At 35.1% G+C, this 49,912-nt stretch carries 40 protein-coding genes, 1 pseudogene and 1 other annotated feature (1 of these 42 cut by a window edge); of the genes and pseudogenes, 11 read left to right on the forward strand and 30 right to left on the reverse strand.

Features of this window, described 5'->3' with window-relative positions; genetic code table 11:
- On the reverse strand, positions 1 to 728 hold the 5' portion of the coding sequence (tyrS, locus tag AC6CHR_RS05250; protein ID WP_498247466.1) for a tyrosine--tRNA ligase. The gene continues 535 nt to the left of window position 1, outside the view; 728 of the gene's 1,263 nt are visible here — the first part of the coding sequence; it begins with the start codon at positions 726 to 728; the stop codon falls past the left edge of the window.
- Between the two features lie 166 nt (positions 729 to 894).
- Positions 895 to 1,125, reverse strand: a binding site (T-box leader).
- A gap of 132 nt (positions 1,126 to 1,257) precedes the next feature.
- Between tyrS and AC6CHR_RS05255 the strand changes: the two genes are divergently transcribed.
- Complete coding sequence (locus AC6CHR_RS05255; RefSeq protein ID WP_498247467.1) at positions 1,258 to 4,152, forward strand: transglycosylase domain-containing protein; 2,895 nt, start codon at positions 1,258 to 1,260, stop codon at positions 4,150 to 4,152.
- A 262-nt stretch (positions 4,153 to 4,414) separates the two neighbouring features.
- Here the strand turns inward: AC6CHR_RS05255 and acsA are convergent, their stop codons facing one another.
- A complete protein-coding gene (gene acsA, locus AC6CHR_RS05260; protein ID WP_498247468.1) occupies positions 4,415 to 6,130 on the reverse strand; it encodes an acetate--CoA ligase in 1,716 nt (571 codons plus the stop codon).
- A gap of 287 nt (positions 6,131 to 6,417) precedes the next feature.
- On the opposite strand from acsA, the gene AC6CHR_RS05265 reads away from it, so the two are divergent.
- The 3 genes from AC6CHR_RS05265 (at position 6,418) to AC6CHR_RS05275 (ending at position 9,152) form a co-directional block, all read left to right on the forward strand.
- On the forward strand, positions 6,418 to 7,050 hold the full coding sequence (locus AC6CHR_RS05265; RefSeq protein ID WP_498247469.1) for a GNAT family N-acetyltransferase: 633 nt from the start codon (positions 6,418 to 6,420) through the stop codon (positions 7,048 to 7,050).
- 309 nt (positions 7,051 to 7,359) lie between these two features.
- Complete coding sequence (locus AC6CHR_RS05270; RefSeq protein ID WP_498247470.1) at positions 7,360 to 8,004, forward strand: acetoin utilization AcuB family protein; 645 nt, start codon at positions 7,360 to 7,362, stop codon at positions 8,002 to 8,004.
- Entirely contained in the window at positions 8,001 to 9,152 is a 1,152-nt protein-coding gene (locus tag AC6CHR_RS05275) for an acetoin utilization protein AcuC (protein WP_498247471.1), read from the forward strand. The genes AC6CHR_RS05270 and AC6CHR_RS05275 overlap by 4 nt, the downstream gene beginning before the upstream one ends.
- A 52-nt stretch (positions 9,153 to 9,204) precedes the next feature.
- Here the strand turns inward: AC6CHR_RS05275 and ccpA are convergent, their stop codons facing one another.
- Positions 9,205 to 10,212: a catabolite control protein A gene (gene ccpA, locus AC6CHR_RS05280; protein WP_498247472.1), complete on the reverse strand. Its 1,008-nt coding sequence runs from the start codon at positions 10,210 to 10,212 to the stop codon at positions 9,205 to 9,207.
- A gap of 481 nt (positions 10,213 to 10,693) precedes the next feature.
- On the reverse strand, positions 10,694 to 11,770 hold the full coding sequence (locus AC6CHR_RS05285) for a bifunctional 3-deoxy-7-phosphoheptulonate synthase/chorismate mutase (RefSeq protein ID WP_498247473.1): 1,077 nt from the start codon (positions 11,768 to 11,770) through the stop codon (positions 10,694 to 10,696).
- 374 nt (positions 11,771 to 12,144) lie between these two features.
- Here AC6CHR_RS05285 and AC6CHR_RS05290 point away from each other — a divergent pair, with 374 nt between their 5' ends.
- A complete protein-coding gene (locus AC6CHR_RS05290; RefSeq protein WP_498247474.1) occupies positions 12,145 to 14,292 on the forward strand; it encodes a cell division FtsA domain-containing protein in 2,148 nt (715 codons plus the stop codon).
- A gap of 758 nt (positions 14,293 to 15,050) precedes the next feature.
- On the opposite strand, the gene ytxJ is transcribed toward AC6CHR_RS05290, so the two are convergent.
- From ytxJ to AC6CHR_RS05305, 3 genes are all read right to left on the reverse strand, one after another.
- Positions 15,051 to 15,380 carry a bacillithiol system redox-active protein YtxJ gene (gene ytxJ, locus AC6CHR_RS05295; RefSeq protein WP_498247475.1) on the reverse strand — a complete coding sequence of 110 codons (330 nt, stop codon included), beginning with the start codon at positions 15,378 to 15,380 and terminating at the stop codon, positions 15,051 to 15,053.
- A 69-nt stretch (positions 15,381 to 15,449) separates the two neighbouring features.
- Positions 15,450 to 15,923, reverse strand: a complete 474-nt coding sequence (locus AC6CHR_RS05300; protein WP_498247476.1) for a YtxH domain-containing protein — start codon at positions 15,921 to 15,923, stop codon at positions 15,450 to 15,452.
- Positions 15,916 to 16,374, reverse strand: coding sequence for a DUF948 domain-containing protein (locus tag AC6CHR_RS05305; protein WP_498247477.1), 459 nt, complete (start codon positions 16,372 to 16,374; stop codon positions 15,916 to 15,918). The genes AC6CHR_RS05300 and AC6CHR_RS05305 overlap by 8 nt, the downstream gene beginning before the upstream one ends.
- Positions 16,375 to 16,618: 244 nt before the next feature.
- Here AC6CHR_RS05305 and AC6CHR_RS05310 point away from each other — a divergent pair, with 244 nt between their 5' ends.
- Positions 16,619 to 17,734, forward strand: coding sequence for an aminopeptidase (locus tag AC6CHR_RS05310; protein ID WP_498247478.1), 1,116 nt, complete (start codon positions 16,619 to 16,621; stop codon positions 17,732 to 17,734).
- A 113-nt stretch (positions 17,735 to 17,847) separates the two neighbouring features.
- Here the strand turns inward: AC6CHR_RS05310 and AC6CHR_RS05315 are convergent, their stop codons facing one another.
- The 10 genes and pseudogenes from AC6CHR_RS05315 to AC6CHR_RS05360 all read right to left on the reverse strand — a co-directional run bounded on the left by AC6CHR_RS05315 (position 17,848) and on the right by AC6CHR_RS05360 (position 29,793).
- The gene (locus AC6CHR_RS05315; RefSeq protein ID WP_498247479.1) at positions 17,848 to 18,609 is read right to left on the reverse strand and encodes an ABC transporter permease; all 762 of its coding nucleotides are present in this window, start codon (positions 18,607 to 18,609) and stop codon (positions 17,848 to 17,850) included.
- Positions 18,587 to 19,537 carry an ABC transporter ATP-binding protein gene (locus AC6CHR_RS05320; protein WP_498247480.1) on the reverse strand — a complete coding sequence of 317 codons (951 nt, stop codon included), beginning with the start codon at positions 19,535 to 19,537 and terminating at the stop codon, positions 18,587 to 18,589. Before AC6CHR_RS05320 ends, AC6CHR_RS05315 begins: the two co-directional genes overlap by 23 nt.
- Positions 19,538 to 20,182: 645 nt before the next feature.
- Entirely contained in the window at positions 20,183 to 21,481 is a 1,299-nt protein-coding gene (murC, locus tag AC6CHR_RS05325; protein ID WP_498247481.1) for a UDP-N-acetylmuramate--L-alanine ligase, read from the reverse strand.
- A 466-nt stretch (positions 21,482 to 21,947) separates the two neighbouring features.
- A complete protein-coding gene (locus tag AC6CHR_RS05330; protein ID WP_498247482.1) occupies positions 21,948 to 22,577 on the reverse strand; it encodes a hypothetical protein in 630 nt (209 codons plus the stop codon).
- Between the two features lie 57 nt (positions 22,578 to 22,634).
- Positions 22,635 to 24,107: pseudogene (locus AC6CHR_RS05335) on the reverse strand (DNA translocase FtsK); the annotation flags it as partial.
- 1,707 nt (positions 24,108 to 25,814) lie between these two features.
- Positions 25,815 to 26,618, reverse strand: a complete 804-nt coding sequence (locus tag AC6CHR_RS05340) for a DUF1444 domain-containing protein (RefSeq protein ID WP_498247483.1) — start codon at positions 26,616 to 26,618, stop codon at positions 25,815 to 25,817.
- 32 nt (positions 26,619 to 26,650) lie between these two features.
- Positions 26,651 to 26,968 (reverse strand): thioredoxin family protein, encoded by a 318-nt coding sequence (locus AC6CHR_RS05345; protein WP_498247484.1) that lies wholly within the window; start codon positions 26,966 to 26,968, stop codon positions 26,651 to 26,653.
- Between the two features lie 139 nt (positions 26,969 to 27,107).
- Positions 27,108 to 27,602: a hypothetical protein gene (locus tag AC6CHR_RS05350; protein ID WP_498247485.1), complete on the reverse strand. Its 495-nt coding sequence runs from the start codon at positions 27,600 to 27,602 to the stop codon at positions 27,108 to 27,110.
- A gap of 390 nt (positions 27,603 to 27,992) precedes the next feature.
- A complete protein-coding gene (locus AC6CHR_RS05355; protein WP_498247486.1) occupies positions 27,993 to 28,508 on the reverse strand; it encodes a DUF84 family protein in 516 nt (171 codons plus the stop codon).
- Between the two features lie 211 nt (positions 28,509 to 28,719).
- Entirely contained in the window at positions 28,720 to 29,793 is a 1,074-nt protein-coding gene (locus AC6CHR_RS05360) for a M42 family metallopeptidase (protein ID WP_498247487.1), read from the reverse strand.
- A gap of 293 nt (positions 29,794 to 30,086) precedes the next feature.
- Between AC6CHR_RS05360 and AC6CHR_RS05365 the strand changes: the two genes are divergently transcribed.
- Positions 30,087 to 30,398, forward strand: a complete 312-nt coding sequence (locus AC6CHR_RS05365; protein ID WP_498247488.1) for a PepSY domain-containing protein — start codon at positions 30,087 to 30,089, stop codon at positions 30,396 to 30,398.
- Positions 30,399 to 30,451: 53 nt separating this feature from the next.
- Here the strand turns inward: AC6CHR_RS05365 and AC6CHR_RS05370 are convergent, their stop codons facing one another.
- Together AC6CHR_RS05370 and trmB are read right to left on the reverse strand one after the other, a co-directional pair.
- Positions 30,452 to 31,297: a YtnP family quorum-quenching lactonase gene (locus AC6CHR_RS05370; RefSeq protein ID WP_498247490.1), complete on the reverse strand. Its 846-nt coding sequence runs from the start codon at positions 31,295 to 31,297 to the stop codon at positions 30,452 to 30,454.
- Between the two features lie 169 nt (positions 31,298 to 31,466).
- Positions 31,467 to 32,117, reverse strand: a complete 651-nt coding sequence (gene trmB, locus AC6CHR_RS05375) for a tRNA (guanosine(46)-N7)-methyltransferase TrmB (RefSeq protein WP_498247491.1) — start codon at positions 32,115 to 32,117, stop codon at positions 31,467 to 31,469.
- A gap of 475 nt (positions 32,118 to 32,592) precedes the next feature.
- Between trmB and AC6CHR_RS05380 the strand changes: the two genes are divergently transcribed.
- Positions 32,593 to 32,871 carry a YtzH-like family protein gene (locus AC6CHR_RS05380; protein WP_498247492.1) on the forward strand — a complete coding sequence of 93 codons (279 nt, stop codon included), beginning with the start codon at positions 32,593 to 32,595 and terminating at the stop codon, positions 32,869 to 32,871.
- Here the strand turns inward: AC6CHR_RS05380 and AC6CHR_RS05385 are convergent.
- The 5 genes from AC6CHR_RS05385 to thpR form a co-directional block, all read right to left on the reverse strand.
- A complete protein-coding gene (locus tag AC6CHR_RS05385; RefSeq protein ID WP_498247493.1) occupies positions 32,868 to 33,668 on the reverse strand; it encodes a phosphotransferase family protein in 801 nt (266 codons plus the stop codon). The two genes, AC6CHR_RS05380 and AC6CHR_RS05385, sit on opposite strands and share 4 nt — an antisense overlap.
- 220 nt (positions 33,669 to 33,888) lie before the next feature.
- The gene (gene pulA / locus AC6CHR_RS05390; RefSeq protein ID WP_498247494.1) at positions 33,889 to 36,024 is read right to left on the reverse strand and encodes a type I pullulanase; all 2,136 of its coding nucleotides are present in this window, start codon (positions 36,022 to 36,024) and stop codon (positions 33,889 to 33,891) included.
- Between the two features lie 145 nt (positions 36,025 to 36,169).
- On the reverse strand, positions 36,170 to 37,096 hold the full coding sequence (locus AC6CHR_RS05395; RefSeq protein WP_498247495.1) for a diacylglycerol/lipid kinase family protein: 927 nt from the start codon (positions 37,094 to 37,096) through the stop codon (positions 36,170 to 36,172).
- A 284-nt stretch (positions 37,097 to 37,380) separates the two neighbouring features.
- Positions 37,381 to 38,349: a nuclease-related domain-containing protein gene (locus AC6CHR_RS05400; protein WP_498247496.1), complete on the reverse strand. Its 969-nt coding sequence runs from the start codon at positions 38,347 to 38,349 to the stop codon at positions 37,381 to 37,383.
- A 242-nt stretch (positions 38,350 to 38,591) separates the two neighbouring features.
- Positions 38,592 to 39,161: an RNA 2',3'-cyclic phosphodiesterase gene (thpR, locus tag AC6CHR_RS05405; protein WP_498247497.1), complete on the reverse strand. Its 570-nt coding sequence runs from the start codon at positions 39,159 to 39,161 to the stop codon at positions 38,592 to 38,594.
- 201 nt (positions 39,162 to 39,362) lie between these two features.
- Here thpR and cysK point away from each other — a divergent pair, with 201 nt between their 5' ends.
- Positions 39,363 to 40,295, forward strand: a complete 933-nt coding sequence (gene cysK / locus AC6CHR_RS05410) for a cysteine synthase A (RefSeq protein ID WP_498247498.1) — start codon at positions 39,363 to 39,365, stop codon at positions 40,293 to 40,295.
- Positions 40,296 to 40,356: 61 nt separating this feature from the next.
- Here the strand turns inward: cysK and AC6CHR_RS05415 are convergent, their stop codons facing one another.
- Together AC6CHR_RS05415 and pepV are read right to left on the reverse strand one after the other, a co-directional pair.
- Complete coding sequence (locus AC6CHR_RS05415) at positions 40,357 to 41,535, reverse strand: MFS transporter (protein WP_498247499.1); 1,179 nt, start codon at positions 41,533 to 41,535, stop codon at positions 40,357 to 40,359.
- Between the two features lie 178 nt (positions 41,536 to 41,713).
- Positions 41,714 to 43,111 (reverse strand): dipeptidase PepV, encoded by a 1,398-nt coding sequence (gene pepV, locus AC6CHR_RS05420; RefSeq protein WP_498247500.1) that lies wholly within the window; start codon positions 43,109 to 43,111, stop codon positions 41,714 to 41,716.
- Between the two features lie 282 nt (positions 43,112 to 43,393).
- Between pepV and AC6CHR_RS05425 the strand changes: the two genes are divergently transcribed.
- Positions 43,394 to 44,698, forward strand: a complete 1,305-nt coding sequence (locus tag AC6CHR_RS05425) for an NCS2 family permease (protein WP_498247501.1) — start codon at positions 43,394 to 43,396, stop codon at positions 44,696 to 44,698.
- A 176-nt stretch (positions 44,699 to 44,874) separates the two neighbouring features.
- Here the strand turns inward: AC6CHR_RS05425 and AC6CHR_RS05430 are convergent, their stop codons facing one another.
- From AC6CHR_RS05430 to AC6CHR_RS05445, 4 genes are all read right to left on the reverse strand, one after another.
- Positions 44,875 to 45,798 (reverse strand): ArsR/SmtB family transcription factor, encoded by a 924-nt coding sequence (locus AC6CHR_RS05430; RefSeq protein ID WP_498247502.1) that lies wholly within the window; start codon positions 45,796 to 45,798, stop codon positions 44,875 to 44,877.
- A 493-nt stretch (positions 45,799 to 46,291) separates the two neighbouring features.
- Positions 46,292 to 47,038 (reverse strand): type I methionyl aminopeptidase, encoded by a 747-nt coding sequence (gene map, locus AC6CHR_RS05435; RefSeq protein WP_498247503.1) that lies wholly within the window; start codon positions 47,036 to 47,038, stop codon positions 46,292 to 46,294.
- A gap of 204 nt (positions 47,039 to 47,242) precedes the next feature.
- Entirely contained in the window at positions 47,243 to 48,403 is a 1,161-nt protein-coding gene (locus tag AC6CHR_RS05440; protein WP_498247504.1) for an ABC transporter permease, read from the reverse strand.
- A 6-nt stretch (positions 48,404 to 48,409) separates the two neighbouring features.
- The gene (locus AC6CHR_RS05445; RefSeq protein WP_498247506.1) at positions 48,410 to 49,126 is read right to left on the reverse strand and encodes an ABC transporter ATP-binding protein; all 717 of its coding nucleotides are present in this window, start codon (positions 49,124 to 49,126) and stop codon (positions 48,410 to 48,412) included.
- Positions 49,127 to 49,445: 319 nt separating this feature from the next.
- Here AC6CHR_RS05445 and AC6CHR_RS05450 point away from each other — a divergent pair, with 319 nt between their 5' ends.
- On the forward strand, positions 49,446 to 49,667 hold the full coding sequence (locus tag AC6CHR_RS05450) for a DeoR family transcriptional regulator (protein WP_498247507.1): 222 nt from the start codon (positions 49,446 to 49,448) through the stop codon (positions 49,665 to 49,667).
- Positions 49,668 to 49,912: the final 245 nt, after the last annotated feature.

Raw genomic sequence — 49,912 nt, forward strand, 5'->3', positions numbered from 1 at the left:
TCTAACCAAATGGCTCCTCCTTCTGTTTTTCCAAACTTTGTACCATCCGCTTTTGTAACGAGTGGAATCGTTAGTCCGAATGCCTTTGAGTTTTCTTCAGATTTACGAATTAATTCTAATCCTGAAGTAATATTTCCCCATTGATCACTACCACCAATTTGTAATTTGCAATTATTGTTTTGGTATAGTTTTAAGAAATCAAAGGACTGTAAAATCATGTAACTGAACTCTGTAAAAGAAATTCCAGACTCAATACGAGCCTTAACTGAATCTTTCGCTAGCATATAATTAATACCGAAATTTTTCCCAACATCACGTAGGAAGGTTATCACATCAATGTTCCCAATCCAATTATAGTTATTTTCAATAATTGCTGGGTTGACTTCAGATTCAAAATTTAAGAATTTTGATAATTGACCTTTTATTCGATCAGACCAATCTTGCACGATATCCGCTGTATTTAAGGTACGTTCGTCCTTTTTACCACTTGGATCTCCAATCAAGCCAGTCGCTCCTCCAACAAGAGCAATTGGATGGTGACCATGTAGTTGAAAACGTTTAAGTGTTAAAATAGGTAGTAAATGACCAATATGTAAGCTGTCTGCTGTTGGATCAAATCCTGCATAAAGTTTAATTTTATCTTCTACTAATAGCTTAGATAAACCCTCCTCATCTGTTATTTGATTTATTAAATCTCTAAATTGTAATTCGTTAAGTAATTCACTCATAATCTTTCTCCTTTAAAATGATATTAGATGATATATCTTTTGTTCATTGTTTGTTGTTCCTATATTCTTATTCCTTCTCTACCTATTGACATAGTATTTACCTAAAAATCAAAGACAAAGAATCTCAAGAAAAAGACTAAAAAACAACAAAAAGCCCCTTCATCTCTGAAGGGGCGAAATATTCGCGGTACCACCCTACTTAGGATTATACATAATTAATCCTCACTCGGTTATATAACGGTTAAACCGTCCTCCTCTACACAGATCCCTTAAAAAATCCTTTCAAAGAAGATGCTCATAGACGTAATTCATGAAGGATCTATATACTGATTTTCACCAATCATCAGCTCTCTAAAACAGGGAGACCTCCACTACTAAATCCAATCTTAGCAATTTCAAATATAATATTGTTATATGAATTTTAACCATACAATTGAATAGAAGTCAATAGTATAGAGATTGAATTGCAAAATCATACAAAAATTGCAGATCGCTGTGGTATAATATATTAGATTCGGGGGGATTGAGTATGAAGAAAAAGGACCAAAAACCGAGGCGCTTCTCACCTTTTAACAAAGATATGGTAAGAGGTTTTCATATTTCTTATAACGTTATTGGAAATCTGCTATTATTATTCTTCGTCATTGGCCTCTTTGGTGTATGCTTTGCTGGAGGACTAGGTGCTGGATACTTCGCTTCATTAGTTAAGGACGAACCAATTCGTTCATATGAAGTAATGAAAAGTGATATATATAATTACGAAGAATCATCTGAGGTTTACTTTTCGAAAAATGTGTATTTAGGCAAATTAAATGCCGATATTGATCGTGAAGAAATTAAATTAGCAGATGTTTCAAAGCACTTAGTAAATGCTGTGATCGCAACAGAGGATGAATTATTCTACGAGCATGAAGGTGTTGTTCCGAAGGCAATTATGCGTGCTATTTTCCAAGAGTTCACGAATGCTGCCGTTCAAACAGGTGGTAGTACTCTTACACAGCAATTGATCAAAAATCAAATATTAACAAATGAGGTGTCATTTGACCGAAAGGCAAAAGAAATCCTTCTCGCATTACGCTTAGAAAGGTTCTTTGAAAAGGATGAAATTATTGAGGCCTATTTAAATGCGACTGATTTTGGTCGTAATTCAAATGGACGAAATATTGCTGGTGTCCAATCTGCTGCTAAGGGTATATTTGGAGTTGAAGCAAAAGACTTAAATATTCCACAATCTGCCTTTATTGCTGGTTTGCCACAGAGCCCATTTGGTTACACTCCATTCTCTAACGACGGTGGAGCTATTAAGGAAAACCTTAATCCAGGAATTAACAGGATGAAAACAGTATTAAATCGTATGCATACTGGTGGCTATATTACAGAGAGCGAGTATAAGGATGCCTTAGCGTACGATATTCGAGCAAACCTTACATCAAAAAAACCGACTCCAGTCGATCAATACCCATATTTGACATACGAGGTTGAACATCGTGCTAAGGAGATCGTTATGGTTCATCTCGCTAAAAATGATGGGTATACAGAAGATGACCTTAAGAAAGACAATGAACTTTATAATCAGTACTACAATATAGCTGATAATGATATTAGACATAATGGCTATAGAATCCATACAACCATTAATAAAGGCATTTATGACAAAATGCGGGATGTCGTTGCCGATTATCAATATTATGGAAGTGATAAAAACGAAGAGGACACAGATCCTGAAACAGGTGAAAAGAAAATAGTTAAAGAACCTGTTGAAGTCGGTGGGGTTTTAATCGAAAATAGCACAGGGAAAATTATTAGTTTTGTAGGTGGACGCGACTTTGATCGTGAAAGCACTAATCATGCAACTAATGCTGAACGACCGAATGGTTCTACTATGAAGCCATTAGTTGTATATGCTGCTGCTATGGAACTTGGTAAAATACAGCCTGGTTCTGTTATTGCAGACGTCCCATATTCAATTCCTGGTTGGAGTCCTAAAAATTATGGTGGGGCCTATCACGGTTTGACAAGTGCTAGAAACGCATTAAAACATTCTTATAATATTCCCGCGGTCAAAACATATATGAGTATTATTGATCAAAGACCGGCTTCCTATCTAGACAAAATGGGTTTTACAACTCTTCATGAAAAAGACTTTGTGATTGAATCCTTAAGCTTAGGTGCAATGACAAAAGGTGTAACAGTCGAAGAAAATGTAAATGCATATACAACATTTGCAAATAACGGGAAATTCATTGATGGATACATGATTGAAAAAATTGAGACAAGTAACGGAGAAACCATTTTCCAGCATGAGAAGACAGAAACAGATGTATTTTCAGCGCAAACTGCTTATTTAACAATTGATATGATGCGTGATGTTATTAGAAGCGGTACTGCTGGCTCCTTAAATGGTTATCTCTCCTTTCATGCAGATTGGGCTGGGAAAACTGGTACAGGCCAAGACTATAATGATGCATGGTTTGTCGCAACCAATCCAAATGTGACCTTTGGTACATGGATTGGCTATGACACACCAAAATCATTAGAAATTAATTACAAAGGTATGTCCTATAGCAAGCGAAATATTTTACTATGGGCTAAATTAATGAATGCTGCACATGATGTTGAACCAGAGTTACTTGCACCGAAGACTCGTTTTCAAATGCCAGATGGGATCGTATCAAGATCATATTGTGCCTTAACAGGTGAGCTTCCATCTAAACTTTGTCAGAGTGCTGGTTTAGTCGCATCAGATCTTTTCAATGTGAAATATGTACCGACGAAAGTTGATGATAGTCTTACACAAGGAAAATATATAGTCGTTAAAGATCAAGCATATCAAGTTCCATCTTCAGCTCCTTCTGAGTTTGTTCAACAAGGAGTTATGTTAAAGAAGAGTATACTTGATAAACATGGTATTAGCAGTGTTTCGGACTTAAAACGATTATTACCAAACACTTCGAAGTTCGGAAATCTTGTCGTAACAGAAGGTAAAGAAATTGCTGATAACGGTTCGAATCCTAGACAGGTAGGTGGAGTGTCAGCAAGCGGTTCAAGAATAAGTTGGAGTGGTAATTCAGATAATGATGTCATTGGTTATCGGGTATATGCAGCTGCAAATCATTCTACTAACTTTAAAAAGGTAGCAAGTGTTCATTCATCCAGTACTCTAGCTGTAAACGTTGGTACTACGCCTGCTGCTTATTATATTGTTGCAGTTGATGTTGCAGGGAAAGAATCACCAGCATCTTCAATTATCAAAGTGGGAGAATACGCGGATACTAAACCTGTTGCAACTGATGTAGAAGCGAAAAAAGCACCAGAGCAAAGTCAGGAAAAAATTCCAACACCGAATGATGATAATAAGCCTGCTACACCTGCTACACCTACAACACCAGCTACAGGATCTAAGCCTCCAACAGAAGCAACATAACATAGAGGTTCATAAAAATAGACTTTATTTTAGGAATCGGAATTTACCGATTCCTTTTTTTATTACCCTTCATATAAGGAAATTAATAGTAGATGTAGTTTTTCTAGGATAGTTTCCCACTCGAATTTACTATGACAATAAAAACCCAAGTACCATAAGCTCAAGCACCAATTTTTTAGAAAAACCTCATAAAAGACCAGAGATCTCCTTTTACCTAAGAAAGTCTCTGGTCTTTTTTATTATCTATAGGAAGAAAACGCTGTTAATCCTCCATTGTTGACAGATCACCCGTTGGTAAGTCTAGTTCCCAGGCTTTAAGCACACGTCTCATGATTTTACCACTACGTGTTTTCGGTAGCTTATCGCGGAATTCTATTTCTCGTGGTGCAGCATGGGCCGCTAATCCCTTCTTAACGAATGTCCTAATTTCCTCCTTCAATTCATCAGTCGCTTCAAACCCTTCACGAAGGGCAACAAACGCTTTAATGATTTCCCCTCTTACAGGGTCGGGTTTACCAATAACGCCTGCTTCTGTGATTGCTGGATGCTCTAATAGTTTACTTTCCACTTCAAAGGGACCTACGCGCTCACCTGATGTCATAATTACATCATCAATTCTACCTTGAAACCAAAAATAGCCCTCTTCATCCATATAAGCTGAATCTCCTGATACATACCAATCTCCAGGCATAAAGTACGATTCATACTTTTCCTTGTTGTTCCAGATTGTATGCATCATCGACGGCCAACCCTTTTTAATTGCTAAGTTCCCCATTCGGTAAGGAGGTAATTCATTTCCTTGATCATCGACAATCGCTGCTTCTACTCCAGGAATCGGCTTCCCCATCGATCCAGGTTTAATTTCCATACATGGATAATTACAGATTAATTGGGCACCTGTTTCTGTCATCCACCACGTGTCATGAATACGATTATTAAATACCTTTGCACCCCAGCGGACAACTTCTGGATTTAATGGTTCTCCAACACTTAATACATGTCTAAGTGAACTAGTATCATATTGTTTAACAAGCTCATCCCCAGCTCCCATTAACATCCTAAATGCCGTTGGGGCACTATACCAAACAGTAACACCGTAATCTTCAATTGTTTGGTACCAAGTATCAGGACTAAAACGGCCTCCAACAATAACATTTGTAGCACCAGATAGCCAAGGTCCAAAGATACCATAAACTGTCCCTGTTACCCATCCAGGATCAGCTGTACACCAATAGACATCTTCTTCTTTTAAATCTAATACCCATTGTGCAGTTTGATAGTGTTGCACCATTGCCTGATGAACATGAAGAACACCCTTTGGTTTTCCAGTTGACCCAGAAGTATAATGGAGTAGTAGTCCATCAGTTTTCTCAACCCATTCAATATCAACATTCTTACTAGCTGTTTTCATTTCAGATAAAAAGTCTATATTTTCATTAGAATCAACAGTATCTCCAACAACGACAATATGCTTCAATAAAGGCAATTCATTTACAGGAATTCGATTTAATAATTCAGGAGTTGTTACAATCACTTTTGCCTCACTATCAGCTAAACGATCTTTTACTGCACCTTCCATAAATGCTTCGAACAAAGGTCCCACTATCGCTCCTAGTTTTATAGCTCCTAAAATGACAAAATACAATTCTGGTGTTCTAGGCATAAAAACAAATAAACGGTCTCCTTTTTTAACATCTGCAGACCCCTTTAACACATTTGCAGCTTGATTTGATCGTTCCTTCATATCTTTATAAGTATACTTCTCTTCACGTTCAGGATCTCGATAATGTAAGGCAATTTTATTCTTACGGAAGGTATCTGCATGTTTATCAATTGCTTCATAAGCAGCGTTCACACGACCTGTTACAGACCAAGTAAAATTCTTTTCAACCTCAGTCCAATTAAAAGTTCCATAGGCAGTATCATAGTCTTGTAAATTAAAATCCCCTTCAATTGATGGCAACGCTTCCAATTTCATCTTAAAATCCCCCTTATGTAAGATTTTTCAATTCTATTATATTACAATACTTCATTTTTCACAATTTTTGAAATATAATACTAGTTAATCATAATGTAAACGCTTGATTTTGTAAATATTCTTGTATAATAGAATATAGACTATCAAATATGCATTGAATTCTATCAGTATAAGCGACTCATACCGATAGTAACACATTTTAATTCTTTTACAACGAGAAAGAATGTACGTTACTTTATTTACTGTAACCTAATTTTCTTTCTACAATATAATAGGCGGTGACATGATTGAAACACGCTAAGACATACCACGCAAAAGAAATTCATACACCTAGTGGTTGCATCCTAATCGAAGGACCTATTTCCCCAGAAGAGCTTGAAAGCTATGATTTCCATGATGGATTAGTGGCATTTCGACAGCCTGATAAGCAACAAAAGGCATTAATTGAAATTGCAGGCTTACCTGAAGGAAGAATTATCATTGCAAGAGTGCATGATATGATTGTTGGTTATGTTACCTATCTCTATCCAGATCCATTAGAAAGATGGTCTGAGGGAAATATGGAAGAATTAATTGAACTAGGCGCTATTGAAGTAGCACATGAATTCCGCGGTTGTTCAGTTGGTAAAAATTTATTAAAAGTATCAATGATGGATGATGCGATGGAAGATTACATAATCATTACAACCGAATATTATTGGCACTGGGATCTTAAAGGTTCTGGACTAAATGTATGGGATTATAGAAAAATAATGGAGAAGATGATGAATATTGGTGGATTAGAATGGTATGCAACCGATGAACCTGAGATAAGTTCCCATCCAGCTAACTGCCTTATGGCTAGAATAGGCAAACGGATTAACCCTCCATCGATCGAAAAATTTGACCAACTACGTTTTAAAAATCGATTTATGTATTAGGTTCTTTTCTAAAAATTTATTGCTATCAAACTTGCTAATATGTAAAGAAGTAGTTATTACGAAAAACAACTATCTTTGCGAAAACAACTTTTATCTAAAACTCTATTACTACATAATAATTAGGTTAAAAAATATACATTCACTTAGGAAATATCCAATGACCATTAGTTGTCTCACTTACATATTGGAATAATCTTATCTAGTAAATTAGCAATATATGGCCTATCTACGAAGAAATAGAATATGTTAGAAACATCCGTTAAGAATGATCCTACTTATAAAAGTTTCATTAATTAAGGAGGCAACAAGATGATCGTTAGACAAATGATGAAAAATGACGTGATCACTTTAGGATCTGAAGATACTATCAGAAATGCTTTAGAAACAATGAAAAAGAATAGAATCCGCCATATTCCAATTGTAGAAGAAAATCATATAGTAGTAGGGATCATTACAGAACGTGATGTAAAGGACGCAAGCCCCTCTCTTTTCCAGCTTGATTTAAACGAAGACCTTTTAGCAAAGCCAATTAAAAGTATTATGTCTACTAATGTGATAACTGGTCACCCTCTCGATTTTGTAGAGGAATTAGCGGCTACTATGATTGAAAATCAAATAGGATGTTTGCCTATTCTACAGGGAAAAAAACTGGTAGGGTTGATTACAGAGACAGATCTATTACACACATTCGTACAGCTTACTGGTGCTGATCAACCTGCCTCACATATTGAGGTTAAAGTGCCCAATATTGCTGGTCAATTAGCTGAGGTATCATCAATTTTTCATAAACGAAAGGTAAATATATCGAGTGTGTTGGTTTATCCCCATTCTGACGTTCAATCAAAAATCCTTGTATTTCGAGTACAAACAATGAATCTCACCATTATTATTCATGATTTACAAGCTGAGGGATACGATGTCCTCTGGCCAAGTGCATTGGGGAATGACAGATGACGGCATTAGACAGTGTTTTTATCTATACACCTGATTTCCAACAATATAAATTCCATAATGAACATCCTTTTAACCAATTACGAGTTGAACTGACTTACGATTTGTTAAAAGAGATGAAAGCGATTAACCAAACTAATGTAGTCACACCACGATTTGCCACTGAAGATGAACTTGCACTTGTCCATGATAAAAAGTATATTCAGGCTGTTCAATTAGCTGGTCAAGGAAAGTTAGATACTATTGAAGCACAAAACTTTGGAATTGGTACTGAAGATACTCCGATTTTTGCTAATATGCATGAAGCAAGTTCACTTCTAGTTGGTGCGACCTTAACAGCCGTCGATCATGTAATGGAAGGTAAAGCACTACATGCCGCTAATTTAGGAGGAGGTCTTCATCATGGATTTCGTGGAAAGGCATCAGGTTTTTGTATTTATAACGATAGCTCTGTTGCTATTAAATATATACAAGAAAAGTATGGTGCAAAAGTATTATATATTGATACGGACGCCCATCACGGTGATGGTGTCCAGTGGACCTTCTATGATGATCCAAATGTTTGTACTCTTTCTATTCACGAAACCGGTAGATACCTATTTCCAGGCACTGGAAGTGTTACAGAGCGCGGGATTGATAAAGGGTATGGTTATTCCTTTAATATACCATTAGACGCTTTTACAGAGGACGAATCTTGGCTCAATGCTTACGGTACTTCTATTGAAGAAGTAGCCGCATTTTTTAAGCCAGATATAATCTTAACCCAAAATGGAACTGATGCACACTATCTTGATCCATTAACTCATTTATCGACAACGATGGAAATTTATCATCAAATTCCAAAATTAGCCCATGAAATTGCACATAAGTATTGTGAAGGACGTTGGATTGCTGTTGGAGGCGGAGGTTATGATATATGGCGTGTAGTGCCTAGAGCATGGAGCTTAATATGGCTTGAGATGAATCAGCTAAATACGCCTACTACAATTCCAAAAACATGGATTAATAAGTGGCAAAATCAAGCACCATTTAAACTTCCTGATTCCTGGTTTGATACCGAAGATTTATATAAACCTATTCCTCGAAAGTCAGAAATTGAGGAAAAAAATGCATTAACTGTCACAAAAGCTCTTTATTCAATTCGTCAATAGTTTCCAAAACAACAAAAAAACGAGCTAACACTTATTAGCTCGTTTTACTTTTTTATAATTCTTTCGTTGATTGTCTGTATTCAATTCGGTGAGGAAGTTCAACATTATGATCATCGACTTCTTCTTTATTCATATATTTCGTTAATAAGCGCATTGCTACAGCACCAATATCGTATGTTGGCTGAACCACTGTAGTTAATTGTGGACGCACCATAGTTGCGAGTCGTGTATTATCAAAGCCAACAATTTCAAAATCATCAGGAATTGTATAGTTACGATCTTGAGCACCATGAATAACTCCTAATGCCATTTCATCTGTACCGACAAAAATAGCTGTTGGTTTTTCAGAAAGTTCATCAATCTTTTCAAATGCTTCAATACCTGAATCATACGTATAATCCCCTTCAACAACTAATGTTTCATCAAAGGCAATCCCAGCATCTTCTAATGCACGTCTATATCCAACAGATTTTTTCAAGCGATTCACAGGCTCTTCAGCAGGCCCTTCAACATATGCTATTCTTTTGTGTCCCTTCTCTATCAATGAGGCAATAACATCATAGGCTGCTTGCTCATAATTGATATTTACAGAAGGTGTTGTATTTGTTAAATCTATAGATGCAGCTAAGACAATTGGCACTGGTGAACGTTTAAATTGTTCAACAAGTTCCTCTGTTACATTTCCACTCATAAAGACAATACCATCTACTTGTTTACCAAGCATTGTATTTAACAAGTGCAATTCTTTATCCTTATTTTGATCTGAGTTACTTAAAATAATGTTGTATTTATACATCGTTGCGATGTCTTCAATTCCACGAGCAAGTTCCGAATAAAAGATACTAGAAATATCGGGAATAATCACTCCAACAGTAGTTGTTTTTTTACTTGCAAGACCTCTAGCTACTGCATTAGGTCGATAACCTAATCTCTCAATTGCTTCTAAAACCTTTTTTCTAGTAGTAGGTTTAACATTGGGATTACCATTAACTACCCTAGAGACAGTTGCCATTGAAACATTCGCCTCACGAGCAACATCATAAATTGTTACACTTGTCATTTTGAAACACTCCTTCATTACTTTCGAAACACTTATTTAAATACGTTCAACTCTTTTTATTACATATCCGTTTGTAGAATTTTGTTTATACTTGTCGAATAATCACATTTAAACACGTTCTATGTAAATAATCATACGATACTCTGAAAACGTCTGCAATCTATTTAAGCTGTTTTTTTAAGGTATGGACACAATTTGTTCTTTTATTCACATAAAACGAATGTTACCAACTTTATTTTGGTCCACTTTTACATACTCTTATTCAAAACTAAATTTAATAAGAGCCTTTTAAAATTACTTATAGATATTTTTACCTTAAAATATAACATTTATGAATAAAAAAAGAAACTAAATAAGAGATTGGCTCCTTCAGCAATATACGATACGAACTATATAAAAGAATTCCAACTAAAAATCCCTTTATATAGCCGTAGATATTGCTAGAGTCAATCTCTACTTATTTAAGTAATATTATTTTATCTTATGCATTCACTTTAAGTAAAGGTTTTAATTCTGTCATGAATTGATCAAATTGATCAAAATCCATTTGTTGAGCAGAATCAGAAAGTGCTACTGCTGGATCTGGGTGAACTTCTGCCATTACACCATCAGAACCAATTGCTAAAGCTGCCTTAGCTGTTGGAATTAATAAATCTCTTCTACCAGTTGAATGAGTTACATCAACAAATACCGGTAGGTGTGTTTCTTGTTTTAAAATTGGCACAGCAGAAATATCTAATGTATTTCTAGTCGCACGCTCATACGTACGAATACCACGTTCACAAAGAATAATTTGATCATTACCTTGTGAAATAATGTATTCAGCCGCATTAATGAATTCATCAATGGTAGCAGCTATTCCACGTTTAAGTAGAACAGGTTTACGAACAGCGCCAGCTGCTTTTAATAATTCAAAGTTTTGCATGTTACGAGCACCGATTTGAATAACATCGACATAATCTAATGCAAGTTCTATATCAGCTGGATTAACGATTTCACTTATGATTGCTAAGCCGTATTCATCTCCAACTCTTCTCAAAATTTTCAAACCTTCTAGTCCAAGACCTTGGAAATCATATGGACTTGTACGTGGTTTGAATGCACCGCCACGAAGAATTTTAATACCCTTTTTAACTGCCTGTTCAGCAACCGCAGCAACTTGCTCATAGCTTTCAACTGCACATGGACCAACGATAAACGTTTGATTTCCATCACCAATTTTCACACCATTTACTTCTACAATTGTATTTTCTGCCTTTTTCTTACGTGATACAAGTAACGCTTTGCTATGGTCATCTTCTTGCAATTCTAAACCAGCTTTGAAGATTTCTTTAAAAATATGCTGCAAAGTTGAATTCTCAAACGGCCCATCGTTATATTCTAAAATGCTATTTAACATTTTGCGCTCGCGTACAGGATCATAACGGTTAACACCTTGTGATTCTTTCGCTTTACCAATCTCCTGAACTACACTTCCTCGCTCATTAATTAGCTTTAGGATTTGTAAGTTAATCTCGTCTGCTCTTTCTCTTAATGCTTCTAGTTCTGCATTACTCATCTCTCTCATCCTTTCGAAATACATAGTGTACTCTTAACACACCTGACCTTGAATATTATTTATTATAAATTCAGAATACTATGATCGTGAATATATAATGTTCTCTTTATCATTCAAAGGAAGTATGGTACATTTTCTTTAATTAGTTGTTATTATAAACGATAAAATTGATATTGTCACCAAAAACTTTAACATTTAAACGCTTTTAAGTGATAAAGCATATTATGAAGAATTCTTGTTCATCCCTTGAGATATCAGAACTTTAGCCTACTAAATAAGAGTTTTTTAAATTTAAATTTTTTGTCAAATCTTATGAATATTCGAACACAATAGGTCTGAATGGAAATTAACATCGTAAAAGTAGGTGTACACTAATGGAAAAAAATGAGTTAACTTTCGCCTTAGATATTGGGACTCGTTCGGTTGTTGGGTTAATTTTAAAAGAAGAAAATGACTTCTATCACATTGTTGATACTGTCATTAAAGAACATGATAAACGTTCAATGCTAGATGGTCAAATTCACGATGTATTATCTGTTGCTACTGTTATTGCTTCTATAAAGCAAGAGCTGGAAGTCATACACGGCCCTCTTCGAAAGGTATGTGTGGCTGCTGCTGGCCGTGCATTAAAAACAGAAAGGGCATTGGTTTCGATCGATATAACAGGGAAACCAATGATACAAAAAGAAGATATCCTTCACTTAGAATTAATGGCGGTACAGTCTGCACAAAAACAAATTGCCAAAAAAGATGACGGTGAACGTGCTCATCATTACGATTGTGTTGGTTATTCTATCCTTCGATATCAGCTAGATGGCGAAGATATGGGGAATCTTATAGATCAACAAGGCGATGAAGCATCTGTAGAAATTATTGCTACCTTCCTCCCTAAAGTTGTAGTGGAATCGTTACTAGCAGCATTAAGTCGAGCAGATCTTGAAATGGAGGCACTCACCTTAGAGCCGATTGCAGCAATTAATGTGTTAATCCCGCAATCTATGAGACGGTTAAATGTTGTTCTAGTCGATATTGGTGCTGGGACATCTGATATTGCGATTACCGATATGGGAACAATTATTTCATATGGAATGGTACCAATTGCTGGAGATGAGATAACTGAGGCTGTCTCTGATGCTTTTCTATTGGATTTCCCTCAAGCAGAAGAAGCAAAAAGGACAATCACAACTAGTTCTTCTATCACAGTCACAGATATATTAGGCTTTGAAACAGAAGTTACCAAAGAAGAAGCGACAACCCAAATATCACATGCAATTGATAAATTAGCTGAAGCAATTAAGAATGAGATTCTTCAATTAAATAACGGAAAGTCTCCTAAAGCTGTCATGCTTGTTGGAGGTGGAAGCCTTACACCAGAGCTCCCACAACGACTTGCCACGATTCTAGGGTTACCTGATAATCGTGTAGCAATTCGGGGGATTGATGCAATTGCTCAGCTCAAACTTGCTGACCATATTCATAGAGGGCCTGAGCTTGTTACACCGATTGGTATTGCTGTTGCTTCAAAGCTTAACCCAATTCAATATATAAGCGTTAAAGTAAACGAGCGTACGGTAAGACTTTTTCATATGAAATCACTCACAGTTGGTGATAGTCTTTTAGCATCTGGGCTTCAACTAAATAAACTTTTTGGTAAACCTGGTATGGCATTAATGATTGAAGTAAATGGCCAATCTCTTACGATTCCAGGTGAACATGGAACCCCTCCAACTATTAAGAAAAATGATCAAATTTGTTCTTTAGAGGAAGGAATTAATCACGATGACATTATTGTTGTTGAAAAAGGGGAAGATGGAAAGACTGCAACAATTCCTATTTCAGCAATTTTAGATGTAGTCCCCCCTATTACAGCTCTAATAAATGGAGAAACTTATACTGTCCAACCTTCCGTCTATATAAATGGAGGAAGTGAAGCAAATTTTGAAAGAATCCTTACTGACCGCGATAAAGTTACCTATGATATACCTTCTACGATTAGTGAATTTCTAGCAAAAGTTAATATGTCTCATTTATTAGCAGGGGTTAAACCTTTCTCAGTTGAATTAAATAACCAAGTACTACCTCTCAGCGAATTTTCAGGTAAACTCTTTAAAAATGGTTTATTAACGACTCCTGAAGCAAAGGTAGAAAATGGAGACATTCTCGTACTTCAATTAACAAAAGAGCCATCACTATACGAACTTGTAAAAGAGGCAAACTTAAGCCTATCACAAACCTTACCTATAACATTTAATGGGAAATCAATCTTACTTGAAAAGTCGATTACTGATTTTTATCGTAATGGTATCATTCTCTCTTCAGAAAAAATACTACATAATGGTGATAAATTAATATCTAAAAAGAAACCAATTGATCCATTTATTTTTCAAGATATTTTCACTGTTATCGATATCAATTTACCTGCATCTGGTAGTAAACAATTTATATTGCTTAATAATGGTCAAGAAACAACTTTCCAAGATCCATTATCCCCCGGAGACGAACTTTCGATAAATTGGTTATAAAATCAAAAGCGCAAGAGCCCGTTTAGCAACGTATGAACTGGAGCACTCCGCAATAAGATACAGGAAACACGAAGAGCGATAGCGATTCGATGTTGACTTATTTTATGGAGGAGGGTGAAGTTCACTAGTCGCTGGGCTCTGGAGCTGGATGCATCAAAAGCGCCAGAGCCCGTTTAGCGACGTATGAACTGGAGCACTCCGCAATAAGATAAAGGAAACACGAAGAGCGATAGCGATTCGATGTTGACTTATTTTATGGAGGAGGGTGAAGTTCACTAGTCGCTGGGCTCTGGAGCTGGATGCATCAAAAGCGCCAGAGCCCCGTTTAGCGACGTATGAACTGGAGCACTCCGCAATAAGATAAAGGAAACACGAAGAGCGATAGCGATTCGATGTTGACTTATTTTATGGCGGAGGGTGAAGTTCATACGTCGCTGGGCTCTGGAGCTGGATGCATCAAAAGCGCCAGAGCCCCGTTTAGCGACGTATGAACTGGAGCACTCCGCAATAAGATAAAGGAAACACGAAGAGCTAGAATAGTATTCCTTAAACAGGGTCTGACTTCCTTTATATAGGATTCAGGCTCTTTAAGTTGTGTGGAACATAGAAATATTTGTCGAACGATAGATTTCAGTATAAAGTAGATAGATTAATAGCTTCAACCAAGTCTTATTTATAGCATACCGCTTCTAGGATTACTATATTTGATAAAACAGCAAAAAAATAGCTGATCTACTATTCGTAGTCAGCCATCAGAGTTATCCTATTATTTGTTTACTTAGTGCGTCGACGGTTATTTTCCAATGTGAAGCATTCCAGACAATCTCTTTCCCTTTAAATAAAAGAGCTTGTGGTGTTTCATGTTTAATTGAAAATGTTTCTGCGATATAATTTGATAGCGGTCGTGCTTCTTGTACATGTAGATGGTATGTTGGGAAATCATGATGTTTCTCAGCGAATTTTTGATATTCCTCAAACCCAGCCTGACTAATTGGACACGTTAAGCTATTTTTCACTAGTAAAAATTCATCATGCTTAGTAAGTAGTTCCTCAAAATCTTCTACAGACTCAATTTTCAGCTTGCTCATTTTTTTTTCACCCTTCTGTCAAAAAAACAGGGATTTCATATCACAAGACATCAATCCCTGCTAAAATTATTAGTTTGTTTTCACTTCTTCTTTAACACTTGATTTATCTTCAGATTGTGTTTCCTCATCCTTGATTGCTTCAACTGCTATGGCATCAGATTCAGAAACCACTTGATCTTGATTTTGTGAAGAAGATTCATTGGAAACCTCAGCCATTGCTTCTGCGACTTCATTTTCTGCTACATCTGTTTGTTCCTTAGCACCACTCGTAATATCTCGTACTTTACTCATGATTTGAGAAGATTGCTCGGTAACAACCTGTGATAATGTAGCTGTTTTCTCTTTTGCTACGTTTGCAATACCTGAACCTTTTTCTAGAGTCTCACTCGTTAATTTCCCTGTACGCTCCTTCATTACATTTGCTTGCTGGCTTAGATCCTCACGTATTTCTTTTCCCGATTTTGGAGCTAAGAATAAAGCAGCAGCAGCACCTACAAGACCACCTATTAGTGAACCCATCAAAAATCCTTTGTTATTACTCATTATTACTACCTCCTCTATGACTAGTCATAATATTGTTTTTTTGATTCTTTTGCTTCCATTTTGTCCAAATCTCCATCGCAGCATTACTCCATTGTACTACTTGGTTTACTTTATCTTGATTTTGTTCAAGATTCGTTGTAGCAGTCGTTGTTACCCTCTTAACTGATTGATTAAGGTGTTGAATCGTTGTACCAACATCCTTAACTGATTCAACCACTGTATTTAGCTTATCCGATTTATGTTGAATATCCTCAGCAAGTTCGTTAGTTTTATGTAATAATGTTGTTGTTTCTAATGTAATTCCTTCCAATTGATTCTCGAGTCCAGATAATGTCCCTGCTACATTTGTTAACGTTTCTTGTAATGCCTTTAGCGTTTTTGACACGTAAACAACTAGAATTGTAAATGCTATCGCAATTAGCGCAACACTCAAATATAAAATAATGATCATGTCTTATTACACCTCCTATGTAGTTACTATTCTTATACCCACCAATTCCTATCATAAACATTAATACTACATTATATCTTAATTCTCCACAAATTGGTCAATCCCTTTGTCAGTATTTGTAGATATTAAAATAATCTCTTTTTAAAGAGGCATTTTTTACGATCAAACCATCTAATGAGGATTCTTAAATGTGTTGGGGTACAATAGATAGTAAAACTATTTTATCTTCAAGGAGGATTTCATTTTGAAAGATCCACGCATCGAGATATTGGCAAAAAACATTATAAATTACTCAATCCGATTACAAAAGGGCGAAAAGGTTTTAATTGAGAATTTCGGCATACAACGTGAGCTTGTTGTAGCATTGGTAAAAGAGACATATGCTGCAGGAGGTTATCCTTTTGTTTCACTAAAGGACCATCATGTAGACCGAACACTTATGATCGGCGGTCAAGATGAACAATACCAAATGATCGCTGATTTTGAGGCAGATGTTATGAAGAAAATGGATGCTTACATAGGATTAAGATCAGGGGATAATATTAATGAGTTTGCAGATGTACCTGATGAAAAAGTAAAACTACAAGCTGAAACGGTTGGTAAAAAAGTTCATCGTGAAATTCGAGTACCTAATACGAGATGGGTTGTACTGCGCTATCCAACAGCATCAATGGCTCAGCTAGCTAAAATGAGTACAGATCAATTTGAAGATTTCTATTTTGATGTATGTAACCTAGACTATAGCAAGATGGATACAGCAATGAACCCTTTAGTTAAGTTCATGAATAAAACAGATAAAGTGCGTTTAACTGGTATTGATACTGATTTAACATTCTCAATTAAAGACATCCCAGCCATTAAATGTTCTGGTCAAATGAATATACCAGACGGTGAAGTTTACACAGCGCCTGTTCGGGATTCTGTAAATGGTCACATTACCTATAATACACCTTCCCCTTACAATGGTTTTACCTTTGAACAAGTTAAGTTAACATTTAAAGACGGAAAAATAATTGATGCCCAAGCCAATGATACAAAGAGAATTAATAACATTTTTGATACAGATGAAGGAGCACGTTATATTGGAGAATTTGCCATTGGGGTTAATCCTTTTATTTCCCACCCTATGCAAGACATTCTCTTTGATGAAAAAATTGATGGAAGCTTCCACTTCACACCTGGCCAAGCCTATGATGATGCATACAATGGTAACAAATCAAACATTCATTGGGATATGGTAATGATTCAACGTCCTGAATATGGTGGCGGTGAAATCTATTTTGATGATGTATTAATACGTAAAGATGGTCGGTTTGTGATTCCAGAATTAGAGGAATTAAACCCTGAGAAATTAAAATAGAAAAATTGTTGACACCAGTTTGATAAATATGAACTGAAGCGAATGAAATGAAGGTAGTCCTAATTCTACCTCCATTTCACCTATCTGCTTTGTAAATTGATTGACTCCTTAACTTAAACGTGCACATCCCTCTTTGAAAACGTAAGAGTGGAAACTAGTAAAAGGATCACCATATGAATGACAATATTACTTATCGAAAATGTTAATGTCATCCCTTCAAATAACGGATCCCCCCAAAAATACGGCATCAAATTTGTGTTGGCAAATAATAAGTACTTTCCTGCCTGATAATGATAATGGTCTAAAATTGTTATGATCGCACTTGAGGTAAACAGCAAAAAGATTGGCACTGCAATTGAAAAAACACTACTTCTCGTTATTGCTGAAAAACTAAATGCGATCGTAGCCATCACAACGATTTCAATCAAGTTAAAAAGATACCCACCTAAACCTGTTAAGACTGTTTGATTTAGACTGAATACCGTACTAGAATAAAATACAATTCCTAATATTGTGGACATTAATAAGTGAAGTCCTGCCAATAAAAGAGTTATGTATAAGACCATTATGTATTTTGAAGCTAATATTTTCACTCTTTTCACTGGACGGGTAAACAGAAATTTAACTGTACCCTTTTCAAACTCACTTGATACAATATCACCGGCTATGATTATACACATGATTTGAATGACAACTAATAGATAAGAACTAACAGAAATATAATCCCAGAAGGTAAAAACAATTCCGTTAAATAAGAACTTAAAAAATAGGCTTACTATAAGATTCATGACAACCATGATGCCCATTAATATCCATATTCTTGGGCGATTAAATAGCTTCATGTGTTCATTCTTAATTAGATGAAGATATGACATCATCATCATCACCTCGCATTTTTTCCAAAAATAATTCCTCTAACGGACTGCCTATTCGTTCAATTCCGATTACATCAACATCCGCTTCTACTAATAACTTATTTAACTCTGCAACGTCTTGAATCTCTAATTCAATAGTGAAGCCATTTGTATGGTATTGAATATGATTTTCTTGATACTTATTTTGTACGATCGTTTTTACATTTCCTGTATTCAGCACTTTAAAGGAATAGGTATGTTTTTGACCTGCACCACTTTCCAATTCACTTAAAAGACCTCTTTCTATACAGACTCCATCATTCATAACCAAGACACTATCGCATATCAACTCTATCTCAGCTAATATATGACTAGAAATAATGATTGAAACATTTTCTTCATTTGCTAAATTTCTTAAGGTTTCTCTTAAACTTTTTATTCCTTCAGGGTCCAATCCGTTAGTTGGCTCATCTAAAAGGAGAATTGAAGGTCTGTGGAGAATTGCTTGTGCTAAACCTAGCCTTTGTCTCATACCTAAAGAATAGGTAAATACTTTATCAGCTACATAATCCTGCATTTTCAACAATCTAATAACCTCATCAATTCTTTCATAGGAAAAGCGATCCGTCATCCGAAAAAAATGAATCAGATTATCATACCCTGATAAAAAGTCGTACATGACAGGGTTTTCAATCATTGCACCAACATGTTTAATAGCTTTTTCAAAATCCTTCATAATGCTAAAATCTTCTATAAAAATAGTACCTTTGGTCGGTTTTATTAAGCCGACTAACATTTTTAAGATCGTTGTTTTTCCTGATCCATTAGGACCAAGTAATCCTAGAATTTCTCCTCTATTCAGTTCAAAACTAACATCCTTTATAATTGGTGATTTCTTTATTGTTTTGGATAAATTACTCACCGCTAAAACTACTTCATCTACATTCATTTAGAACACCTTCATTTCAGAAACTTTAATTTTCCATTTTGTTCATAAATTTCCCTGACCATCTTTAAAGGATTGGTGCATTTTTTCTAGAATAAGTAATTCTGTATTTTCACAGACTCTTACAACATAACCTGTCCAACCTATTAGAAATAGGGAATATAGCAGCTAAAAAGCGTTGAGGATACTCTGGAAGCTAAGGAAGGACCTTAGTAAGCCTGTTTTTCAATACGTTGATGTTAAAGACGTTTAAAACCTAAAAGTGAAGGCATAAGTCCGATTCCCTTATTACATTACGAGTTGTTTTTCCCATTATCGTATGTATTTCCCTATCCAATGTCAACTTTTTATATGAAAGATATAAATTTGTCATTGAATCTCTTGGAAGTGAGTAATTAGTTCCTTTTAGTACTCGAAAAGAGCAGGAACGCAACTGGTAAGGTGTTCATTTCTCTTAAAAACAGATTCTTTTCTAATCTTAAGAAGAAAATCACTAAATAATAAAAAGCTGACATAATAAGAACATGACACTGGGCAATGTTCTTATTATAGTCAGCTTTCCTTCTTCTATTAAATCCCACTTGACACTTTAGATACAAATTAGTAATACCTATATTACTAAAATAACTTTACGTGAAAGAATTGAATTTAAGCTAAAACCTTTTCATAAGCTTCTTGATACTTCTGAATATCTCCTGCGCCCATGAATACTAACACAGCGTTATCATGTTTTTTTAGTACAGAAGTTCCTGCCTCATCAATAAGGTTAGAGTTGTCAATTTTCTCAAGTAAATTATCGATAGACAACTTACCAACATTCTCTCTGGCTGAACCAAAGATATCACATAGGTAAATATGGTCAGCCCTTTGGAGACTTTCTGCAAACTCATCTAAAAAAGATTGTGTTCTAGTAAATGTATGCGGTTGGAACACCGCTACGATATCTCTATCTGGATATTTTTGTTTGGCTGCATCGATTGTTGCATTGATTTCAGTTGGGTGGTGAGCATAATCATCAATTAAAACTTGATCTCCAACCCTTTTTTCATTGAAGCGTCTTTTAACTCCCTCAAACGTTTGAAGTCTTTGTTGAATGACCTCAACTGCAACTCCCTCATAATGACATAATGCTATCACAGAAAGAGCATTTAATATGCTGTGGTCACCATACGTCGTGATCTTAAATGATGCATAAAGTGTATTTCGAACATAGACATCAAATACAGTGCCATCAGTGGATTTCACTACATTTCTAGCTTGGAAGTCATTCTCTTCACCAAATCCATAATAAACAACTGGAACCTTCGCCTGAATTTGCTGTAGCTGTTCATCATCACCACATGCAATAATTCCCTTTTTAACTAGAACAGCCATTTCCTGAAATGCACTAAGTACATCCTCAATGTTTGTAAAATAGTCAGGGTGGTCAAAGTCAATGTTTGTCATGATTGCATAATCAGGCTTATAGGATAAGAAATGTCTCCGGTATTCACAAGCTTCAAAAACAAAATATTTGCTGTTTGGAACACCACTACCAGTACCATCACCAATTAAAAATGATGTTGGCTCTGCTCCCTGAATCACATGTGATAACAAGCCAGTTGTTGATGTTTTACCATGGACGCCAGTTATCGCTACACTCGTATACATTTGCATAAATTCACCAAGGAAACGATGATAACGAATAATTGGTAAACCAAGGTTTTTTGCTTCTTCAATTTCTGGGTGTGTATCAGGAAAAGCATTACCTGCGATAATTGTTAATCCTTCTTTAATATTTTCCTTAGCAAAGGGCAATATTTTAATATTACGTGCTTCTAGGGCTTTTTGCGTAAACACTTTCTTCTCTATATCTGAACCCTGAATTTCATAATTCATATCGTGTAAAATCTGGGCAAGGGCACTCATTCCAGTCCCTTTAATTCCAACAAAATGATAAACAGTCATAAATAGAACCTCCAACAAACGTCTATCTGATTGATAGTATATGACGCTCATCTAGATTTGCAACTCATCATATTTACAAAACTCAGAAAGTCCCTTTGAATAGTTTAAGTTATTCAACTTATTCGATTATTGGGATTTTTGAACTGAACTAGTTGCCAATGCGCTTCGTAATACTAGATTTTTCAAATCAGCTAGTAATTACGACAGAGTAGTCGCCTAGATTTGCATAAGGAAACATACAAGTGAACCACTTCGGAGTGATACTCCATCACCTTACCTGAATCAAGTTTATTTAGAGTTAGTACTCATGATAAACAAGCTTCTTAAATAAGCTGTACGAAATCAGTCCTATTACTTATACTTCCTTAATTTTCAATAACCTATGTAATCAGCTTACGGATGTATATTATATCACTAGCAAAACATAAAGACCATGTAAATAGTTGATACTAAGTATCAGTTGTTACTAATTACTCCAACAATATTTTATGGCGAATTTCTTTAAAAATGTACGCCATCCTTCAGTACTGTTTTCAAAATGTGTTAGTAAATTCAAAATTGGCTCTTTTTCCAGTTGAATAAACATATCACTGATACATATTAACTGATTAAAAACTGGGATGGTGCGTAAAAAGAGAACTTGATTTTGATAAGGTGCAATCTTATTAGGATTTAACTTAATTCTACATTGTTCCCCTGAAAGTAATTTCTCTGCATATATATGTGTTTCTGCTGTTTTTATTACTTTAAATGGCTCAAGTACACTCGCCATAAAAAGAGCATTTACAACAGGATCTAACGGATGTCTGTTATTACTTTTTTGCGTTACAAATGATTGGTAAATGGTCATACCTCTGATTGTTAAGTAATCATACGTAAACCAATCAATGAAAAGTTGCTCTTGCAGATATAAAAATACTGGAATTGTTTCACTTCCAATTTTCTCACTAAAAATATGTTTAGCCTTTACCTTCTCTCTAATGTTAACATGCCTATTAACATAGTCTTCAATTAAGTTAACATGTTGATTAATAAAAGAGATGAGTTGGTTTTCCTTTTCTTTACGAAGGCTATCTAACTGAACGATATTATCCATATTAACAAAAACAACCTCTTCTTTTTATCGTATCATACCATTTTCCTTCTAAATGCTCTACTGTCCCTGAATAATATCTAGTTCTTCTTCAGAGATAAGAATGTCTCTCGGTTTACTACCACGATTTTCAGAAATAATCCCTTGTAGCTCCATCATATCTATGAGCCTTGCCGCACGATTATAGCCAATTCGAAAACGTCGCTGTAGAAGTGATGTAGATGCACCACCCTGACTAACGACAAATTCGCATACTTCAGAAAACAATTCATCTTCCTCTGATTGAATTGTAGCCTTCTTCACTAACTCATCTTGGTGAAATAAATAATCTGGCTTTGATTGAAGCCTTACATGTTTTACTACTCGTTCAATCTCTTCGTCTGATACAAATGTACCTTGTAGTCTAACTGCCTTCGATGAACCATTTTCTAAAAATAACATGTCACCTTTTCCTAGCAGCTTTTCAGCACCTGCTACGTCTATTATCGTTCTGGAATCTACCTGAGAAGAAACAGAAAAGGCAATTCTTGTTGGGATATTCGCTTTAATTAAACCAGTAATAACATCAACAGATGGACGCTGGGTAGCAACAATTAAGTGGATACCACATGCACGAGCCTTTTGAGCAATTCGACAAATCGCTTCTTCGACATCATTAGGTGCAACCATCATTAGATCCGCTAATTCATCAATAATAATGACGAGGAAAGGAAGATGTTCACCTTGATTATGCTCTTTTACAAGCTGATTATATCTAGTAATTTCTCTTGTGCCTGAATGAGCGAATAACTCATAGCGTCTTTCCATTTCTTCTACTGCCCATTTGAGAGCCGCTGTTGCTGCCTTGACATCTGTAATTACAGGACTAACTAGGTGTGGTATTTCATTATATGGTGCTAATTCAACCATTTTTGGATCTATTAGCATTAACTTAACCTCATGTGGTGATGCTTTGTATAACAAGCTGACAAGAATGGTATTAATACAAACACTTTTACCTGATCCTGTTGCACCTGCAATGAGTCCATGTGGCATTTTCTTTAAATCAGTAACGGCTGGCTGTCCTGAGATATCCAAGCCTAAGACTGCTGTCAGAGGTGATGGATTTGAACGAAATTCCGGACTCCGTAAGATTTCTCGCAAGTAAACCATTTTACTAACTTTGTTTGGCACTTCAATTCCAATTGTGTTTTTCCCAGGAATTGGAGCTTCGATTCGAATATCCTTTGCCGATAAGCTCAATTTAATATCATCACTTAGATTTGTGATTTTATTAACCTTAACACCTGGTTCTGGATGAACTTCAAATCTAGTAACAGCTGGTCCCTGTGTCACATTTACAACACTTGCACGAACATTAAAGTTTTTTAAGGTAAGATCTAAAAGTTCCTTTTGTTCATCTAGCCATGAATGATCCTCAATTACTTCTCTTTCAGGTACATTTAAATAAGCCACAGAAGGGAACTGATAGCTATTCTCTGTTTTTTTCATACGATGCTTATCTCGACCAAGCATCATCACATTAAATGGAAGCCCCTTGTTTGTTTCTGTTCTTGTTTTATTTGGTTGTTTTTCCTTATCAGATAATCCTAGTTTTGATTCATGTGCATGAGGTTGTTCGTCATCTATACTATGTTCCTCATGGCTTGTAGGAAAGGATTGTGATAATTCCTCTGTATTTATGCTTGAATGAAATTCTGCTTCATCGTCTTTCTCAAATACCTCATCTTCTTTAATAGGAGGTAATTCTTCATCCAGTTCATACAATATATCTTGAGACTGCTCGTCAAGCTTTTGATTAAAAATATGCTCGCTATCTTGAGGAGATGCTTCCCCACGGTTTATTCTATTTTCGTTCATTCTTTCATGTTCACTTGTTGAAATAATATTAACAGGGTCAACATCAGAGTTAGGTGTTTCACTTACTTCACTTTCAAGGGAAGTAGATTGTATGATATCGAAATCCTTAGACTGATCATCACCTAACACACTCTCTCTTCCTACGACCTCTTCGGTAGCTGCTATTTCATCATTATTTAGAAATATTTCTTCTACCGGATTGTGTGCCTTGTCGTAATTAGGAGGAAATGAAATAGACTGATTCGTTTGATCTACTTCTTCAAGAATAATTTCTTTATCTTCATTATCAAATATTGATATATCTTCATTATGATTTTCAATACTAATTGATAAGCTACTATTCGCTATTTTAGTATTAGTTTGATTAGAAATAGAGTGATTATTCTTTACTTCTTCCCTTTGTTTCAGTATAAGATCCTCGGCAATATCATCCTCAGTAATTTTCTGGATTGGCATTATTGAGATTCCATCATGATTATCTACTTTTGGCTTTCTACTTTGTTTTCTCTCTGCACTTGTTTGATAGCCATAAACAGGGGAAGGTATATCAGTCGGATGGAAAGCACGTTTAGATTTTGCTACTTCAACTGGCTTCTTCGTTATTTTGGGTTTAGTAGGTCTCTTCAGAACCGGTGCAACATTTTCCTTTTGTTTAGGCACTTCATATGGACGAGATTTGCGTTTTGGACGTTCGTCTCGATTAGATCGTTTCTCATCTGGTATGATTGGGAATCTAAAGTTACCCTTTGGATACTGAAAAGAAACCTTTGCTTCAGCTTTATAGTTTGAACGGTATCCCTCTTCAATGCTAGCATCAGTATTACTTAGTACATTTCGTACGTTTTGATCTTCCTGGGCTAACACTTTGTTTTTTTCGTATTCCTTTTCTTCTTCTCCAGAAAAGTAGGACACTAGTTTTGATAACCAACTCATCTTTATCACTCTTTCAACATTTCAAAATATCTTATACCCTATTGTATCAATAAATATCTAGATTTGTGGATAAAAGTCATAGAATATGCACGAATTAATGTAGATATTATTTAGTAATAGTGTTCAACTAAGCTTGATAAAAGAAGCTAGAACCTTTTATCATTGTTTCATTATATCGTTTCTAACCGATTTTTAAATTTTAATAGTTCAATTGATTTACACTATTACTTTTTTCTCTATCATCTACTTAACGTTGTACGATGAACAACTTTCAAATAGTTAAATAGCAACAATTTTTTAAAAAAGGCGCCTAAGTAAAAGAAAAAGAGGTTAACCAATTGAACTCCCCCAAACGGAGTTTTATCGGTAGCCTCTTTCATTTCAATCATTTTCCTATTACATGGTACGCTTAAAAAATTTATTTATGGGTGTCCAATTCCGTTTAACTTATTTTCTCGGTTTGTTTTTCCCTAAAATAAAAATAGGCTCTAGCTGTTTATTTTCATATAAAAACGACAACGCTGTAATTGGAATAGTACCACTAGCAAAAAAGCTCATTGTTAATTGGGCTAATATATCGTAACCCGCATTATTCCGAACATCAACAATAATAAGTACATCCTGATGCGGGACAGCTACTGCCATTTCACCCTCGATTTTCTCCTTAAAAGATAGTAATAAGCTCTCATCTAATATTCGACTGGCATCATAACCATCATTGGCATTAAAGAAATAAAATACGTTTCCTGCCACATGATCTTCTTTTACTTTTATCTCTAATGAACGAACATTAAAGGATGAAACCTCTTTTAATTGATCCTTCGTCCATTTCTCTTTTTCCATCATTTTTTCATCAATTAGACGATACGTATTTCCGAGATCTAATGCATAATAAATTCTAGTTTCTGCTGTATGCTCAGAATAGCAAAGTGGGATTCCTTCATTACTCTCAGTCGGAAACGAAGTGGCGCGAATAACTGGGTAAATTGATTTCTCTTTCCCTGATAATTCTTGTTTCTCATTCATGACAGTTAACGCTTCTTCAACATAATAGACAACTTCATCAACTGCCTTTTCTTTCGATGTTTCCCACTTTGCAATAATTCCCGGTAATGAAAGTGTTACCCCTTTAGTTGATGTTGAATCCTCGACTCTTAGAGTATCCTTCTCGCGGTTAAAATCAAAGTTCCATTGTGTATGTGTTAACTTCTCCAGTATGATGTCTACCATTTTTCTAGAAGTCATCCTCATTTGCGGTCCTCCTCTCTATCTATAACTTCCAATTAATTTGAAAGACCATCGATGAAATTTTGTATTTGCTCCTGCGTCTTACGTTCTTTGTTTACATATCTACCAATTTCTTCGCCCTTATTAAATGCAACAAAACTAGGAATTCCAAATACATTCAATTCAACACATAAATCAATATACTCATCGCGGTCGACAGAATAAAAAGAATATGAATTATTTTCTTTTTCTATTTCAGGTAATATCGGTTCAATTACACGACAATCGGGACACCAATCTGCTGTAAACAGAAAAATAACATTTTCTCCTTGGATAAGCTGTTTATATTCATCGATTGAATTTAGGTTTTTCATACCATTACCTCCAAAGTTTTTCGTTTATTTAGTAATCCTCCTGCTTCAAGGGACGATTAGTTGAGGATTAAGCAGCTCATGCTATTTTCACTTTATATGATTCCATGAAACTTTTCCACTAAACCAACTTGTTATCCATTTAATTAACGGATGCTACGATCTCCATCATATTCTTCGCATCTTCTGCAACATTACTAGTTTTGGTTTCTGTTGTTAATTTAGTTCCACCAATACCAACTGTTACTTCATACTGTTTTTCACCGAGTTTATTAACAAATAGATAACCAAAACGCTCATTATCCTCAAATGTTTGAGAAATAAACGGTTTTTTGTATTGGTCTGTTAATGTTTCAAATTGGACTCTACTTTTGCTACCCTCATTTTCATTTACGAAAAGTATATAATTTTGGTTACCTTTATTAAGAATACTATTAAATTCCTTCGTTTCACTTACTGAAAAATCCTCAGGTAAATAGTATGAATATACATCTGTTTTTTCATTATCTTTCTTAGGAGAATCTTCAAAGGCCTTTTTTGTATCGTCTATTGTCATTTGTGTTAGTTCTGTTTCTGATAAAGTACAACCTACTAAAAGTACGGTTAAGATAAGACTTAATAATAAAGGTTTCTTCATTTCATCAACCCCCTTCTTACTTACTAGGTAAATAGAACCTATTTCATCATAACTCTTTTGATAAAACATTGACAAGTCAAAAAGAGTTTCGTACATTTCAAATCAGAATACTGTTCATAAATAGAGGGATAATATTGAATTTATTATTTGCAAACCATAGAATATACATACTATACGTGCAAGAAATTAAAATTGTGTATCTGCTAGTCCTATTAGCAAACTTGTAGTACATTAATGAGTATTTGGTGGGAACTGTACGGAGATTATTTTTTAGTCTAGATCCTTAGATATAAAAAAAAGAGCTTGAATGACATTCTCATGTCCAAGCCCTTTCCTCTTTTTTTAGCTTACAAAACATTTGTATCAAATTGATTAGCTACTACTTTATATCTATTTATTTAGTTTATATAAATATTGTCCTACTAAAAGCTTCGATACATGTGTAAACATTTCTGTTCTGTTAACACAACCATTTGTAAAGATTCCGATCGCACCTTCATTTTGACTGACATTGTTTTTTTCAACAAAGCGATCCATAACAATGCCCAATTCCTTACCACTGAACACTTCTATGCCTATTTCATCCGGAATGACAATTCTAGATCCGCTGGCTACTATCGGTTGAATATTCCTATCAATGATTGCTCCCCAATTGCATAAAAAGTAACCATGGTCTGTCTTCACAACACCACCCTCTAACCCAACACCAATATCGCCATTTTCAACTTCAATGGCATTTCTAGCTCGGTTTATGGCACCCCTCATTGTTTCATCATCTGTTAAAGGCTGTTCAGAAACATTTGATTTTACATTTGTAGAAATAAACTCACCTGCAAAATGATTAAAAAAAGCGTTCTGTACTGCATGGACTTTTGTAGGATTTTTCGTCCCAATTGCGATAATCACGTCGATTCTCCTTTATCAATCCTCTTACTACAAGGTTGTTTTCGCAAAGATTGTTGTTTTTCGTACAAAGTACTACTATACGTTTTTAGCCAGTCTTCGTGCTCTTTTCGCTTAATTATTTTTTCATTTTTCAGCTTCAATGAATACAGTAATAACTCCAGAGTAGATTTTCACTTGCCAGGAGCTACAAACTTTTGAAAAGAGCTTACTATTAAGAATGTTGCTTAATTGTCTGCACTGTCGTAGCATCACAGGACTTAACCAAACGTACAAGTAATTCCTTTGCAGCTGCATAGTCATCCACATGCATAATTGATCCAGATGTATGAATATATCGTGAACAAAGACCAATTACCGCTGACGGCACGCCTTGATTTGAAGTATGGACACGTCCTGCATCTGTACCACCTTGAGAGACAAAATATTGATATGGAATATCATGAGTTTCAGCTGTATCAAGAATAAATTCTCTTATTCCACGGTGTGTAACCATAGAACGATCGTATAGCCTTAATACCGCCCCTTTTCCTAGCTGACCAAACTCTTTTTTATCTCCACTCATATCATTTGCTGGACCAGCATCTAACGCAAAAAACAGATCTGGTTTGATCATTGTCGCTGCCGTTTGAGCACCACGTAATCCTACTTCCTCTTGAACAGTTGCCCCAGAATATAAAGTATGTGGTAGTGTTTCACCTTTTAATTCCTTTAATAACTCGATTGCAAGACCACATCCATAGCGATTATCCCATGCTTTAGCTAGAATTTTCTTAGGATTGGCCATTGGAGTAAATGGGCAGATCGGAACAATTTGTTGTCCTGGTTTAATTCCAATCTGTTTTGCATCTTCTCGATCGTCAGCACCAATATCAATTAACATGTTTTTTATTTCCATTGGTTTTGAGCGTTGAGATTCACTTAATAAATGCGGTGGTATTGAACCAATTACCCCTATAATTGGACCTTTGTCAGTAATAATTTGCACTCGTTGAGCAAGTAATACTTGACTCCACCAGCCCCCAAGTGGTTGAAATCTGAGCATTCCGTTATCAGTTATTGCCGTTACCATAAAACCAACCTCATCCATATGTCCAGCAACCATAATGGTAGGTTCATCATCTTTACCGCGTCGCACACCAAAAATACTACCTAATTTATCCTGTACCACATCATCAGACAATTGTTCTATTTCTCTTTTCATAAATGCTCTTACTTGATGTTCATTTCCTGCTGCACCTGGTAACTCTGTTAAAGTTTTAAATAACTCTAATGTTTCTTGATTCACTATTTCACCCTCATTCCAGCGCAAATTACGCCTGTATTTGTTACGAAAAGGAGATCTAGTTAACAGTTCGCTATTCTCATTTTCAAAAAAACTCTAAGGTAAACATAAAAAAACAAAACACTTCTCCTCGTACCTATCTAATTATAGAAAAAAGCCAATGACTGATTTTTTTGATTGCAACAACCTTTTTAGAAAGGAGCCATATCAAAATTCGGATTGGTAACATGCTATAATGGTTTTAGTATAAGTCATGTACTTGATTACGTTTGAAATACATTTTAGGGGTGACTATGGTGAAGACTAAATATTTTTTACTTGGCTTAGGAGTCGGTATCACTACATCTTTCCTTTTGAAAGACAAGATACATTCCATGCCGATTTCTTCAAATGCCGCATTAGAAATTGTGAAAAGAGCTTTTAAGGAAAAGGGGAAAATTGACGGTTCATGGATCTACACAATTCCTGAAGTCTTTTCAACTGAACATTTGACTTATAACGTTTTTAAAGCTGGTGTATCTCGTACTGTGAACCAACAACTTGAACAATACGAAGTCTTTGTTGATACAAAAACAGGTGCAATTGTCCATGTAGAAAAAATTGGATAGGTTCTAAAAGGGGCACGATTCTTTATGTGCCCCTATCGATTCTTTAGCATAGATCAGTTTTTCTTGCGTTCAACCTTTTCCACAATATCACCTTGATCATTCCATTTTATTCCACGATAATACGCATCATGGTAAAAAGTAAACCATGCCTGATGTTTCTCACCAAATTTGAGCCACTTCTGCTTTTCATCAATTGATGACATTGGATAATCATCATATGCTAAAACCCATAATGGATTTTTATGTGCATGTGTTGGCATTAAATCAGCCATATGAACGACAGTTTCTCCGCCGTCCTGTAACACAACGATACTATGCCCATCACTATGACCTCCTGTGTGGTGCATCTCTAAACCATCAACAATCTTTAACGAGGTATCAAAGGTTGATACCTGTTGTTCAATCGCTTCCCAATTACTTTTCCAATATGTATTTTTAGAGCGAATATTTGGGTTTTTCATTTCTTCCCATTCAGTTAATGCTGTGATGATTTGAGCGTTAGGGAAAACAGAGATGAACTGTTGATTCACCTTTTTGGTTAAACCACATGCATGATCAAAATGCATATGTGTCATTAACACAATGTGAATATCGGATGGTGTTAAACCAAGACGACCTAATGAATTTTCAACCATTGATTCTTCTGTTACACCATAATTTCTTATTTGCTTCTCATTTAGTTTGCCCGAACCAATTCCAGACTCAATCAATATATTTAGACCATTTTTTTGTATAAGTATAGGATCTGTTCGTAATTCAATTTGATTTAGATCATTAACTGGATATTTTTTTGTCCATAACAATCTCGGAACCACACCAAACATCGCTCCACCATCTAAATGAGTCACACCACCATTTAACCAAGTAAGCTTCGTTTGACCAATTTGCATTGTTTCCAAAATCATCCCTCCCCAATTTTTATCTTATCATATTTATGAAAGTCGAATCACTTCTTAATCCTTTTTTTAAAATAGAACCTCCTATCAGACACAAGAATTTAATCATGTCTTAAAAACTACAAAAAAAAAAGAAAATGACAGATTCATCATTTTCTTTCAGTGAATTTATTTATTTTATTTCATTCAAATATTTTGCTTCAACGCGATAGATCCTTTGACCCTGACCGGAAAACTTTTCTTCATATTCTGTCATAATATTTCCTTCAAAATCACTATTGTGAAGGTCTAAACTAAGAAACTTTAGTTGTAAGCGATATTCGGAAAAACTTATTAATGAATATTCGAAAAGACCTTGATTATCTGTTTTAAAATGGATTTCTCCACCCTTTACGAGAATTTTTTCATATAGAGCTAAGAAGCTTTTATATGTTAGTCGTCTTTTGCTATGACGATTTTTTGGCCACGGATCAGAAAAATTCAAGTACACGCGATCTATCTCTTGATCATCGAAGTAGTCCGCTAAATCTTTAGCATCAACATTAAGTAGCTTCATATTAGGTAGTTTGAGGTCAACTATTTTTTGAAGTGCTGCAACAATAATACTATCAAAAAGTTCGATTCCGATGTAATTGATATCAGCGTTTTGTTGTGACATCCCTGCTAAAAACTGTCCTTTACCTGTACCAACTTCTATATGAATCGGATTATTATTACCGAATACTTCCTTCCATTTTCCTTTATATTGTTCTGGATTAGCGATTGCATATTGTGAATGTTCTGCAATAAACTCACTTGCCCAAGGTTTATGTCGTAATCGCATGAAGACACCTCTATCGTATTAATTTCGTTTTAAAAGATAACATGAAATGACCTTGTTAGCAAGGGTTATATCAAGTGATCTTATATAAAAAGGACTGACTATTTACTAAGTCAATCCCTTTGTGATCTTTTGTATTTTTTATAGATAGGCTCTTTTCTAAAAGTTTATTGCTCTAGTACGAATAAAAATCGGCTTTTGGATTTTTATGATCTAAATTGAAGCTATGTCCAAAGGGTTATCAGAGTAATTTAGCGAAAAGAGCACGAAGATATACTTAAAACGTGAACATTAGTACTTTGTACGGAAAACAACAATCTTTGCGAAAACAGCCTATAGATAATAACAACTTTCAATTACCACAATGCTAACTCTGGCCCTACTAACTAAGGAAGTTTGTAATTCAAGATGTTCTGTATAATTCATCTGTAAGAAAGACAAGTTATAGGTAATCAGTTCTTGAAAGGGTGTGTATCTTTTGCCAATACAATATAGTGACCAAGTTAGTTTATTAAAAGATATTTTATCAGAGCATCAAAGTGAGTGCTGTGGAACTGTAGCAGAATGTGAACAACTAGAAAGAGTGATTAAATCATTAATGGTAAACTCGAATACAGACGGACAAATAAAAGAAGTCCTCGAGGAAGTCTATTTCTATAGTCAATCAGGGAGAAATTCAACTTCTCTTGATCAACATATAGAGTCACATCAGAATCAATTATCACAGTGGATTCAAGATATTGATTCTTACACTTAATGAGCTAACATTTCCGCTAAGATAATCTTAATATGTTCAATCCAATTCTGCTTTTCCTTAGCATTATTTTTTGCCTGATACCATAAGTAAGAAGTTAAAGCCTGCAATAGCACATACCAATAAATTCTTGATTTTAAGTTCTCATTCAGTTCCAAGCCATAAGATGAGAGCCAACTTTTCCATTCTGCTTCATCTATGTACCAATATAAAAGGATACCAACATCAATTGCTGGGTCAGCAATCATTGCCCCATCCCAATCAATTAAATATAACTGATTGGTTTCTGATAAAAGCCAGTTGTTATGATTAACATCACAATGACAAACAACCTGTTCATCACATTGTACATCTGGAAGCATCTTGATTAATAATTCAATAGCCTCACTAATTTCCGGTTGCTCTAGATTCTCAAAAGCAACTGCTTGCTGTATATCCTCGATTATGGAGTTAGGAGTGAGCGGTTGCTTTCCTAATCGTTTTAACATATCTAATAATTCTTTCGAGCGATGGATCTTATGAAGAAGTTCCCCAACATTTGAACCATTCATATCGACTGGTTTTAACTCACGGCCAACCAAACGGTGTTGCGCTGTAACAACATCTCCATTTTCCATTCGCTTTGTCCAAACTAGCTTTGGAACGATCCCTTCTGCAGAGAGCACAGCTAAAAAGGGAGAACTATTTCGCTTTAGAAAAAGCTCCTGTTCTCCACTTTTTGCAAAATAAGCATCACCTGTTGCTCCTCCAGCGGGTGTAATTGTCCACTCACTACCTAATACATGTTCCAACCAGTTCACCTTCAATTTCAACCCAACATTTCATATAAGTATTTATAAAAAAGCGCAAGCCCCAAAGTTAATCGTACCTGCTTCCTTTGACCAAAGTGTATCATATTTTTCTCTTTCATTTTCGGGCGGATAGGATAGAAAAAGGATAGCTATTGGTGATTAGAGAAAATTGCACAATAGCCATCCCTTTTAAATTTTATCTCCTATTGATAAGCCTAGTCAAGAAAAACTAATATTCGTTGCTTTTACAGAGAATATACGTTCCTACTTTGGTTATTTCAAACCGGTCTTTTAATATTGCTGAACCCTCTAAGTTAACTTCATCAGGATTGACTACCATTTTCCAATTTCCATCTGGTAGGGTTAACGTTCTTTGTTGTTCATATTGAGTATTATGCACGACATAAATCGTCTCCCAAGGTCCAAAATGCCTTACATTCTGTAATTGATACGAAAGAAGCTCAGAATGCTCACTCGTAAAAACAAGATGTTTTTTTATTAGCTCTGTTGAAGGTAATCGAAATGCTCGATGCAACTTCCTTAGTTTAATTAATCCTTTTAAATAGTCAATATTTTCTTTATAGATTGAACGACGATCCCAATCTAAACAATTTATTTCATCAGGAGAATTATAACTGTTCTCCACACTATTTTTTGTTCTGAAAAACTCTTGACCCGCGTGTATAAAGGGAACACCTTGTGAAAGAATGACCATACTAGTTGCCAATCGATGTCTAGCTCTTCGATTTTCTTCTAGCTCTTTTGGAGAAAAAGATAGAAATCGATCCCACAACGTATGATTATCATGTGATTCTACGTAATTGATTGATTGCTGCGGCTCTAAAAACATATTGGGTGAACCACTTATTAATTGTTTAATTTGATCCAATTTCTCTAAATTATTATACACAAATCCACGTTCATGAACACTAAAAGTACTCCCTTTTACTTCATCTCGAAACTTATCATTAAAAAAACTAATGGATGGAAGTTTTGCTGCATTTTGGGTAATTGCCTTTTTCTCTAATGGAAGCGGTGTGAATAAATCCCATCCTTCTCCTAGCAAAACGGCATCTGACTTTAGTATCTCGACTTTTCTTTGTAATTCGTTCATCGTATCTATATCCAATATTCCCATCAAATCAAAGCGAAAGCCATCAACATCAAACTCAGTTATCCAATAGGTTGCACAATCTATTATAAATTTCCTCGCCATCTTGCGTTCAGATGCAAGATCATTTCCAACACCTGTACCATTTGAGGCAATTCCGTTTGCATCATATCTGAAATAGTAACCTGGTACCAGTTTTTCAAAAGACGAATCTTCCTTAGAGTACACATGATTATAAACGACATCTAAAATAACTCTTAGACCATTTTGGTGAAGAGCCTGAACAAGTGATTTTACTTCGTTTATGCGTTTATAAGGATCAGTAGGCACCTTAGAGTAACTACCTTCTGGAGCGAAGAAGTGAAGTGGATTATACCCCCAGTTATAAGATCTAAGAGGATCTTGTTCGTCCACTTCCTCAAAGTCATTTATAGGTAAAAGCTCCACATGTGTAACACCCAGCTCATTTAAATATGCTAGCCCCGTTGAGTCACCAGATTCATTCTTCGTATTTTTTTCTAACCATGCATCATATTTCCCTTTATTAACCATTCCGCTATTTTCGTGAATTGAAAAGTCACGAATATGTGCTTCGTATATTATTATATCGGTTTTATTTTGTATCGGGATCGTTTTTACAGGTGAAACTGCTATTTTCTCCTTGGCAATTATGACTCCAAATTCTCCATTTAGAGAGACTCCAATAGCATAAGGATCTACTGCTTCACGCCAAACAAGATTAACACACGCAAGGAAAGTGTAATAATATCCTTCATAATCACCGACCATTTGTATTGACCAAGTTCCTTTCTCACATCTGACCATATCGTACGTAGCATGAACTGTTTTATCTGGTTTGTATAATCTTATTTTTGCAGAAGTTGCAGTCGGTGCCCAAATTTTGCACATTGTTTTATCCTTATGATAACTTGCACCAAGATCATCACCATCGTAGGCAAATAGCTGATCAAAATCAGGAGAACGGATAACAGAGCCAATTTGAAGATCTGTTTTATTCCCAATCTCATCAATAATCATATATGTTAGACCAAAATGTATTTCTTTTGACAATTGACAAACATATTTCATTTGATTTCCTAAATTGATTTTTTCCTTTAATTTTAATAATTCGTTCTTATTATCTATATCTATATAAAATAATTTATTATCATGTTCCAAGACTATCGGCACAAGAATTGTTATTACATTAAGTTCATCAAGAAATGCTTCAAATTGTCTATTTATAGTCAGCAAATTAGCCACCCCCATATGAGAGTCATTTTAAAAAGATTTCTACACCGTCAATAAGCTTAGCTACGATTATAGGTTTCAAAGAAAAGTGACAGTTAATAATCTTTTGAAGACCGTATAATACCTATACCAACTTATCAATTGTGATTTACGTTATGAACTCAACTGTAGATTTTTTCACATAAACAGACACAGGTGTCTCTCCCACAATATCTCCATCTGCTTGAATGGATAAAGTGCTTTCTGAACACACAGTGAGTGAATCACTAACAATTGAGGTCTCACTTCTCAAATGCTTTCCTGTTAAATTTAGAAGATATAATAAAAGAAACTGATAGCGCTTCATATTCTTAACAACTGTTATGTTAAGAACTCCATCTATAGGTCCATCAGATTGAGCTAATTTATCGCTCCCTTGATTTTGATGTAAGTTAATAGTGGATAAAAACCAAACCTGTTGATATGAGAGATTCTCCCCATTTACAATAACATTTAATGAAACAGGTTTATATGTGAATAATACCTTTAAAAACCCAATTATAAAAGTCAGAAATTCCAAGTGCAACATAGAGATATATTTATTTTCATAAGCCTTTTCTACTGCTTTTACTACCTCCGCGTGAAACCCAATCTCCAGTGAATGAATAAAAAATAGACCACTCTGATTTCCTTTTGGGGAAAATCCGCCTAAGTCGAATCGTTTTCCAGGTTGATCCATTGATTGAATGATATGACTAATTGCTTTTACAGGCTGACGAGAACGTTTAAACCTTCTTGCAAAGTCATTCCCAATTCCAGCACTAATAAACCCAATTTTTATATTATTAAATGAACGTAAGCCATTTACTAACTCATGTATTGTCCCATCCCCACCAATACAGATAATCGTTTTTAAATGATAATTTTGGATGGTTGCAACTTGTCTAGCAAGTACTTCTGCATGACCTGGATATTCCGTTTGGAAAGATCGATAAGAAACTCTCTTTCTATCAAGCTCTCGTTTTACCCTTTTCCAAACGCGTTTTGCCTTTCCTTGTCCTGCAACAGGATTGATGATAATAAATAAACCATTCATAGTCTAAAACTCCATTATCTATACTAGTTTATGTAGGTATTTTCATTATGTTCATTACAAATACGTTAGAGTACGTTTAGCTACAATGAACTTGGGCACTCAGCAACTAGATAAAGGAATCACGAAGAGCGCAAGCGATTCGATATTGGACTTATCTTGGAGGAGAGTAAAGTTCACTAGGCGTTGGGCTATGGAGCTAATGTCGAAGCTCTTATCCCATTACCAAAATTTCATTATTTCCTAAACTAAAAAAGGACAGATAAACGTCCCTCTAAGATGAGTAACTAATCATTAGTTGGTTCATCGTCCCATTCTTTACGGTAATACGAATTTGTTAAACAATGTGACAGTAGCACTTGTGCAGCCTTTAGTTGGATATGCTTTAAGGGTGCAGATGAATGCCTCAAGTATTGAAACCACTCTTCATATGTTCGTTTATCTAAAATCTTAATATCATAAGGTACAAAAGGATAATCTATATAACCGTTTCGACTAATGACTAATTTTTTTACAGGTATATCAACCTGTGCATCTTTTAATAGTTTTTGTATAACCGTACCTGTTCGATTGAGACTGATTAGCGGACTAAGCAGTTTCTTTTCGTCCTCACCTTTTCTAGCATTCCAGAACTTTTCCTTTGTGCCTGTAAAAATTGTTTCATCTAATAGTTCGACGAGTGTTATGCAATAAATTTCTGTCGTTCCTATTATAGTAAGGTCAAGTTCAACAGGTGCATTCTTCAACCGGAATACGGGTCGATAAAGGACTAAATAATGATCCGGTAGTCGCTGTATAAAATAACTTAAGATTCGATCACGATAAACAGCTTTATCAACTACTGATTTTTCACGAAGGGTTGAACTTGCCCATCTAACTTGAAACCTAAAAATATAATCCATAAATAACTGCTTTAGATCATCAACCGTATTAGGTATCGTTGTGAATTGAAATTGTAGCTCTTCATCCTGTAGTATAGCTTCGCTGACTAGCGGTTTAATAATAGGTACTTCCCCTTCTTCTTTAGAAAATTTATCTTTAAACCTCTTAATGAGGGATTGTTTCTCACTTGTTTCTTCATGCAATGAATGTTGTTCTTGACTTACCTTCATTACTGAATGGAATTCATTATTTTCCCAGGCTTGTGATACTTTATCCCATTGTTGCCTCTTTAATCGTATAAATTGACTAGGGTAACGATAAGCATCTTGTTCATAACGAGAAATATAATCATAAAGTTTAATTAATTGTGCCAACCGTTATTCAACTCCCTCTGCAAAATTACTTCTCAGCTAAGTGTACTCTTGTTTACCAGAATCCTCACTATTTTGTTTAATTTCTCAAATATATAGGTAAGGCGTTGCTTATTCCCTTTGCGAAAAAACCTTATTTAAGAATGAAATAAGTATTATGTATTTTTAACTATGCTCATTGTATACTCCTATATGATATATCGTATTGAGACAGAAATTATGTAGTACTATTTGATATTTTATTTTCAACTACCTTTTAGTGAAAATACTTCTATTGATTCATATTTAGGTATTTGATCAAGATGTGTCTGATATAGATGAATATTTTCAATTAAAAAGGTAAGATTCTCGTTTTCAAAAACATGTTGAAGTTTTGTTGTTTGAACATATGGTTTCTCAGATATCCATTTTCTTGCAAGCGTGATATGAGGGTGGAATTGTTTAGAATCAAGTTTAAATCCCACATCATTACAGGCATGAAACACTTGTTTTTGTAAATAATGAAGAGGTGAAGAATTTTCGATCGCTGCCCAAAATATACGAGGGCTATCTTGTCGTCCAAAAACATCTAGTCCCTTTAATGAAAGAACAAATGAAGGAATAGAGGCTACAATCTCCTTTACCCGTTCTGATAAAAGTCTTAACTGTCCATTTACTTCAACATGACCTAAAAAAGCCAACGTTATATGGTAATCTTCCTGATGGACCCATGTTTTGAAAAGTAAGTCACTCTTATTCGCTTCTATCCAATGATGAATGAACACCTTAGTCGCTTCGCTAATTGGGACTGCAATAAAAAAATGAGGGTGATTCATATAAATTACCTCCTAATATTCGAAAGATACACTTCATTAATTTATTCTATCCTACTTTAATTGCTTGTAATACAAATCTAGGATATACCTGATACTGCTTCTACCTAATACTTTGGTATCTAAACCAAGTGGTCCAATAGGTTTTTTAAATTTGATATGGTATGATTTTAAATGAATAGCAATTTAAAGGGAAGTGACATAATGAAAGTAGTTAACAACATTGCGGAACTAATTGGGAATACTCCATTAGTCAAATTAAATCGCATTAATCCTGCAGGTGGCGCAGCTGTATACTTGAAGCTTGAATATTTTAATCCAAGTGGAAGTGTGAAGGATCGTGCTGCATTTAATATGATCCTTGAGGCTGAAAAGCAAGGACTATTAAAACCAAACTCAACCATAATTGAACCTACAAGTGGAAACACTGGTATAGGTCTTGCTATGAATGCTGCAGCAAGAGGTTACAAAGCCATCTTAGTAATGCCAGATACAATGACTCAAGAACGTATAAATATATTAAAGGCATATGGTGCTGAAGTTGTACTCACACCTGGAGATGAAAAAATGTCAGGCGCTATTAAAAAGGCTGAGCAGCTAACAAAACAATTACCAAACGCATTTATGCCGATGCAGTTCGATAATCATGCGAATCCAGATGCCCATCGACATACAACGGCAAAGGAAATAATTGAAGCAATGGATGAAATCGGCAAGTCTCTTTCTGCCTTTGTAGCATCTGCAGGTACAGGGGGAACCATTACCGGTACTGGAGAAGCTTTAAAGGAACATTATAAAAACTTAAAAGTTCACGTAGTTGAGCCTGCAGGTTCACCTGTACTTTCTGGCGGAAAGCCCGGTAAACATAAATTAGTTGGTACAAGTCCAGGCTTTATCCCATCCGTTTTAAACCAAGATGTATATGATGAGATTCTCAATATTGAAGATGAACAAGCATATGATATTACAAGAAGATTAGCCTCCGAGGAAGGCATATTAGTGGGCCCCTCATCAGGAGCAGCCTGCTTTGCATCAATAGAAGTAGCAAAACGACTAACACCAGAGGATGTTGTTGTTTGTATAATCGCTGACACTGGAGAACGTTATTTATCAACTGATGTATTTGCTTTTGATTAATAGATCTTTAAAGGAGAGGAATGATTTGTTCCTCTCTTCTAAATGATAACAATTCCTCTCATCATCCAGTTCTAACTTCCGATAACTTAAACCCTACCAATACAAGGAAACCTATCGATGTCATAGCGCCAAAAAATAAATAAACGTGATTAACAGTAAATCCCTCTAAGATTAATCCACCGATAATTGTACAAAACCAGTTCCCTAATCCATTCCCAATTGCTGAATACAAAGAAATGGCTGTAGCTCCTACTTTTTTAGGTGCTAAATCTCTGACATATTGTAAGGATGCAGGCATAAACAATCCAAATGATAACCCTTGAGCAATAGTCGTTAAATAAATAATACTTAACGGCGGTTCAATAAAATATAGATACCAACGAATTGCAGAAATAGCCGTAGCAAAAAGCAAAAGATTGAACATTCCTAATCTTGAGATCAAATGGCTTGCAAACCTCATAACTGGAGCTTCACTCCCCGCAGATAATAAAAAGGCAATCCCAATCCCAGTAAGACCTCCACCCAGTTCGGCTATTAAAATCCCAAAATATATATTATTGGCTAATAGCGGACCTAAAACTAAAAATGCAATAAATAAAAATACAAAGTATCTCGGAACATTCAGTAACTCTTTAAATCCTTCCCTTATACTTATTTTCATTGGGTTACTCTCTTTTGGTAGTTTCCAAGCAAATAGGCATGAGAGTAATAGGGTAATTGAAAAAACATAGAATATAACGGATAAACCGACTTGATCAGAGAGCCAACCTACAATTAATACAGCTACAGCAAAACCAATGGCTCCCCAAAGTCGTAATGATCCGTACTGCCCCCTTGTTTTTTGTACATAATTCACTGCCATACTGTCAGATAAGGGAATGATTGCACTTTGTACAATAGCAAGGAGGGTAGCGGTTATCATGATCCATATATAACTGTCTAAAAATGAATAAATCATTCCAAAAATAGAGGTAACAAATATGGCCAAAGTTAATAAAAAAGTAGGCTTTTGTGTTAGATCACTAAGGATACCCCATATAGGTTGTACAATAATCATCACAACGGGGCTGATGGACATAATTGTACCGATTTGACTTCCTGACAAGCCTATCTCATCTTTTAAATAGAGACATAATAAGGGGAAAAGTGAACCTATTCCGAAAAAGACAAAGAAATAGAACCTAGAAAAATTTCTTGTCTTTGCACTTTGGTCCTGTTGCAGGGTTGTTATTTCTTCCATATCGTTCCTTCTTTCTGATCACAGTCCTTGTAATAAAAAAAGAGGCAGTCACATAATATGAGCAGCGGGAAGAAGCTGCACTATTCAGAAAACGACTTAAAAAAGGAATGACTTCAATATTATTGAAGTCATCCTTTTTCATATTTACATTACCATATTTTCTAAGAAAAGATTTATTTTATTTGGCTAGTTCATAAATCGCTTGAGCATAAATTGCTGTTGCTTTTAAAAGATCGTCTATTATTATATATTCATCCTTTTGATGAGCTATATCAGGTCGACCAGGAAAAAGTGGTCCAAAAGCAACACCTGCATCTAATGATCTTGCATAGGTACCACCACCAATGGCAATTAGTTCAGCATGTTCTCCTGTTTGCTCTTCATATACACTTTTCAATGTTTGAATCAGTGGATGACCCTCATCAACATGATGTGGCTGTGAATCTTCAAAAGATTGGAGATCAAAACCAGATACTTTCGAAAAAACTTGTTTAATATTTTCTGAATCACCTGTTACAGGATAGCGAATATTAACACCAATTTGACCATTTGATTCTACAGAATAATTCATAACTCCTAGATTAACTGTTAATTCCCCACTAATCTCATCTTGAAAATCAATCTTAAGCTTTACACCACGTGTATCTGCTTCAAAGAGATCGACAATCGTTTTGATGTAATGGTTCCCTTTTTGGTCGAGTTCAAGCTTATTTAAGAATACTGCAAGTAAGAGCCCTGCATTTATCCCATTATTTGGTTCCATTGCATGGGCAGATATTCCTTCAAGCGATAATGTCAACGTATCCCCATCGATGTTCAGATATCCTTTTAAAGTCGCTTCCTTTGTAAACTCCATAAATAATTGTTCAATAATTGTTGAATCACCATTTACCTGTAGTATGGCTTCAGCATAATCTGGGACCATATTATACCGTCTACCCGATTGAAAGCTTTTAAGTACTAATTCACCTACAGCATCATTAAAATCAACATTTTGGATTATCGTTGTATCAATTATCCCTTTTTCAGCAAAAATAATCGGGAAGTCTGCATCAGGAGCAAACCCAAGAACAGGCATTTTCTCATGTTTAAAATAATGATCCACACAGCGCCATTCACTTTCCTCATCTGTTCCTATAATCATTCGGACAGTTTTTGTCAAAGGTAACCCAAGTTCCTTCACTATTTTCATTGCATAAAAGGCGGCAATCGTTGGACCTTTATCATCTAATGCACCTCTGGCAAAAACTTTTCCGTCTCTTATTTCAGCAAGATAAGGATCACTTGTCCAACCATCACCTTCTGGAACGACATCAACATGACAAAGTACACCCATCACATCATCGCTACTACCTGCTAATTCTATATGTCCCGCATATCCATCAAGGTTCTTTGTTGTAAAATCTGCTGACTCACCTAACTGCAAAAGATGAAGGAAAGCCTGATTAATTCCTTCGCCAAAAGGAGCATTCTCAGTTATTGTGTCTTCATCTAGAACACTTTTTATTTGGAGGTAAGCTTGTGTTTCTCTAATAATTTCATCTTTTCGTTTTTCAACTTCTTGCTTCCAATCCATTGTAGACCTCCTACTATCTTTTTACATTTGCTTTCTAGTATTACCATAACAAACACTATTGTAATATAAAAGAGAACAATACTTTGTAAAATTGTTCTTTTCTATATTATTTTAAATTTTGTATATAATAAGAAGGCAATATTCACAAGGTTAGATAAAATTCCTTTTAAATGCCCTTAGTTACAGGATAATAAATTAAGAAAAAACTATTGCAATAAATTCAAAAAACGAATATTATTATAAATGTTTTGAAAAACGTTCGTAAAACAACTGGGGGTACATATGTTTAAATTAGCTGAAAACAATACGAATGTAAGAACGGAAGTAATAGCTGGTATTACTACATTCTTAACTATGGTTTATATTGTCGTCGTAAACCCGATTATTTTATCTGATGCGGGTGTTCCATTTAATCAAGTTTTTACAGCAACAATTATTGCAACTATTGTTGGTACACTTTGGATGGCACTTGCTGCCAACTACCCAATTGCAATAGCGCCTGGTATGGGATTGAATGCGTATTTCGCTTATTCAGTTGTCGGTGCAAATGAAAATATATCCTATACAACAGCTTTTTCTGCTGTTTTCGTAGCAGGAATACTTTTTATTATTTTATCCTTAACACCTTTCCGCAAAAAATTAATTGAAGCCATACCAGATAATTTAAAACATGGGATTACAGCGGGAATAGGCCTATTTATAGCATTTATAGGTCTTCGCCTAACAGGTATTATCACTGCCGATCCAAACAACCTAGTAGCATTAGGTGATCTTCATTCACCTTCAGTTATGTTAGCCTTACTAGGACTTGCAGTTACATTAGTATTAATGAGTTTAAACGTTCATGGTGCTTTATTTATTGGCATGATTATTACTGGATTAATTGCTTATTTCACAGGACAACTTGAGTTTACCCAAGGAGTTGTTTCTCTACCTAGTTTACCTGAAGGACTCATCATATCAAATCCACTGGATGCTTTTGGTGATGTATTTTCACATGGATTATATGCTGTTGTCTTCTCGTTTTTATTAGTGACAATCTTTGATACGACAGGAACAATGATTGGTGTTGCTCAACAAGCTGGCTTAATGAAAGGGAATGAACTTCCTAAAGCACGTACAGCTCTACTAGCAGATTCAGCTGGTACAACTGTAGGAGCAATGTTTGGAACAAGCCCTACAAGTGCATATATAGAATCTTCGGCGGGAGTCGCTGCTGGTGGAAGAACTGGTTTAACAACTTTAACAGTCTCTATTCTATTTGGACTAACGCTGCTTTTCAGCCCATTAATTGGTGCAGTATCTGATATCTCAGCAATAACTGCCCCCGCACTCATCATTGTAGGTAGCTTAATGATGGGATCCATCGCGGAAATTAAATGGAAAGAACTTGATGAAGCATTTCCAGCTTTTCTAGTCGTGTTAAGTATGCCACTAACGTCTAGTATTGCGACGGGAATTGCCCTTGGATTTATTTCTTATCCACTAGTAAAAGTAGCTAAAGGAAAATGGAGAGAAGTTCATCTCTTTGTTTACATCTTTGCTATTTTATTCTTTATACAACTTGCATTTGTTGGCGGACATTAAAGAGTCTTTCGTTTAGAAAAGCTAGTGAACTGTAACGGAATTCCAAAATAATTAAAATGAAATAGGGCTGAACGACTTTTACGTCCTTTTAGCCCTATTTCTATTTATAGATATATCGATGTATTATAGTACGCATTCACCATTCTGTAACCAGCAAAGTTGTAGAAGTATTCTTTTCACTTTAATTTTTGAACTCCTTTTTCATAATAAAGCTGAAAAATTATGTCTTGATTATAATTGCCAAACTCACTTCCAAAAAGTGTAACGCCTCCTACATGCTCACTATCTTCGCGAACAGCAATACGAAATGTCCATTGTTTATTTCTGATTTCTACTTCCTCAATAGTCACGTCGGATAGTCTATTACCATCTATATATGTTCCATCAGCAGCCACTCTAATTTTCTTTAGTAGACCATACTGATTAACCACGCTTGGCCACCATAATGGTGTATATTTCCCGCGGTTATCACCAAAATCACCAGGACTTGTCCATGTTCCTAAATGGACCTCATTCATATAAAAATCAATATCAGATGGCCAATTAGAATTGGTGAAAGGTGCCTCAGAGGAAAGTTCAAGTGAAATCTCAAGTTCATTAGGATGTTGACTAGCTAATAAATAATTAGGTATTTTATATTCAATATACCCCTTATAAAACCAAAGTATTTTTGCATTTACACGATCCGAATCAAAGAAATAACGTGGGTCATCAAATTCACCAATGATCTTCTCAGAAGTTGCTAACCCACAGGTAGGCTCCACGAGTATATCTGTATAATGACCTACAGAAATTTCAGTTTGATGAAATTCTTTTTTCCTTTCCTCTTTTTTAGGAAAGACAATTTCCATCTTATCGACATAAAGGACACATAGTTTCTGTACCCCGCCTTTACCAGGAACACGATCAGTTCGGATAATCCCTGCTTTTTCTAATTTTTTAATATGCATGCTCATAATTGCACTACTTAGTCCCAGTGCCTCGGCTATCTCTTTCATATTTCTCGGCTTTTCTGCCAGTAATTGGATAATATTAAGTCGAACATTGCTTGCAAGTGCTTCGAATACAGGCAAGGAATGTTTAGAGATATCCAGATCCATAAGTGCCTCCAAAATTAATATTTTTATTAATTATGATACACCTGTGTTTATCTTTCGACAAGTTACTACTACAATATATAAGTAAATAATCCTGCATTCAGACACAGCAAATGTTCACATCAAATCCTACTGTAGGAAGTATCTCCAATCAAAGTTTTGTTCTCTAGTCATTTAATTATTCTACATATAAATACCAAAAGGGCTTGAAGTTGTTAAATCGAATGTTCCTTTTGTTTACCCCTTTAAGTAGAATTAGTTTAAATTCGATAGGGGGGCATCCCTTCGGATCATATAATAACCAAAGAGAAACGCATTGGAGCTTAACCAATGCGTTTTATCTTGTGTTTTATAGCTTAACCACCCTATTAATAGGTTAATTAGATTGATTACAATTACAATTACAAGTTCAGTGAAACCAGTTAGCGATTGAATCCCAGTGTGTTTTTCCCTGATATATCAGCTTAAAAAACGGTTAGGTAAATCTCATCTAGCATTACTGTTTTGTTAAGATAATTGGGCCATCTTTCGTAATCGCTATTGTATGCTCATATTGCGTTGAAAGTTTTCCATCAATTGTTCTAGCAGTCCAACCATTATCATCCATTTTAGATTCCCATGAACCAATGTTAACCATTGGCTCAATTGTCAGTACCATACCTTCTTTTAATCGTTGACCTTTGTTTGATTCTCCATAATGTAATACAGTTGGCGCTTCGTGTATGGTTTTACCGATTCCATGACCTGTAAAATCTCTTACGACTGATAATCCTTCTGCCTCAACAAATGATTGAATGGCATGACCTATATCACCTAGTCGATTTCCAACGATAGAAACTTCAATTGCTCTGTTTAACGAATCCTCTGTAACTTGTAGTAGACGTGATGCCTCTGGTGCAATCTCCCCAACGGCATAGGACCATGCTGAGTCAGCAAGCGCTCCATTTAAGTTAACAACCATATCTATTGTAACAATATCGCCATTTTTTAATGGGATATTCCTAGGAAATCCATGACATATTTCATCATTTATAGAAGCACAAGTTGCATATTCATAACCTTTATACCCCTTCTGTTCTGGAGTTGCACCATGTTGTTTTAAAAAGGTATCTACAAATTCATCTATATCCAATGTAGTGACACCTGGCTTAATTCTCTTTGCAATTTCCCTATGACATTCAGCTAACAATTTACCAGCATGATGCATGAGTTCAATTTCTCGTTTACTCTTTAATATAATCAAAACAAATTCCCTCCGATTAACATGACGATCTATCTATTCTGCTCATATTAGCATATCACGAAAAAGATAAATTTCGAAAAAATTGAAAGCTTAAAATCTTTAGATTGGACTCTATTAAAGACTTTATTACTAAAATATAACTGATTACTAAATGATTTCGTTAAATAAATATATACTGAAATCAACTTCCTGTATGACAACATCTTATAATATGATTTTTAGTACCGTGGATAATCCAGTAATAAAAAAGATAAAAATGAAACCTGGTAACACAAAAAACTTTTCACATTTCTTTTGCGCTTGAAAGATATACTTCTCATTTCCATAATCTATTGCTAAATAAGGATTTTGTATTAATATATCCTTGAATAATAACAATAACCATTCTTTAAAGAAGAACCAAAATGCAATAAAAATCAACCATTTTAACCAAATAGGCGTAATAAAGATGATCATCGTAGTAACTGATACTAATTGCATATAGCTAAAGATATTAGACTTTTCACGAAAAAAAGCTTTGATAAATAATTCCGTTACACCATTTTCTGGAGACCGATGTAAATAAATTCTGTTTGAGTTTCTCCAGAGAACCCACGATCGTTTTTTTGCTTTTTTTAGCTTTGGCATATGAATTTCTGGATTAATTGCGAAGATCATTTTGCTGTATTTTAATTTTTGTGTTTTTTCCTTTTCAACATCTGTATGAAAGGTCTTATATTGTAATTGATAACGTCTTATTTGCCATAAGGCTAAACAAGCAAAAATAGTGGCCATCATTACTAACGTAATTATATTCATCTGCTTAAACATAAGCATAGTTAAAAACGTGAATAAAATAAATACAACCCCATCTAAAAATAGTTTCCTAAAAAAACGAAAGTTGTAGACTACCTGCTGATAGGCAACCAAAAGCAAATTCAAACTGCATAGGTAGATAATAACTGATACAAGTTTGCCAATTCCTACTTCTTCAAAATGATTGGTTAACGGATACAAAAGACCAAATACTAGTAACCATTTTACTAATAAGTGAAACAAGGAATATAGTGTGCCTATGTATCTCATTTCAATAACCTTTTTAGAATACTGGAGAAGGTAAAGTTGATCCGCGTCGTCCATAAATGTACGCATTGTCCCTTGCCAACAAATCAGGAAAAAACATACCAGAAAGTACATTAGCGGTGAAAAGCCATTCAACATTTCTGGGACTGTTCTCCACCAAGATTGGTAGGCTGCCCCCGCAAATACAAGCGTTGGAATAAGAAGATAAATGATAATTGTCCAATCAAAAACTGAACGAAGAATACTAGTTTGATACTGCCAATCTTGTTTTAAACGGTTAAACGCTAAATGATATCCTCTCATTCCATACTACTTCCCTTCCGCCAAAACGTGAAAGCAATCAAGGAGAGATCCATTACTTAATTCACTTGCTGATCTTATCTGTTCTAACGATCCTTCTGCAACAGTGGTCCCGTCAGAGATTAATAGAAAGCGATCACAAATTTTTTCAGCAGTGTCAAGTACATGTGTAGACATTAAGATGCCAGCACCGCGACTTTTTTCTTGTTCGATAACAGTTAAAAACATTTTAATCGCACTTGGATCTAATCCAATAAAAGGCTCATCAACAATATAATAATCCGGCTTTAGTAATAATGCTTGAATAATCATCACCTTTTGCTGCATCCCTTTAGAAAAGGTCGCAGGCATCTCATGCTTAACCTTTTCCATTTTAAAGACCTCAAGATAATAACTAGCTCTTTTTTCAAGCGTTTTATCGTCAATGCCGTTTATAGCAGCCAATAAATCTAAATGCTCCCACAATGTTAAGTGTTCGTAAAAGATTGGTACCTCAGGAATGTATGCATATTTACTATATTTTTGTTTCTTAATTTCACCTTTGACATATTTAGTAACGCCTAAAATTGTTTTAATAGTGGTACTTTTCCCAGCACCATTTGGGCCAATTATTCCAATTAATTCACCTTTATGTAAGGTAAATTGTATGTTATTGATCACAGCTTGATTTTCCTGATAACCTGCCTCATCAATTTTCACTGTTACAATGTCCAATTCCTTCACCATCCTCCTCTTTATTTACGAAAAGGGATAGAAAAAGATTCAAAAACTTGAAAAAAGATGATTTTATTGTCATACTATTCAGAACAGGCGTCATATAGATGTGATAAGTAAGCACGCTTGCTCAAGTATAAATAAAAATGTTAATATTGTGTAAATTTAATCATTTCTCTGGATTATTAGTGTCGAGATCGTGTAAAATATCTTTATAATGTTTAACCACATCATTAATTATGTATATGTATGAAGTGACATCTGAATTTGCAGTCATCGATAGGTTGTAGTAGGCATAGCCAGTGCGATCAAACGATAAGGAGTGGGTTTTTTGAAACCTTCAACAAACCGTATGCTAACCAGAATCAAATCAGTCTACATGTTTATTAATGAGCGGGGAACTGTGACCACACAGCAACTCGTTGACGAATTTGGTATTACACCAAGAACCATTCAACGAGATTTAAATGTGTTAGCATATAACGAATTGGTTCACAGCCCAACAAGGGGTAAGTGGGCCACTACTAAGAAAAAGGTTAAGTTAACTTCTTAAAAAAAAGAATCAAACTAGAAATTGTATATACATAAGAAAAGCGCAAGGCGTCCGCCTATCAGCGACAAGCATAAGACGAGCCGGCTTGGATGGTTACTCTTTTTAACACTATCTAGATGGATTGGCTTTTATCCTAGGAAAAAGTGGTTTTTCTTTTTTCCTCAAACCGATGGCGCCTGGAGCTAGACACTAAAACGAAGTACAAAAATGTTCTACTTTCTTATATTGTAAAAGGAACCTTATCT

Source organism: Metabacillus sp. GQ13 (assembly GCF_059758525.1).

Excerpts from the sequence above, each read along its gene's own strand:
- AC6CHR_RS05255 (WP_498247467.1), top strand. The coding sequence starts at position 1,258 with ATGAAGAAAAAGGACCAAAAACCGAGGCGCTTCTCACCTTTTAACAAA.
- acsA (WP_498247468.1), bottom strand. The coding sequence starts at position 6,130 with ATGAAATTGGAAGCGTTGCCATCAATTGAAGGGGATTTTAATTTACAA.
- AC6CHR_RS05270 (WP_498247470.1), top strand. The coding sequence starts at position 7,360 with ATGATCGTTAGACAAATGATGAAAAATGACGTGATCACTTTAGGATCT.
- AC6CHR_RS05275 (WP_498247471.1), top strand. The coding sequence starts at position 8,001 with ATGACGGCATTAGACAGTGTTTTTATCTATACACCTGATTTCCAACAA.
- ccpA (WP_498247472.1), bottom strand. The coding sequence starts at position 10,212 with ATGACAAGTGTAACAATTTATGATGTTGCTCGTGAGGCGAATGTTTCA.
- AC6CHR_RS05285 (WP_498247473.1), bottom strand. The coding sequence starts at position 11,770 with ATGAGTAATGCAGAACTAGAAGCATTAAGAGAAAGAGCAGACGAGATT.
- AC6CHR_RS05290 (WP_498247474.1), top strand. The coding sequence starts at position 12,145 with ATGGAAAAAAATGAGTTAACTTTCGCCTTAGATATTGGGACTCGTTCG.
- ytxJ (WP_498247475.1), bottom strand. The coding sequence starts at position 15,380 with ATGAGCAAGCTGAAAATTGAGTCTGTAGAAGATTTTGAGGAACTACTT.
- AC6CHR_RS05300 (WP_498247476.1), bottom strand. The coding sequence starts at position 15,923 with ATGAGTAATAACAAAGGATTTTTGATGGGTTCACTAATAGGTGGTCTT.
- AC6CHR_RS05305 (WP_498247477.1), bottom strand. The coding sequence starts at position 16,374 with ATGATCATTATTTTATATTTGAGTGTTGCGCTAATTGCGATAGCATTT.
- AC6CHR_RS05315 (WP_498247479.1), bottom strand. The coding sequence starts at position 18,609 with ATGTCATATCTTCATCTAATTAAGAATGAACACATGAAGCTATTTAAT.
- AC6CHR_RS05320 (WP_498247480.1), bottom strand. The coding sequence starts at position 19,537 with ATGAATGTAGATGAAGTAGTTTTAGCGGTGAGTAATTTATCCAAAACA.
- murC (WP_498247481.1), bottom strand. The coding sequence starts at position 21,481 with ATGACTGTTTATCATTTTGTTGGAATTAAAGGGACTGGAATGAGTGCC.
- AC6CHR_RS05330 (WP_498247482.1), bottom strand. The coding sequence starts at position 22,577 with ATGGATAATATCGTTCAGTTAGATAGCCTTCGTAAAGAAAAGGAAAAC.
- AC6CHR_RS05340 (WP_498247483.1), bottom strand. The coding sequence starts at position 26,618 with ATGAGGATGACTTCTAGAAAAATGGTAGACATCATACTGGAGAAGTTA.
- AC6CHR_RS05345 (WP_498247484.1), bottom strand. The coding sequence starts at position 26,968 with ATGAAAAACCTAAATTCAATCGATGAATATAAACAGCTTATCCAAGGA.
- AC6CHR_RS05350 (WP_498247485.1), bottom strand. The coding sequence starts at position 27,602 with ATGAAGAAACCTTTATTATTAAGTCTTATCTTAACCGTACTTTTAGTA.
- trmB (WP_498247491.1), bottom strand. The coding sequence starts at position 32,117 with ATGCGATTACGACATAAACCTTGGGCAAGTGAGTTTATTGCAGAACAT.
- AC6CHR_RS05395 (WP_498247495.1), bottom strand. The coding sequence starts at position 37,096 with ATGAATGGTTTATTTATTATCATCAATCCTGTTGCAGGACAAGGAAAG.
- thpR (WP_498247497.1), bottom strand. The coding sequence starts at position 39,161 with ATGAATCACCCTCATTTTTTTATTGCAGTCCCAATTAGCGAAGCGACT.
- cysK (WP_498247498.1), top strand. The coding sequence starts at position 39,363 with ATGAAAGTAGTTAACAACATTGCGGAACTAATTGGGAATACTCCATTA.
- AC6CHR_RS05415 (WP_498247499.1), bottom strand. The coding sequence starts at position 41,535 with ATGGAAGAAATAACAACCCTGCAACAGGACCAAAGTGCAAAGACAAGA.
- pepV (WP_498247500.1), bottom strand. The coding sequence starts at position 43,111 with ATGGATTGGAAGCAAGAAGTTGAAAAACGAAAAGATGAAATTATTAGA.
- AC6CHR_RS05425 (WP_498247501.1), top strand. The coding sequence starts at position 43,394 with ATGTTTAAATTAGCTGAAAACAATACGAATGTAAGAACGGAAGTAATA.
- AC6CHR_RS05430 (WP_498247502.1), bottom strand. The coding sequence starts at position 45,798 with ATGGATCTGGATATCTCTAAACATTCCTTGCCTGTATTCGAAGCACTT.
- AC6CHR_RS05440 (WP_498247504.1), bottom strand. The coding sequence starts at position 48,403 with ATGAGAGGATATCATTTAGCGTTTAACCGTTTAAAACAAGATTGGCAG.
- AC6CHR_RS05445 (WP_498247506.1), bottom strand. The coding sequence starts at position 49,126 with ATGGTGAAGGAATTGGACATTGTAACAGTGAAAATTGATGAGGCAGGT.